The organism is Burkholderia sp. MBR-1, assembly GCF_013822785.1.
Lineage (GTDB): Bacteria > Pseudomonadota > Gammaproteobacteria > Burkholderiales > Burkholderiaceae > Burkholderia > Burkholderia vietnamiensis.
In genome coordinates, this window is the sequence record NZ_CP053609.1 from 3,178,385 (window position 1) to 3,233,781 (window position 55,397).

Here is a 55,397-nt window from a genome sequence, read left to right on the forward strand (position 1 = left end):
CGATCGCGACCCACAGCAGCGAGTAGTCGAAGTCGAGCATCCGCGAGCGGCTCGGCCGCACGCCGTTGACGACGCTCGCGAGGCCGCCCGTCGCGGCGCGCGTGGCCGAGGCGGCGCGTCCGCCCGCGGCATTGCCGCCGGTGTCGCGCCGATCGTTGAAGCGGGAGACGAGGCGATCGGACCAGCTCATGGCGTCGCTCCTTTGTCGATGGCGATTTCATCCACCGCCGCGCGGAACACGTCCGCGCGATGGGCGTAGTTGCGGAACATGTCGAGGCTCGCGCAGGCAGGCGACAGCAGCACCGCATCGCCCGGCTCGGCGAGCTCGGCGGCCGCACGCACCGCGCCTTCGAGCGTCGCGTGGTCGGCGAGCGGCACGCCGGTGTCGGCGAGCGTCGCGCGCAGCGCCGGCGCGTCGCGGCCGATCAGCATCACCGCACGGCACCAGCGCGCGACCGGCGCGACGAGCGGCGCGAAGTCCTGGCCCTTGCCGTCGCCGCCGGCGATCAGCACGATCTTCTGCGCGAGGCCGTCGAGCGCGGCCACCGTCGCACCGACGTTCGTGCCCTTGCTGTCGTCGACGTAGTCGACGTCGTCGATCGTCGCGATCACCTCGACGCGATGCGCTTCGCCGCGGTATTCGCGCAGCGCATGCAGCAGCGGCGCGGCCGGCAGGTCGATCGCACGCGCGAGCGCGAACGCGGCCAGCGCGTTCGCCGCGTTGTGCAGCCCGCGGATGCGCAATGCGTCGACCGGCATCAGCCGCTTGTGCGCGATATCGGGCGTATGCGCGCCGTCGCGCTTGCGCCGGCGGGTCGTCGTCGTTTCGTCCGGCGCGTCGCGGTCGATCGCTTCGACGAGCCACGCGATGCCGTTGTCGCGCGACAGCCCGTAGTCGCCGTCCCGCGTCGGCTCGCCGAGGCCGAACGTCACCGTGCGCGCCGCATCGGCGGCGCCCGCGGCCGGCGCGAACTTCATCACGGCCGCGTCGTCGCGGTTCAGCACGCGCGTGGTCGTCGCGCCGAAGATGCGGCCCTTCGCCGCCGCATAGGCGTCGAAGCTGCCGTGCCAGTCGAGATGGTCCTGCGTGATGTTCAGAATCGCGGCGGCGTCGGGCGCGAACGTACGCGCGGTCTCGAGCTGGAAGCTCGACAGTTCGAGCACCCAGACGTCGGGCAGCGCCGTCTCGTCGATCGCGCTCGCGAGCCGGTCGAGCATCGCCGGGCTGATGTTGCCGGCGACGGCGACCTTCTTGCCCGCGCGCTGGCACAGCAAGCCGGTGAGGCTCGTCGTCGTGGTCTTGCCGTTGGTGCCGGTGATCGCCAGCACCTTCGGCTGGTAGCCGCTCGTGCCGAGCGCGCGCAGCGCCTGCGCGAAGAATTCCAGTTCGCCCCACACCGCGATCGCGCGTTCGCTCGCGGCCGCGAGCAGCGCGGCGAGCGCCGGCTCGAGCGGCGACAGGCCGGGGCTCAGCCCGACGATGTCGATGCCGCCGTCGAGCAGCGCAGGCGTGAACGGGCCGCCGACGAATTCGGCGTCGATGCCTTCGGCCTGCAGCGCGGCAAGGTTCGGCGGCGCCTCGCGGGTATCGGCAATCCGCAGCCGGCACCCGTGCCTCGCGCACCACCGCGCGATCGCGAGGCCCGATTCCCCAAGCCCCAGCACGAGCACCATCGGCCTTTGCCGATCTCCAAACATCTCGCCAGACATCCTTGTTACCTTTCCTTTACCGCAGCTTGAGGGTGGACAGACCGAACAGGCACAGCATCAGCGTGATGATCCAGAAACGCACCACCACCTGCGTTTCCTTCCAGCCGGACAATTCGAAATGGTGATGCAGCGGCGCCATCTTCAGCAGGCGGCGCCCTTCGCCGTAACGTTTTTTCGTGTACTTGAACCACGACACCTGCAGCATCACCGACAACGTTTCCGCGACGAAGATGCCGCCCATGATGAACAGCACGATTTCCTGGCGCACGATCACCGCGACGGTGCCGAGCGCGCCGCCGAGCGCGAGCGCGCCGACGTCGCCCATGAACACCTGCGCGGGGTGCGTGTTGTACCAGAGGAACGCGAGCCCTGCCCCGCCCATCGCCGAGCAGAAGATCAGCAATTCGCCCGCGCCCGGAATATGCGGGAACAGCAGGTACTTCGAATAGACCGAGCTGCCCATCACGTACGCGAACACGCCGAGCGACGCGCCGACCAGCACGACCGGCATGATCACGAGGCCGTCGAGGCCGTCGGTCAGGTTCACCGCGTTGCTCGCGCCGACGATCACGAAATAGGTCAGCACGATGAAGCCCCACACGCCGAGCGGGTAGCTGATCGACTTCAGGAACGGCAGCATCAGGTCGGCCCGCGCGGGCAGCCCCATCGACAGCCCGCTCCTCACCCACGCCATGAACAGGTCGAGCACGCGCACGTTGTTCGCCTCGGACACGCTGAACGCCAGGTAGACGGCCGCGAACAGGCCGATCACCGACTGCCAGAAATACTTCTCGCGCGACGACATCCCGCGCGGGTCCTTGTGGACCACCTTGCGGTAATCGTCGACCCAGCCGATCACGCCGAAGCCGAACGTGACGAGCATCACGATCCAGATGAAACGGTTCGTCAGGTCGCCCCACAGCAGCGTCGCGACCGCGATGCCGATCAGAATCAGCACGCCGCCCATCGTCGGCGTGCCGGACTTGACGAGATGACTCTGCGGGCCGTCCTTGCGCACGGCCTGCCCGACCTTCATTTGCGTCAGCTTGCGGATCACCCACGGTCCGCACACGAGCCCGATGCCGAGCGCGGTGATGGTAGCCATCACCGCACGGAACGTCAGGTACGTGAACAAGCGCAAAAAGCTTGCGTCTCCTTGCAGCCATTGCGCCAGCGCCAGCAGCATGCTTCCTTCCTTCTACTCAGTGAGCGGCGGGCACCGTGCCCGCCGCAGGTTGGTTCGTCAGCGCGTCGACCACGCGCTCCATCTTCATGTACCGCGAGCCCTTGACCAGCACCGTCGCGTGCGCGCCGTAGCCGGCCGCGAGCAAGGCGGTCAGCAGCGCGCCGACGTCGCCGAAATGGCGGGCCGTGTCGCCGTACGCCGCGCATGCGTCGCGCGACGCATCGCCGAGCGCGAACAGCGCGTCGATGCCGCGCTCGCGCGCATAAGCGCCGATCTCGCGGTGAAAGGCCGGGCCTTCGTCGCCGACTTCGCCCATGTCGCCGATCACCAGCACGCGCGGCGCCGCCTGTGCGGCCAGCACGTCGATCGCCGCGCGCATCGAGTCGGGGTTCGCGTTGTAGGTGTCGTCGACGACCGTCGCGCCCGCGAGGCTGCCGACTTCCGCACGCCGCACCTGCAAGCGGCCCTTGACCGGCTCGAACGCTTCGAGCCCGCGCCCGATCGCGGCCAGCTCGACGCCGGCCGCGAGCGCCGCGGCCGTCGCCGCCAGCGCGTTGCGCGCGTTGTGCTCGCCGAGCGCGCGCAGCCGTACGGTCAGCGCGCCGGACGGCGTGTCGATCGCGAGCTCGCCGCCTTGCAAGCGGCCGGTGACTTGGGCGTCGACCTGCCGCTGCGCGTCGTGCAGCGCGAAATCGAGAATCCGGTTGCCGGTCGCCGCGACGCGCCAGATGCCCGCGTACGCATCGTCGGCCGGGAACACGGCGACACCGTCCGGCGCGAGCGCGTGGATCACCGCCGCGTGTTCGAGCGCGACCGCCTCGACCGTCGCCATGAACTCCTGGTGCTCGCGCTGCGCGTTGTTGACGAGCGCGACGGTCGGCGCGGCGAGGCGCGCGAGCACGTCGGTCTCGCCCGGATGGTTCATGCCGAGCTCGATCACCGCGAGGCGGTGCGCGGCCGACAGCCGCAGCAGCGTCAGCGGTACGCCGATGTCGTTGTTCAGGTTGCCGGCCGTCGCGAGCCGTGCGTCGGCGCCGACCGCTGCCGCGAAGATCGACGCGATCATTTCCTTGACGGTCGTCTTGCCGTTGCTGCCCGTCACGGCGACGAGCGGCAGCGCGAAGCGCTTGCGCCAGCCATGCGCGAGCGCGCCGAGCGCGGCGCGCGTCTCGCCGCCTTCGACGACCGGCATCGCGAGGCCCGCCGGCACGTGCGCGACCAGCGCCGCGGCTGCGCCGCGCGCGGCCACGTCGCCGAGGAAGTCGTGCGCGTCGAAGCGCTCGCCCTTCAGCGCGACGAACAGGTCGCCAGGGCCGGCCGTACGGCTGTCGGTCGACACGCGCTCGAACGTCGTGGCCGGATCGCCGTGAACGACGGCGCCGGGAATCAGGCGCGCGGCTTCGCCGAGACTGAGCATCGTCATTTGCCGCCTCCCTTGCCGTGGGTCGCGCGCGCCGCCAGCGCGAGCCGCGCGTGATCCTGATCCGAGAACGTGCGCTTCTTGCCCATGATTTCCTGCGTCGCTTCGTGGCCCTTGCCGGCCAGCAGCACGACGTCTTCGCGCGCGGCGCCGCGCACGGCCTGCAGGATCGCGCTCGCGCGATCCTCGATACGGCGTGCGCGATCGGGCGCCGTCATGCCGGCGACGATCTGGTCGATGATGCGCTGTGGATCTTCGCTGCGCGGGTTGTCGCTCGTGACGACGACTTCGTCGGCGAGCCGCTCGGCGATCGCGCCCATCAGCGGGCGCTTCGTCGCGTCGCGGTCGCCGCCGCAGCCGAACATGCAGACGAGCCGGCCGCCGCGCGCCGCCGCGATCGGGCGCAGGGCTTCGAGCGTCTTGTCGAGCGCGTCCGGCGTGTGCGCATAGTCGATCACCACCAGCGGCTCGTCGTTCTGCGGCCGACCGCCGAGCCGCTGCATGCGGCCGTTGACGGACTCGAGCCGCGCGATCTCGGCAACCGCCGCGTCGAACGGCACGTCGGCCGCGAGCAGCGAGCCGAGCACCGCGAGCAGGTTGCTGACGTTGAACGTGCCGAGCGTGCCGACCTCGACGTCGGCCTCGCCCCACGACGAGCGCAGCCGGAACGCGGTGCCCGCGGCAGTCGCGCGCACGTCGGTCGCGACCAGCTCGCGGTCGGCGCCGGCCGACGGCGCGTCGCCGATGCCGTACGCGATCGTGCGCACGCGTCCGGCCAGCTTCTCGAGCAGCCGGCGGCCCGCCGCGTCGTCGCGATTGACGACCGCCGCGCGCAGCCCGCGCCACGCGAACAGCTTCGCCTTCGCCGCCTCGTACGCGTCGAACGTGCGGTGATAGTCGAGATGATCCTGCGTGAGATTCGTGAACACCGCGATGTCGAACGCGGTGCCGTTCACGCGGCCTTGATGCAGCGCGTGCGACGACACTTCCATCGCGACGGCCTTCGCGCCCGCATCGCGCAGGCGCGCGAGGCTGCGCTGCAACTGCGGCGCGTCGGGCGTCGTGAAGCCGGTCGGCACGAGCTGGCCCGGCATGCCGCTGCCGAGCGTGCCGATCAGCGCGCAGGGCTGGTGCAGCGCCGTCAGCGCGGCGGCGATCCATTGCGTGCACGACGTCTTGCCGTTCGTGCCGGTCACGCCGATCGCGAGCAGAGCGTCGCTCGGATCGCCGTACCAGCCGCTCGCGATTTCGCCGGCGAGCTGGTCGAGGCCAGGCACCGCGAACGCGACCGGAACGGCCGGCGCGGCAGCGAGGCCTTCCGGTTGATACAGCACGGCGGCCGCGCCGCGGGCCACCGCATCGGCAATGAACGCGCGATTGTCGGCCCCGTCGACCGCATAGCCGAGAAACACGTCGCCGGCCTGCAGGCTGCGCGTGTCGGCATGCAGCTGCGCCGCGGGGGCCACATGCTGGCGCAGCCACGCAAGCGCGGCTGCGATCTGCTGATGCGCCGGATGAGAACTGCGAGCGGCGCTCATCGAACAACTCCTGGTGAATTACGTGTAGTGCTGGAAACGATCATATGCTTCGCGTGGCCGCTGCCGGCGAGCTTTTGCGGCCCCGACGCGGCGGGCGCCGCCGGCGCGGCGTCGCCCGATACGACGAGCTGCTTGATCGGCATGTTCGGCGGCACGTTCAGCGCGCGCATCGTATCACCCGCGATCGCCGAAAATACGGGGCCCGAGACCTGCCCGCCGAAGTGGCTGCCCGCGGTCGGCTCGTCCACGGACACCGCGACCACGATGCGCGGATTCGGCATCGGCGCCATCCCGACGAACGACGCGCGGTACTTGCGCGTGTAGCCATGACCTTCGTGCTTGTAGGCGGTACCGCTCTTGCCGCCGACGCGATAGCCGGGCACCGCGGCGTCCGGCGACGTGCCGCCCGGCGCAACGACGGTCTCGAGCATCGCGCGCACTTCGCGCGCGGTGGTCGGCGTGAATACCTGCGTGCCCGTGATCTGCTGATTGGGGTCGGTCTTGAAAATGGTCACCGGCATCAGTTCGCCGTCGTGCGCGATCGCGGTGTACGCGCGCGCCAGCTGGAACAGCGATACCGACAGCCCGTAGCCGTAAGACATCGTCGCCTGCTCGATGCGGCGCCAGCTCTTCCACGGACGCAGCCGGCCGGCCGCGGCGCCGGGGAAGCCGACCTTCGGCGCCTGGCCGAGGCCGATGCTCGTATACATGTTCCACATTTCCTCGGGCCGCATCGTCATCGCGATCTTGGTCGCGCCGATGTTGCTCGACTTCTGGATCACACCGCCGACCGTCAGCGTGCCGAAGCCCGCATCGTCGGTGATCGGCGCGCCGTCGAGCACGAAGTGCCCGTTGCCCGTCTCGACGAGCGTGTTCGGCGTCACGCGATGCAGGTCGAGCGCGAGCGACACGGTGAACGGCTTCATGATCGAGCCCGGCTCGAACACGTCGGTCAGGATCCGGTTGCGCAGCTGCTCGCCGGTCAGGCGCGTGCGGTCGTTCGGGTTGTAGGTCGGATAGTTGACCAGCGCGAGCACTTCGCCGGTGCGCACGTCGACGACCATCGCCGCGCCGGCCTTGGCCTTGAACTTCTCGACGGCGGCCTTCAGGTTCGCGTACGCGATGTACTGGATCTTGCTGTCGATCGACAGGTCGACGTCGGTGCCGTTGTGCGGCGGAATCTGTTCGGCGACGTCCTCGACGATGTGCCCCATCCGGTCCTTGATCACGCGACGCACGCCGGACGTGCCGGACAGCGACTTCTGGTCGCCGAGCTCGACGCCCTCCTGCCCTTCGTCCTCGACGTTCGTGAAGCCGATCAGATGGGCGGTGATCTCGCCTTCCGGATAGAAGCGCTTGTACTCGTTGCGCTGATAGATGCCAGGGATGTCGAGCGCGGCGACCTTGTCGGCGACGTCGAGCGGCACCTGACGCTTCACGTAGACGAAGCCCTTGTCTTCCGACAGCTTGATGCGCAGCTCCTTCGGCGTCATGCCGAGCAGCTTGCCGAGCTGGTTGATCTTGGCGGCGTCGAGGTCGTCCGGCACGGCGTCGGGAATGGCCCAGATCGCGCGCACGGGCAGGCTCGTCGCGAGCACGAGCCCGTTGCGGTCGAGGATCTTGCCGCGCGTGGCCGGCAGCTCGATCGTGCGCTGATAGCGGCTCTCGCCCTGCTTCTGGTAGAACGCGTTGCCGGGGCCCTGGATCCAGAACGCGCGCGCGGTCAGCGCGACGAACGCCATGAACAGCAGGAACACGACGAGCTTCGAGCGCCACATCGGCAGGTGCACGCCGAGCACGGGGCTCGACGAGAATTTCACGTCCTGGCGCTTGTGCGACGGCTTCATCGTGCGCCCCCGCGGCCCTTCGCGCCGGCATCGGCCGACGCGGGAATCGGTGCGTCGATCGCCTTCGCGGCGCCCGACGGCAGCGTCAGGTACTGCGTGCGGCCGGTCGTGATCGGCTGCATCTTCAGCGTATCGTTCGCGAGCTGCTCGATGCGGGAGGTCTTCGACAGCGCGCTCTGCTGATATTGAAGCTGCGCGTAATCCTGCTGGAGCTGACGCTCCTGCGACTGCGCGCGCTGCAGCTGGATGAAGATCTGGCGCTGCTGGTTCGTCGAATTGACGACCGACAACGCGCAACCCATCACGATGATCAGCAGGAAGATGTTGAAGCGGCTCATGGCGTGACGCGCTCCGCGATGCGCATCACGGCCGACCGGGCGCGCGGATTCGCGGCGACTTCCGCTTCGCTCGGAAACTGACGGCTGACGATCTTCAGAGGCGGGCTCGGGAGGTCGACGGCGCGAATCGGCAGGCGACGGTCGACCGCAGGCGCACTCGCGTGCGCCTGCATGAATCGCTTGACGATTCGATCCTCGAGTGAATGAAAGCTGATGACCACCAGCCGCCCCCCTTGCTCCAGCAACGACAATGCCGCGTCTAGTACGACTTGCAGGTCCGCAAGCTCTTGATTGACGTGAATCCGTATAGCCTGAAAGGTGCGGGTTGCCGGATCCTTGCCCTTCTCACGGGTTTTGACGACGTGACCCACGATTTGGGCAAGCTCGCCCGTGGTGTCGAGAGGCCCAAGACGGTCGGACTCTGCCCGGCGAGCAACAAGCGCCTTTGCAATCTGAAAAGCAAACCGTTCTTCCCCATAATCTCGTATCACCTCCGTCAATTCCTGCACCGAAGCCCGCGCGAGCCACTCGGCCGCCGACTCGCCGCGCGTCGGATCCATTCGCATGTCCAGCGGGCCATCGGCGCGGAAGCTGAAGCCGCGCGCCGGATCGTCCACCTGCGGCGAGGACACGCCCAGGTCCAGCAACACCCCCGACACCTTCTCGACACCGCGCGCCGCCAGCGCGTCGCGCATCGATGCAAAGCTGTCGTGCACGATCGAGAAGCGCGCATCCTCGATGCGCTGCGCCGTCTCGATCGCCCTCGGATCCTTGTCGAACGCGATCAGCCGCCCGCCCGGCGCGAGCCGTGCGAGCACCGCGCGGCTGTGGCCGCCGCGCCCGAACGTGCCGTCGACGTAAATGCCGTCCGGTCGCGTCACGAGCGAATCGACCGCTTCGTCCAGCAATACGGTCCGATGCTGCAATTCGTTTCCCATCGCGGGCGTCTCCGTCACCGCAATCAGAACGTGAAATTCTTCAGCGCGTCGGGCATGCCCTGCGCCACCGCTGCCTGCTCCTTCGCGATGTAGGTCTGCGAATCCCACAGCTCGAAGTGACTACCCATTCCCAACAACATGACTTCCTTTTCCAGTCCGGCTGCCATTCGCAGCTCGGGCGATACGAGAATCCGGCCCGCGCTGTCGAGATCGACGTCCATCGCGTTGCCGAGAAAAATACGGCGCCACCAATGGGCGTCCATCGGCAGCGCGGCGATCTTGGCGCGAAACACTTCCCATTCCGGGCGCGGAAACAGCAACAGGCAGCCGTCCGGGTGCTTGGTCACAGTCACCCGTCCTTCTGCCTGTCCTTGCAGCGCTTCGCGATAGCGGGCCGGCACCGACATCCGGCCTTTCGCATCGAGCGTCAGCGCCGACGCCCCTTGGAACACGTTCCGCTCTCCCGTTCAGGGCACCGAAGCACCCGCCCAACGCTCAAGAATTTAGCCCGAATGGCCCGCCAAATCACACAAAAATACACTTTCTCACACTGTCTCCCACTTTAGAGGAAGGGTTTGGCACGGTCAAGGGAGCGGCCCGCTTTTTTGACGAATTTTGTTATTCAGAACAAGGACTTACGCGCGGTTTCTCATGCGGCCCTGCAAACTAAAAATCGTTATAAATGAATGGGCTAGTGCAACTTGTGAAGGTGATACGTGAGAAAGGCGGGCCAGACTGGCGTGCGGGCGGGGCTTTCGGGGGCGGGAAAACGCGGAAAAAGCGGGCGGTATCGTCGGCGGTGAACCGGAGCCGCGTCGTGCGCGGCCCCGGCCCGAAGATCACAGATAGTACGCAGTGCTGGTCATGACTTTCGAGGCGGCGCGCATCAGCATCCGAGCAGGCAGCGGCAATTCCACTCCGCCGGCATCGGTCGCTGCCTTGCCGTGCTTCACCTCGTCGATGCGCATCTGATCGACGATCGCGCGCGACGCGGTGTCCGCGGCCGGAAGCTCGGACAGGTGGCCTTCGAGGTGATTCTCCACCTGGCGCTCGGTCTCGGCCATGAAGCCCAGGCTGACCTTGTCGCCGAGCGTGCCGGCAGCCACGCCGATCGCCAGCGCACCCGCATACCAGAGCGGATTCAACAGGCTCGGGCGCGAGTCGAGCTCCTTCAGGCGGTGCGCGGTCCATGCGAGATGGTCCTCTTCCTCGCGCGCGGCTTCCTCGAACATCGCCTTCGCGGAGGCGGTGCGCGCGGTGAACTTCTGCGCCTGATAGAGCGCCTGCGCACAAACCTCGCCGACGTGGTTCACACGCATCAGCCCGGCGGCGTGCGTGCGCTCCGCGGGCGTCAGTTCGGCAGCCGGCGGCTGCGCGGGCACCGGCACCGGCCGGCTCATCCGGCTAATGCCGGTCAGCGACCTGAGGCCACGGTCGAATTCGCTGATCAGTTCGTCCAACACCATCCTGTTCTCCTGTCTGCGTGTGCTGCCGCGGGCGGCAAAAGGCACGTGCTCCGCTGCGTAACCGACTTGATTATTCAGCGGAAATTGCGGTTAACCCGTGATTTTAACCATTGTTGCATAAAGGAAACATGGCGACCTTGAGCCACGGCATTTCGCTTTGTCGGAAAAAGTGGCTTTGCTACATTACGAGCGACTTCTTGCGAAGTTGAAGGGGCTCGTCGACACAACATAACTATCCGCCCCGCCAAAAAAATTCAGTGATTCTTGGAGATCCGTTAATGAAAAAGTCGCTTCTCGCGCTCGTCGCGCTGGGCGCGTTCGCTGGCGCAGCCCATGCGCAAAGCAGCGTGACCCTTTACGGCATCATCGATGAAGGCTTCATCTTCAACAACAACGCGAAGGGCGGCCATCTGTACGGTCTGGCCAGCGGCGTGATGCAAGGCAGCCGCTTCGGCCTGCGCGGCACCGAAGATCTGGGCGGCGGCCTGAAGGCGATCTTCGTGCTCGAAAATGGTTTCGACGTGAACTCCGGCAAGCTCGGTCAAGGCGGCCTGATGTTCGGTCGCCAGGCTTACGTCGGCCTGTCGAGCCAGTACGGCACGGTCACGCTGGGTCGCCAGTACGACTCCGTCGTCGACTTCGTCGGCCCGCTCGAGGCAGGCGACCAATGGGGCGGCTACATCGCCGCTCACCCGGGCGACCTCGACAACTTCAACAACGCTTACCGTGTGAACAACGCGGTCAAGTACACGAGCGCAAACTACGGCGGCTTCACGTTCGGCGGCTTGTACAGCTTCGGCGGCCAAGCCGGCCAGTTCTCGAAGAATCAGGTCTGGTCGCTCGGCGCGGGCTACAACAACGGCCCGCTGGTCCTGGGCGTCGGCTACCTGAACGCACGTACGCCGGCGAACTACGGCGGCATCTTCAACACCGGCTCGTCCGATCCGGCGGCAAGCGGCAAGCCGGTCGTCTCCTCGCCGGTTTACGGCACGTACGCGAACAGCGCGAACACGTACCAGGTCATCGGCGCGGGCGGTGCATACACGTTCGGCGCGGCAACGATCGGCGCGACGTACTCGAACACGAAGTTCAAGGGCTTCTCGGCCGGTCAATACACGAACCAGACCGCGACGTTCAACAACGGCGAACTCAACTTCAAGTACCAGTTGACCCCGGCGTTGATCCTCGGCGCCGCGTACGACTACACGCAAGGCAGCAAGATCGACGGCAACTCGGCGGCCAAGTATCACCAGGGCTCGCTGGGCGTCGACTACTTCCTGTCGAAGCGCACCGACGTCTACGTGATCGGCGTGTATCAACACGCGTCGGGCAACGTGCTCGATTCGAAGGGCAACGTCGTTCAGGCAACCGCCGCGATCAACGGCCTCGACGCGTCGAGCACCAGCAACCAGGTCGCAGCCCGCGTCGGCATCCGTCACAAGTTCTAATCAGCTTGCCTGACAAGCCGCAGTGTCTTGAAGGCGCCTTCGGGCGCCTTTTTCTTTTTCGGTTGGGCGCGGTCGGCGTGTGGCGCGCGCGGCGGCGCGGCGCGAGCGCTTGCGCCGGCTGTGCGCTGGCGACGCAGCGCCACGTGAACGCCGCCTTTACCGGCACCGAAGTTCACCGCGCGCCTGCCATTCGAAACGAAGCGGGTGCATGGAATGGTCGCGGCCGCGCCGGCGGCCACCGCCCTCGGAGTCGAACGACCATCGTGGCGACGGCCACGTCCCGACGATATCTGCAGCGCGACGCGTCGCCCGCCCAAAATTAAAAAGCCCGGCACAAGGCCGGGCTCGCAGGTTCGAACGTCGACGTTACGCGCGGCCGTCGCGCAGTTCGCGCCGCAGGATCTTTCCGACGTTCGTCTTCGGCAGTTCCGTGCGGAATTCGACCAGCTTCGGCCGCTTGTAGCCGGTGAGCCGCTCCTTGCAGTACGCGAGGATGTCCTTGTCGGTGAGCGCCGGGTCCTTCTTCACGACGAACAGCTTCACCGCTTCGCCCGAGTGTTCGTCCGGTACGCCGACGGCCGCCACCTCGAACACGCCCGGATGCGACGCCACCACGTCCTCGACCTCGTTCGGATACACGTTGAAGCCGGACACGAGGATCATGTCCTTCTTGCGATCGACGATCTTCACGTAACCGCGCGCGTCCATCACGCCGATGTCGCCGGTCTTGAAGAAGCCGTCGGGAAACATGACCTTCGCCGTTTCATCCGGACGGTTCCAGTAGCCGGCCATCACCTGCGGCCCGCGAATGCAGATCTCGCCCGGCTCGCCGAGCGCGACGTCGTTGCCCGCGTCGTCGCGAATCGCAATCTCGGTCGACGGCAGCGGCAAACCGATCGTCCCGCTGTATTCGGTGGCCGTCACCGGGTTGCAGGTCGCCACCGGCGACGTCTCCGACAGGCCATACCCTTCGACGATCGCCGTATGGGTTTTTTCGTACCAGCGCTTCGCGACGCCTTCCTGGATCGCCATCCCACCGCCGTTCGCGATCGCGAGCTTCGACAGGTCGAGCTGGCCGAAATCCGGATGGTTCAGCAGCGCGTTGTACAACGTGTTGACTGCCGGAATCGTCGAGATCTGGTAGCCCTTCAGCTCCTTGATCATGCCGCCGATGTCGCGCGGGTTCGGGATCAGGATGCCCATGCCGCCCGTGCGCATGGTCAGGAACCCGCAGACGGTCAGCGCAAACACGTGATAGAGCGGGAGCGCGACGACGGTGATGAACTGCTTCACGTCGGGGAATTTCTCATGCGCCGGATGGTGCCACGCGCCGGCTTGCAGCACGTTCGACACGATGTTGCGGTGCAGCAGCGTCGCGCCCTTCGCGACCCCGGTGGTGCCGCCCGTGTACTGGAGGAACGCGACGTCGTCCGGCGCGAGCTTCGGCGGTTTGAAGGTCTGCCGTGCGCCCTCCGACAGCGCGGCGTTGAAGCGCGTATACGACGGCAATTGCCACGGCGGCACCATCTTCTTTACGCGCCGCACGACATAGTTGACGAGCCAGCCCTTGATGCCCAGCAGGTCGCCCATCGATGCGACGACGACGTGCTTGATCCCGGTGTTGGCGATCACGGCCTGAAGCGTCGACGCGAAGTTCTCGAGAATGACGATCGCCTCTGCGCCGCTGTCCTTCAGCTGATGCTCGAGCTCGCGCGGCGTATAGAGCGGGTTGACGTTGACGACCGTATAGCCGGCGCGAAGCACCGCGACGATCGCCACCGGGTATTGCAGCACGTTCGGCATCATCAACGCGACGCGCGCGCCGCGCTTCAGCCCGCGCGACTGCAGCCACGCGCCGAAATGTCGCGACAGCGCATCGAGTTCGCCGTACGTGATGCGCTTGCCCATGCAGACGAACGCGCTGCGATCACGATACTGGCGGAAGCTCTCGTCGAGCAGATCCGGGATGGATGGGTAGGGGGACGCGTCAATTTCGGCTGGAACGCCGGGTGGGTACGATTTCAGCCAAATTTTTTCCATGCCGCGCGTCTCCTCACTGATTTTCGAATGGTCGTGCTAAAACGCATCGTAGCGGCTCGCCCGTCCCGAGACAACAGGGTTAGATACCCACTTCCAACTTTCGATTGAATTCGTCAGATCATATCGCGATGTTCGGTCAAATCCGTTCTACTTCTACCAGGCAATCGTAAAACGTCGCCGAATTGCCGAGATCGGTCAGCGCCTGACTCGTCACTTCATTTGCGTTTCGGCCGTCCGCGGACAACTTCTTCCACCAGATCGACAAGCCCACGACCAGCCCCGCGCGCGCACGATCCGTGACCCTCGCGACGGCCTGCATCGAGCCGCGGTCGTTGAAGATTCGCACCATGTCGCCATCGCCGATGCCGCGCGACTCGGCGTCCGCCGGATGGATGTCGAGGTGCGGCTCGCCTTCCGTACTGCGCAGGCTCTCGACGTTGACGAACGTGCTGTTCAGGAAGTGGCGGGCCGGCGGCGAAATCATCGCGAGCGGGTAACGCGCGGCCAGTTCCGGCGACGCCTCGGCCGACTCGTACGGCGGCAGATAATCCGGCACCGGATCCAGGCCCATTTGCTCGAGTCGCGCGCTGTGGAACTCGCATTTTCCGGACGGCGTGCGGAAGCCGCCGTTTGCAAACGGCGCATCCGCGAGCTTGAGCTTCACCCAGCCCGCGTGCTTCAAGGTGTTCCAGTCGCTATCGAGCGTCGGGTCATCCCAGCGGAGCGCCGCCTGAGCGACTTCTTCGTCGCTGTGATAGAGCGCCGGCTCGTCGAGCCCCATGCTGCGCGCGATGCCGCGGAAAATCTCCGTGTTCGGCCGCGCCTCGCCGACCGGCGGGATCGCGGGCAGGTTCGCCATCACGTAGGTGTGACCATACGATTTGTGGATGTCGAGATGCTCGAGTTGCGTCGTCGCAGGCAGCACAATGTCGGCGAAATCGACGGTATCCGTCTGGAAGTGCTCGAGAACGACTGTGAACAGGTCCTCGCGCGCGAACCCCGCCGCTACCTTCGACGAGTCCGGCGCGACGGCCACCGGATTCGAGTTGTAGACGATCACCGCTTCCACCTTCGGCCCGAAGGCATCGTCGCCCGGATGCAGCAACGCGTCGCCGATCGCGTTCATGTTGATGATGCGCGGCAACTTGTGCGGCCAGCCGGGGATGAGATCCGGGCGCAGCAAGGCGGCATGATCGATCGGCGCGAATTCCGACGACGACAGCAACAGCCCGCCGGCCCGATCGCGCCATGCGCCCGTGAGTCCGGGCAGGGATGCGATTGCACGCACTGCATTGCCGCCGCCGCGCACGCGCTGCATGCCGTAATTGAGGCGAATCGATGCCTTGCGCGTCGCGCCGTAGCGGCGCGCGAGTTCGATCAGTTCCGACGCGTCGATCCCGCAAATTCGGGCGACGCGTTCGGGCGGATAGGACAGCGCTCGCGCCTTCAGCGCCTCGAAGCCGACCGTATGGTTCGCGATGTAGTCGTGATCGACCAGGTTCTCGGTAATCAGCACATGCATCATGCCCAAGGCGAACGCGCCGTCGGTGCCCGGCTTCAGCGCGATGTGCTGATGACACTTCTCCGCGGTCAACGAGCGATACGGATCGATCGCGACCAGGCGTGCCCCGCGGCGCTTGGCTTCCTGCGCACGTGTCCAGAAATGCAGACTCGACGCAATTGGATTGGCGCCCCAGATGAGGATCAGCTCGCTTTCCTCGAAATGTTCGAGGTGCATGCCGATGTTTCCGCCATACGTGTAGCGCAGCCCTGCCGCGCCGGCCGCCGCGCAGATTGTGCGCTCGAGCCGCGACGCGCCGATTTTGTGGAAGAACCGTTGAGCAATGCCTTCGCCCTGCACGAGGCCCATCGTTCCCGCATAGCTGTACGGCAGGATCGACTCCGGCGAGCGCGCGGCGATATCGCCCAAGCGGCGGCCGATCTCGTCGAACGCTTCGTTCCAGGTGATCGGCGCAAAACGCCCTTCCCCCTTCGCACCGATGCGCTTGAGCGGAACGGTCAGACGGTCAGGATGATGAACACGATCGGCATATCGGCTGACTTTCGTGCACAGCACGCCTTGGGTCGGCGGATGCTCGGGGTCGCCGGTGACCTTGATTGCCTTGCCGTTTTCGACGGTTACGCGCATCGCGCATGTGTCGGGACAATCGTGCGGGCAAACGGCCCGAGCTATCTGGGTAGCTCCGTTCATCGTTCTGGATCCTGCATCGGGGGAGATTGGCAGATTCTACGTGGACGCCCTTGATCAGGCTTCACTTCATCCGAATTTCCTGATTGTCCGTCGGAAATTGGGAAGGGGGATGGAATTTTGTTGGTATGGGATAGGGCTTCGGTACTGATCTAGATCACGGCGTTACACCACTGAAATGATGGCTTTAGTCGCGGTGAGATCGTATTTTCAGAGCCACAAATGCAAAAACCCCCGCCTTTCGGGCGGGGGTTCCTGGCTTAGGGGAGCCTGACGATTACCTACTTTCACACGGGAATCCGCACTATCATCGGCGTAGAGTCGTTTCACGGTCCTGTTCGGGATGGGAAGGGGTGGGACCGACTCGCTATGGTCATCAGGCAAAGAGGGTTGTTCTGCTGGCGTGGCCAACAGAACCAATCTTGGAAGAAGCAGTAATTTAGGTTGTGTGTATCACACACGAGAATCCAACATGTCGCTCCGGATCGCGGCCAGTGCTTTCGCACGGCGCCGATCTACAAGGCAGACTTGTTATAGGATCAAGCCTTACGGGCAATTAGTATCAGTTAGCTGAACGCATTACTGCGCTTACACACCTGACCTATCAACGTCCTGGTCTCGAACGACCCTTCAAGGGGATCTAGTCCCCAGGGATATCTCATCTTAAGGCGAGTTTCCCGCTTAGATGCTTTCAGCGGTTATCTCTTCCGAACATAGCTACCCGGCGATGCCACTGGCGTGACAACCGGTACACCAGAGGTTCGTCCACTCCGGTCCTCTCGTACTAGGAGCAGCCCCCTTCAAATATCCAACGCCCACGGCAGATAGGGACCAAACTGTCTCACGACGTTTTAAACCCAGCTCACGTACCTCTTTAAATGGCGAACAGCCATACCCTTGGGACCGGCTACAGCCCCAGGATGAGATGAGCCGACATCGAGGTGCCAAACACCGCCGTCGATATGAACTCTTGGGCGGTATCAGCCTGTTATCCCCAGAGTACCTTTTATCCGTTGAGCGATGGCCCTTCCATACAGAACCACCGGATCACTATGACCTGCTTTCGCACCTGCTCGACTTGTCGGTCTCGCAGTTAAGCACGCTTATGCCATTGCACTATCAGCACGATTTCCGACCGTACCTAGCGTACCTTCGTACTCCTCCGTTACGCTTTGGGAGGAGACCGCCCCAGTCAAACTGCCTACCATGCACTGTCCCCGACCCGGATCACGGGCCAAGGTTAGAACCTCAAACAAACCAGGGTGGTATTTCAAGGACGGCTCCACCGAAACTAGCGTTCCGGTTTCATAGCCTCCCACCTATCCTACACAGATCGGTTCAAAGTCCAATGCAAAGCTACAGTAAAGGTTCATGGGGTCTTTCCGTCTAGCCGCGGGTAGATTGCATCATCACAAACACTTCAACTTCGCTGAGTCTCGGGAGGAGACAGTGTGGCCATCGTTACGCCATTCGTGCAGGTCGGAACTTACCCGACAAGGAATTTCGCTACCTTAGGACCGTTATAGTTACGGCCGCCGTTTACCGGGACTTCAATCAAGAGCTTGCACCCCATCATTTAATCTTCCGGCACCGGGCAGGCGTCACACCCTATACGTCCACTTTCGTGTTTGCAGAGTGCTGTGTTTTTATTAAACAGTCGCAGCCACCAGTTTATTGCAACCCCTTCACCCTCCTGGCGCAGGCCAGTCAAGCTACAAGGGCGTACCTTATCCCGAAGTTACGGTACCAATTTGCCGAGTTCCTTCTCCCGAGTTCTCTCAAGCGCCTTAGAATACTCATCTCGCCCACCTGTGTCGGTTTGCGGTACGGTCATCGTTAGACTGAAGCTTAGAGGCTTTTCTTGGAACCACTTCCAATTGCTTCGCTCCCGAAGGAGCTCGCGCCACACCCTTGAATTACGCACCCGGATTTGCCTAAGTGCCTTCTCCAATGCAGCGACCGGGACTTCCAACACCCGGACAACCTTCCGCGATCCGTCCCCCCATCGCATCTAACAATGGTGCAGGAATATTGACCTGCTTCCCATCAGCTACGCATTTCTGCCTCGCCTTAGGGGCCGACTCACCCTACGCCGATGAACGTTGCGTAGGAAACCTTGGGCTTACGGCGAGGGGGCCTTTCACCCCCTTTATCGCTACTCATGTCAGCATTCGCACTTCCGATACCTCCAGCACCCTTTACAAGGCACCTTCGCAGGCTTACGGAACGCTCTCCTACCATGCGAGCAAAGCTCGCATCCGCAGCTTCGGTATATAGCTTAGCCCCGTTACATCTTCCGCGCAGGACGACTCGATCAGTGAGCTATTACGCTTTCTTTAAAGGGTGGCTGCTTCTAAGCCAACCTCCTGACTGTTTTAGCCTTCCCACTTCGTTTCCCACTTAGCTATATTTGGGGACCTTAGCTGGCGGTCTGGGTTGTTTCCCTCTTGACACCGGACGTTAGCACCCGATGTCTGTCTCCCGTGATTGCACTCTTCGGTATTCGGAGTTTGCTATGGCGGGGTAATCTGCAATAGACCCCCCAACCATGACAGTGCTCTACCCCGAAGGTGAGACACGAGGCACTACCTAAATAGTTTTCGGAGAGAACCAGCTATTTCCAGGTTTGTTTAGCCTTTCACCCCTATCCACAGCTCATCCCCTAACTTTTCAACGTTAGTGGGTTCGGACCTCCAGTACGTGTTACCGCACCTTCATCCTGGCCATGGATAGATCACCTGGTTTCGGGTCTACGCCCAGCAACTGAACGCCCTATTCGGACTCGCTTTCGCTACGCCTGCCCTATACGGTTAAGCTTGCTACTGAACGTAAGTCGCTGACCCATTATACAAAAGGTACGCCGTCACCCCTTACGAGGCTCCGACTGTTTGTATGCATGCGGTTTCAGGATCTATTTCACTCCCCTCCCGGGGTTCTTTTCGCCTTTCCCTCACGGTACTGGTTCACTATCGGTCGATCACGAGTATTTAGCCTTGGAGGATGGTCCCCCCATCTTCAGACAGGATTTCACGTGTCCCGCCCTACTTGTCGCACACCTAGTTCTTTCATACTGTTTTCGCCTACAGGGCTATCACCTGCTATGGCCGCACTTTCCAGAGCGTTCGGCTAACAATACAAATAAAGAGTGCAAGGCTCATCCCATTTCGCTCGCCACTACTTTGGGAATCTCGGTTGATTTCTTTTCCTGCGGTTACTTAGATGTTTCAGTTCACCGCGTTCGCTTCTCTGGACCTATTATTCAGTCCAGGATGACCCAAAAGGGCCGGGTTTCCCCATTCGGACATCTACGGATCAAAGCTCGTTTGCCAGCTCCCCGTAGCTTTTCGCAGGCTACCGCGTCCTTCATCGCCTGTGATCGCCAAGGCATCCACCACATGCACTTGTTCGCTTGACCCTATAACGAGTCTGTCTCATCGACAGTCGCTACAGGTTGAGTTCTCGCGTTGTGCCGTATTCCAATTAGAGCCGAACATGAAGTTCGAATCATCTTGAGATACATCGATACAATCACAACCCGGATAGTTTTCACGTCCATCTCAAGACGCTTCCGCTATCCAAATTACTTACTTCTTCCAGATTGTTAAAGAACGACAGCCGATATGGTGTTACTCATATCACCCTGACTGGCTCAATCGCCAATGACAAAAGCTCGACGCGTCGAACGCTTGTCATTGAGGATTGGTGGAGGCAGACGGGATCGAACCGACGACCCCCTGCTTGCAAAGCAGGTGCTCTCCCAGCTGAGCTATGCCCCCATGAGTACAGATGCCTCAGGGTGTTACCGCCAGACAAATTGTGGTTCTGGTTGATTCGAACAAACGACCCCCGCCTTATCAAGACGGTGCTCTAACCGACTGAGCTACAGACCCCTGAGTCTGTCTTTAAATTTACAGCCGATAAGCGTGAGCGCTCAATTTTGCGAGATAGCTCTGGAAAGGAGGTGATCCAGCCGCACCTTCCGATACGGCTACCTTGTTACGACTTCACCCCAGTCATGAATCCTACCGTGGTGACCGTCCTCCTTGCGGTTAGACTAGCCACTTCTGGTAAAACCCACTCCCATGGTGTGACGGGCGGTGTGTACAAGACCCGGGAACGTATTCACCGCGGCATGCTGATCCGCGATTACTAGCGATTCCAGCTTCATGCACTCGAGTTGCAGAGTGCAATCCGGACTACGATCGGTTTTCTGGGATTAGCTCCCCCTCGCGGGTTGGCAACCCTCTGTTCCGACCATTGTATGACGTGTGAAGCCCTACCCATAAGGGCCATGAGGACTTGACGTCATCCCCACCTTCCTCCGGTTTGTCACCGGCAGTCTCCTTAGAGTGCTCTTGCGTAGCAACTAAGGACAAGGGTTGCGCTCGTTGCGGGACTTAACCCAACATCTCACGACACGAGCTGACGACAGCCATGCAGCACCTGTGCGCCGGTTCTCTTTCGAGCACTCCCGAATCTCTTCAGGATTCCGACCATGTCAAGGGTAGGTAAGGTTTTTCGCGTTGCATCGAATTAATCCACATCATCCACCGCTTGTGCGGGTCCCCGTCAATTCCTTTGAGTTTTAATCTTGCGACCGTACTCCCCAGGCGGTCAACTTCACGCGTTAGCTACGTTACTAAGGAAATGAATCCCCAACAACTAGTTGACATCGTTTAGGGCGTGGACTACCAGGGTATCTAATCCTGTTTGCTCCCCACGCTTTCGTGCATGAGCGTCAGTATTGGCCCAGGGGGCTGCCTTCGCCATCGGTATTCCTCCACATCTCTACGCATTTCACTGCTACACGTGGAATTCTACCCCCCTCTGCCATACTCTAGCCTGCCAGTCACCAATGCAGTTCCCAGGTTGAGCCGGGGATTTCACATCGGTCTTAGCAAACCGCCTGCGCACGCTTTACGCCCAGTAATTCCGATTAACGCTTGCACCCTACGTATTACCGCGGCTGCTGGCACGTAGTTAGCCGGTGCTTATTCTTCCGGTACCGTCATCCCCCGACTGTATTAGAGCCAAGGATTTCTTTCCGGACAAAAGTGCTTTACAACCCGAAGGCCTTCTTCACACACGCGGCATTGCTGGATCAGGCTTTCGCCCATTGTCCAAAATTCCCCACTGCTGCCTCCCGTAGGAGTCTGGGCCGTGTCTCAGTCCCAGTGTGGCTGGTCGTCCTCTCAGACCAGCTACTGATCGTCGCCTTGGTAGGCCTTTACCCCACCAACTAGCTAATCAGCCATCGGCCAACCCTATAGCGCGAGGCCCGAAGGTCCCCCGCTTTCATCCATAGATCGTATGCGGTATTAATCCGGCTTTCGCCGGGCTATCCCCCACTACAGGACATGTTCCGATGTATTACTCACCCGTTCGCCACTCGCCACCAGGTGCAAGCACCCGTGCTGCCGTTCGACTTGCATGTGTAAGGCATGCCGCCAGCGTTCAATCTGAGCCAGGATCAAACTCTTCAGTTTAAACCTGTTACTGTTTTCGGTTCCGTTAAGAACCGGTCGCTCACTCAAAGCTGACAGGTATATGAATCACTTCATAAACCTGACTTACTTTAGTGTGAGACTCTTGATACTTTCGCTTTCTGATCCGAAGATCAGCCCGCTTCCATCAAGCGCCCACACTTATCGGCTGTTAATTTTTAAAGAGCATTTCTGCGAGGAACTTCGTGTTTCTCAGCAGCGCTGCGTTTTCAGCAGCAGAGAAGCGAGATTATGAACCGTCTTTCTTCACTCGTCAACAACTTTTTGAACTGCTTCGCTGCGACGGTGAGGGGTTCAGCTTCGTGTGCGTTCGGGTCACTACAACCACCCCAACCGCACCGCTTCCCTTCTTCTCCCGCGCCGCGTTTCCGGTAGCGCGAAAGAGGCGTGATTCTATGCACCCGCCTCTCGCAATGCAACCCCTTTGTGAAAATATTTTGAAAAAGCCCCGCACGCTGCCGCGTGCGGGGCTTCAGGTCGACACGTCGGATACCCCTGATTGCGATCGTTCGGCAGCGCGTCGCGCTGCCGTCGCCCGAATCAGCGGTTCTTGAATACCGGCTTCCGCTTCTCGACGAATGCCGCCATCCCTTCCTTCTGATCTTCCGTCGCAAACAGCGAATGGAACAGGCGGCGCTCGAAGTGGACGCCCTCGGCCAGCGTCGTCTCGTACGCGCGATTCACCGACTCCTTCACCATCATGACTGCCGGCAGCGAAAACTCGGCGATCGTCGTCGCAGCCGCAACCGCTTCGTCGAGGAGTTTGTCGGCCGGCAGCACACGCGACACGAGCCCGGCGCGCTCGGCTTCGGCCGCATCCATGAAACGTGCAGTCAGGCACATGTCCATGGCCTTCGCCTTCGAGACCGCGCGCGGCAGACGCTGCGTGCCGCCGGCGCCAGGCATCACGCCCAGCTTGATCTCCGGCTGGCCGAACTTGGCCGTATCGGCCGCGAAGATGATGTCGCACATCATCGCGAGTTCGCAGCCGCCACCGAGCGCAAACCCCGCCACGGCCGCAATGATCGGCTTGCGGATCTCGCGGACAGTCTCCCAGTTACGCGTGATGTAGTCGCCGCGGTACACATCCATATAGGAATAGGTGGCCATCATGCCGATGTCGGCGCCGGCCGCGAACGCCTTCTCGCTGCCCGTCACGACGATCGCGCCGATTTCGTCGTCTGCGTCGAACGCCTTCAGCGCCGCACCCAACTCATCCATCAACGCATCGTTCAGCGCATTGAGCGCCTTCGGACGGTTGAGCGTGACCAATCCGACTCGCCCTCGGGTCTCCACCAGGATGTTCTCGTAAGACATCTATTTCTCCTCGATCAATGAAATGAGAAACGCCTCGCACACGCGAATAGTTTGATGCTAACATTCTCCGACCAACCGGTCGGTTAATTAATCGATCCAACCCTTCTCACTGTCCATCAGGCTGCCGTCATGACCCATGCACTGTTCACGAAGCACGAAGACACGCTGAAACACGCCCTCGCCGCCATCGAGAGCCGCGGGTACTGGAGCCCGTTTGCGGAAATGCCGAGTCCCAAAGTGTACGGGGAAAGCGCGAACGCCGATGGCGAAGCCGCGTTCAAAGCGCATCTCGGCAGCGTGTTCGAGCTCGACCAGCCGGCGTCCGGCGGGACCGTCGGCGCGGAGCAGTCGCCATACGGGATCCCGCTCGACATCCGCTATCCGAAATCGACGCCCGACGAGTTGATCGCCGCGGCAGCCGCGGCCCAACGTCAATGGCGTGAAGCCGGCGCGAGCGCATGGATCGGCGTCAGCCTCGAAATCCTGGCACGGCTGAATCGCGCGAGCTTCGAGATCGCCTACAGCGTGATGCATACGACGGGCCAAGCCTTCATGATGGCATTCCAGGCCGGCGGCCCGCACGCGCAGGATCGCGCGCTCGAAGCGGTCGCCTATGCCTGGGACGAGCTGCGCCGCATCCCCGCCGATGCGCATTGGGAAAAGCCGCAGGGCAAGAACCCGCCGCTCGCGATGCACAAGCGCTATACGATCGTCCCGCGCGGCACCGGCCTCGTGCTCGGCTGCTGCACGTTCCCGACCTGGAATGGCTACCCCGGCCTGTTCGCCGACCTCGCCACCGGCAACACGGTGATCGTCAAGCCGCACCCGGGCGCGATCCTGCCGCTCGCGATCACGGTCCGCATCGCCCGCGACGTGTTGCGCGAAGCCGGCTTCGATCCGAATGTCGTCACGCTGCTCGCGACCGAGCCGAACGACGGCGCGCTCGTGCAGGACCTCGCGCTGCGCCCCGAAATCAAGCTGATCGACTTCACCGGCAGTACGCAGAACGGCACGTGGCTCGAACGCCATGCTCACCAGGCGCAGGTGTACACGGAGAAAGCCGGCGTCAACCAGATCGTGATCGACTCGACCGACGACCTCAAGGCCGCGGCCAAGAACATCGCGTTCTCGCTGGCGCTGTACTCCGGCCAGATGTGCACGGCGCCGCAAAACATCTACGTACCGCGCGACGGCATCCAGACCGCGGATGGCCATGCGAGCTTCGACGACGTCGCCCAGGCCATCGCCGGCGCCGTGCAGAAGCTGACCGGCGACGCTGCACGCTCCGTCGAGCTGATCGGCGCGATCCAGAACGAAGGCGTGAGCGCGCGCATCGACGACGCCCGCAAGCTCGGCCGCGTGCTCGCCGACAGCCAGACGCTCGTGCATCCCACCTTCGCCAACGCTCGCGTGCGCACGCCGCTCGTGATGCAGCTCGACGTGGCCGACCGCGCGAAGTTCACGCAGGAGTGGTTCGGCCCGATCTCGTTCGTGATCGCGACCGACTCGACCGCGCAGTCGCTCGATCTCGCCGGCGAGATCGCTGCCCAACACGGCGCGCTGACGCTGTCCGTCTACAGCACCGACGCCAACGTGCTCGACGCTGCGCACGAAGCGGCGATTCGCGGCGGCGTCGCGCTGTCGATCAACCTGACGGGCGGCGTATTCGTCAACCAGTCGGCCGCGTTCTCGGACTTCCACGGCACCGGCGCGAACCCGGCCGCCAACGCGGCACTGGCCGACCCGGCGTTCGTCGCCAACCGGTTCCGCGTCGTGCAAAGCCGAGTGCATGTTGCACCGAAGGCGGCGCCCGCGGAAGCTGGCCATACGGCATAAGCCGAACGGCCGAGGTGCAAATTCGGCCACGTTCTCTACCATGAACGAATCCGCCAACCGGCGGGTTCGTTGCACATCGACACGCCCGACACTCCCATGACCGACGCCTACATCTGCGACGCGATTCGCACCCCCATCGGCCGCTACGGCGGCGCCCTGAAAGACGTTCGAGCCGACGATCTCGGCGCGGTGCCGATCAGCGCGCTGATCGAACGTAACCGCGACGTCGACTGGACCGCGCTCGACGACGTGATCTACGGTTGCGCGAACCAGGCCGGCGAAGACAACCGCAACGTCGCGCGCATGTCGGCGCTGCTCGCCGGCCTGCCGAGCGCCGTGCCCGGCACGACGCTGAACCGGCTGTGCGGCTCCGGCATGGACGCCGTCGGCACGGCCGCGCGCGCGATCAAGGCCGGCGAGGCGCGCCTGATGATCGCGGGCGGCGTCGAAAGCATGACGCGCGCGCCGTTCGTGATGGGCAAGGCCGCCAGCGCGTTCGCCCGCCAGGCCGACATATTCGACACGACGATCGGCTGGCGTTTCGTCAATCCGCTGATGAAGCAGCGATACGGCGTCGATTCGATGCCGGAGACGGCCGAGAACGTCGCGGTCGATTACGACATCAGCCGCGCCGACCAGGATCTGTTCGCGTTGCGCAGCCAGCAGAAGGCCGCGCGTGCGCAGCAGGACGGCACGCTCGCGGCGGAAATAGTCGCGGTGACGATTCCGCAGAAGAAGGGCGACGCCGTCGTCGTGTCACGGGACGAGCATCCGCGCGAAACGTCGCTCGACGCGCTTGCCAAGCTGAAGGGCGTCGTCCGTCCCGACGGCTCGGTGACGGCCGGCAACGCGTCCGGCGTCAACGACGGCGCCTGCGCGCTGCTGCTCGCCAACGCGCAGGCCGCCGATCAATACGGGCTGCGCCGCCGCGCACGCGTCGTCGGCATGGCGACGGCCGGCGTCGAGCCGCGCGTGATGGGGATCGGCCCGGCGCCCGCGACGCAGAAGCTGTTGCGCCAGCTCGGCATGTCGATCGACCAGTTCGACGTGATCGAGCTGAACGAAGCGTTCGCGTCGCAAGGTCTTGCGGTGCTGCGCATGCTCGGCGTCGCCGACGACGATCCGCGCGTGAACCCGAACGGCGGTGCGATCGCGCTCGGCCACCCGCTCGGCGCATCGGGCGCCCGGTTGGTGACCACCGCGCTTCATCAACTGGAGCGCATCGGCGGCCGCTTCGCGCTCTGCACGATGTGCATCGGCGTCGGCCAGGGCATCGCGATCGCGATCGAACGCGTGTAACCGGCTCGCCGCGCGCCTATAACGAAGTCATGAAGGAGACACTGCATGTCATATGACGCGATCCAGCTGGAGCTCGATCGGGCCGCGAACGTGGCCACGGTCACCCTCAACCGTCCGGACAAGCTGAACAGCTTCACGCGCGCGATGCATCGCGAATTGCAGTCCGCGCTCGATGAGGTCGAGAAAGCCGGCGCCCGCGCGCTGATCCTGACCGGCGCGGGCCGCGGCTTCTGCGCGGGCCAGGACCTTGCCGATCTCGACTTCACGCCCGGCGCTTCGACCGATCTGGGCGCGCTGATCGACGAGCATTTCAATCCGCTGATCCGTCGCCTGCAGCGCATGCCGATTCCGGTCATCGCTGCCGTGAACGGTACGGCCGCCGGCGCGGGCGCGAACCTGGCGCTCGCGTGCGACCTGGTGTTCGCCGCCCGCTCGAGCAGCTTCATCCAGGCGTTCGTGAAGATCGGCCTCGTGCCCGACTCGGGCGGCACGTGGTTCCTGCCGCAGCGCATCGGCATGGCGCGCGCGCTCGGATTGGCACTGACAGGCGACAAACTCGGCGCCGAGCAGGCCGAGCAATGGGGCTTGATCTGGCGCGCGGTCGACGACGATACGCTTGCCGCGTCGGTCCGTCAGGTCGCTAACCAGCTCGCCCAGCAGCCGACGCTCGCGATCGCATCGATCAAGCAATCGATGCGCGACAGCATCAACAACACGCTCGACCAGCAACTCGACGTCGAGCGCGACCTGCAGCGCAAGCTCGGCCAGTCGTACGACTATTCGGAAGGCGTCAAGGCGTTCATCGAGAAGCGCGCGCCGCGCTTCGAGGGGCGTTGACATGACAGCCGCCCTTCACCCGCTCGACCCCGACGCACTCGCGCGCGCGACTGCGCAGGCCATGTACGAGGCGGACGCCTGCAGCCGCGCGTTCGGCATGGAAATCGCCGAGGTGCGCGCCGGCTACGCACGTCTGCACATGCGCGTGCGGCCGGAATTCCTGAACGGGCATCAGACCTGCCACGGCGGCATCATCTTCACGCTCGCCGACTCGACGTTCGCGTTCGCATGCAATTCGTACAACCTGAATACCGTTGCGGCCGGCTGCTCGATCGAGTACCTGCGGCCGGTCCACGGCAACGACGTGCTGACGGCCGAGGCAACCGAGCAGACGCGCAGCGGCCGGCACGGCATCTACGACGTGCGCGTCATGAATCAGGCCGGCGAGACCGTCGCGATGTTTCGCGGCAAGTCGGCGCAAATCAAGGGCACGGTGCTGCCTGAAGATCGCTGACGCCCGCGGCTCGCACATAACAAACACTGGAGACACGCATGACTACCGCGCTACCGCTCGAGCCGATCGAGACCGCCTCACGCGACGAACTGACTGCGCTGCAGCTCGACCGCCTGAAATGGTCGCTTCGGCACGCCTACGAAAATTCCCCGGTCTATCGCAGCAAGTTCGACGAAGCGGGCGTTCATCCGGACGATCTGAAAACGCTCGCCGATCTGGTGCGCTTCCCGTTCACGACCAAGAGCGACCTGCGCGACAGCTATCCGTTCGGGATGTTCGCGGTGCCGCAGGACCAGATCTCGCGCATTCACGCGTCGTCGGGCACGACCGGCAAACCGACCGTCGTCGGCTATACCGCGCGCGACATCGATACGTGGGCCGATCTCGTCGCGCGCTCGATCCGCGCGGCCGGCGCCCGCCGCGGCGACAAGGTCCACGTCAGCTACGGCTACGGCCTGTTCACCGGCGGCCTCGGCGCGCATTACGGCGCCGAACGCGCGGGCCTCACGGTGATTCCGTTCGGCGGCGGGCAGACCGAAAAGCAGGTGCAGCTGATCCAGGACTTTCGGCCCGACATCATCATGGTGACGCCGAGCTACATGCTGTCGATCGCCGACGAGATCGAGCGCCAGGGCCTCGATCCCGCGCAGAGCTCGCTGCGCATCGGCATCTTCGGCGCGGAACCGTGGACCAACGACATGCGCACGGCCATCGAGCAGCGCATGGGCATCGACGCGGTCGATATCTACGGGCTGTCCGAGGTGATGGGCCCGGGCGTCGCGTCGGAATGCGTGGAGACCAAGGACGGCCCGACCATCTGGGAAGACCATTTCTATCCGGAAATCATCGATCCGGACACCGGCGCGGTGCTGCCGGACGGCGAACTGGGCGAGCTGGTGTTCACGTCGCTGACGAAGGAAGCGCTGCCGATCATCCGCTACCGGACGCGCGACCTCACGCGCCTGCTGCCCGGCTCCGCACGCACGATGCGCCGGATGGAAAAAATCACCGGCCGCTCGGACGACATGATGATCGTGCGCGGCGTGAACGTGTTCCCGACGCAGATCGAAGAGCAGCTGCTGAAACAGCGCGCGCTCGCGCCGCACTACCAGATCGTGCTGACGAAGGAAGGCCCGCTCGACGTGCTGACGCTGAACGTCGAGCCGTGCCCGGAGACGGCTCCCGACACCGCGGCGATCCGCGCGGCGAGCCACGCGCTCGCGCACGACATCAAGTCGCTGATCGGCGTGACCGCGGTCATCAACGTGCTGCCGGTCAACGGGATCGAGCGCTCGGTCGGCAAGGCCCGACGCGTGATCGACAAGCGCAAGGGCTGAACCCGCAGCGCGGCTTCGTGACGGGCCGCGCGCGCACGGATGCCGGCGCCGCTCGCCGCAGCCCAGCCCGCTCGCCACGTTCCGCGATGAAAAACACCCCAAAGGCCGGATCGACGATCCAGCCTTTGGGGTGCAGCAATTCGAGGCCGTGTCGGCACGCCGGCTACAGCTTTACGTCGGCGCGGTCGCGCATCACGAATTCGGGAACAGCAGCCACATCCGGCCAACCTGCTTCATCCGGCCGGCCTGGTCGCCCGCATCGTCGCCGAGCCCCCAGAAGTAGTCGGCGCGCACGCCGCCGCGGATCGCGGAACCCGTGTCCTGCGCGAACACGAGCCGGTTCATCGGTGTATTCGTCAACGGGCGTGTGGTCTGCAGGAACACCGGCGTGCCGAGCGGGATCGACGACGGATCGACCGCGATCGAGCGCTCCGGCGTGAGCGGCACCCCGAGCGCGCCGATCGGGCCTTCCGCGCCACCGTGCGGTGCATCTTCCTTGGTCGGCATGTCGCGGAAGAACACGAAGCGCGGGTTCGTGTCGAGCAGCGCGTCGACGCGTGCCGGATTCGCCTTCGCCCATGCCTTGATGCCCTGCATCGTCGCCTGCGCGGGCGTCAGCTCGCCGTGATCGATCAGCCATTTGCCGATCGAGCGGTACGGCTGGTTGTTGGTGCCGCCGAAGCCGACGCGCATCACCGAACCGTCGTCCAGCAACACGCGCCCCGAACCTTGGACCTGCAGGAAGAACGCCTCGATCGGATCGTCGACCCACACGAGTTCGTTGCCGTTCAGAATGCCCGCGCGCTCGAGCTGCGCGCGCGCCGGCAGCGCGGTGCCCGCGCGATAGCCGGCCGGCCAGCGGTACAGCGCGTACTGGTAAGGACCGCGACGCACCCGCGAGCCGTGCAGCAGCGGTTCGTAATAGCCGGTCACGAGACCGTCCAGCGTACCGTCGGTATTGGCGAACTGAAACGGCGTGAAATACGTTTCGAAGAATGCGCGCGCGCTGCTCACGTCCAACTCGTCGAGCCGGTTGGCGGCTGCGCACGCGCGCTGCCAAGCCGGCTGGCGCGCGAGCCGCACGCAGTTCTGCCGCAACGCGGCCGTCGCGCCGATCAGCGCATCGTCCTGCCAGCCCGGCACCTGCTGCCAGGCCACCGGCGTCAGTCGCTGCGCGGCGACCTGCCCCGGCACGATCGCCGCGCCCGTCGGCGGCTTGAGCGCCGACGTCCGCGTCGGCGCGCTGCCGCATGCCGCGAGCAGCGCGGCCGCCGCGGCGGCGGCCAGCCAGCCGGCCGCCCGGGCGCCAAACCACATACAATGTCCGTTCTTGATGGAAACCGCCATGTCAGATTTTCTCGACCAATATCCGATGCTCATCTTCGGGCTCGAAGCTTTCGTCGCGCTTGCGCTGCTGATCTTCATCGTCGTGTGGACGTCGTCGGGCAGAAAGAAACACGCACGCGACAACGACCGCCAGCCGCGCTGAGCGCCCGCCGCACGCTCAATGCAGCGTGCGCGGCATGTGCAGCGCAAATTCTTCGACGGGCGCCTCGAACCGCTCACCGTCTTCCGCCACGCAGAAATACGCGCCGCGCATCGTGCCGACCGGCGTCGCGATCACGGCCCAGCTCGTGTACTCGAAATGTTCGCCCGGCTGCAGCAGCGGCTGGTGCCCGACGACGCCGAGCCCCTTCACTTCCTGCACGTGATTTTCGCTGTCCGTGATGATCCAGTGACGGGCGATCAGTTGCGCTGCAACCTGCCCCGTATTGCGGATGGTCAGCGTGTACGCGAATGCGTATTGACGCCGATCCGGGTCGGATTGTTCCGGCAAGTAACTGGTTTTCACCGAAACGGTGAACTGATACTGACTCATGGTGTTTCCGCTGTAGGTAACCGCCCGCGCCATCTGTAGCGCCGGGCCGCGGCGCGCCGCACTGGTTCGGCATTCTATGCGCAATCGGGCCGCCACCGCACGGCTCGCCGCCGCGCGCGCGGTCGCCGGACGGTAGAATGGCGGTTTTGCGCCGCAGCGTCCCCCGCTCCCCTGTCATGACCCAATTCCGCATCGCCCCCAGCATCCTGTCGGCCGACTTTGCACGGCTCGGCGAAGAAGTCCGCAACGTGGTCGCCGCCGGCGCCGACTGGATTCACTTCGACGTGATGGACAACCATTACGTGCCGAACCTGACGATCGGCCCGCTCGTCTGCGAAGCGATCCGCCCGCACGTGCAGGTGCCGATCGACGTGCATCTGATGGTGCGCCCGGTCGACCGTATCGTGCCCGATTTCGCGAAAGCCGGCGCGAATCTGATCAGCTTCCACCCGGAAGGCTCGGACCACATCGACCGGACGCTGTCGCTGATCCGCGACCACGGCTGCAAGGCCGGCCTCGTGTTCAATCCGGCCACGCCGTTGAACTATCTCGACCACGTGATGGACCGCCTCGATTTCGTGTTGCTGATGTCGGTGAACCCCGGCTTCGGCGGCCAGTCGTTCATCCCGGAAACGCTGAACAAGCTGCGCGAAGCGCGCGCGCGCATCGACGCGTACACCGAACGCACGGGCCGCGAGATCCTGCTCGAGGTGGACGGCGGCGTGAAGACCGACAACATCGCGGAGATCGCGGCAGCCGGCGCCGACACGTTCGTCGCGGGCTCGGCGATCTTCGGCAAGCCCGACTATCGCAAGGTGATCGACGAGATGCGCGCGGCACTCGCGACGGTCGAGCGGAGCTGACGCCGTGGCCGATTCCTCGCTCGACGCTTGCGCGCCGCCCGACACCGGCGCCCCGATCCGTTTCGCGGCGCCGCGCATCGATGCGGCGCTGATCGACCTCGACGGCACGATGGTCGACACGGCCGACGATTTCACGGCCGGGCTGAACGGGATGCTCGCGCAGCTCGGCGCGCCGGCCACGTCGCGCGACGAGGTGATCGGCTACGTCGGCAAGGGCTCCGAGCATCTGATCCAGAGCGTGCTGGCGCCGCGCTTCTCGCAGGCCGACGCGCAAGCGCGCTTCGACGACGCGCTCGCGATCTACCAGGCCGAGTACGCGAAGATCAACGGCCGGCACACGCGGCTCTATCCGGAAGTGACCGCCGGCCTCGATGCGCTGCACGCGGCCGGCATCCGGCTCGCGTGCGTGACGAACAAGCCGCACCGCTTCGCGCTCGAGCTGCTCGAGCAATACGGGCTGATCGATCGCTTCGGCATCGTGCTCGGCGGTGACAGCGTCGCGCGCAAGAAGCCCGATCCGCTGCCGATGCTCGCGGCATGCGACGCGCTCGGCGTGGCGCCGCACGCGGCGGTCGCGATCGGCGACTCGGAGAACGATGCGCTGGCGGGCCGCGCAGCCGGGATGGCGACGCTGACGGTGCCGTACGGCTACAACCACGGCAAAGCTATACAAACGATAAATTCGGATGGTATAGTCGATTCGTTGCTGGTCGCAGCACGCGCGATCGCCGCGCACAACGCCGGCCGGCCAACCATCTGATTATTTCTTCCATCCGCATGTTTCTGAATAAAAAACGGAGTCTGAGCAGCATCGACCGGGGAGCCTGGCCCTGGCGTCGCTGGTCGCGCTGACCTCTTCGATGAGGTACGCTGAAGCCCGTCTTCAGCGCCGTTTTTTATCTCGCTGCGCATCCGCGCGCCGATCGTCGCACCACCTCCGAGTTCTACCGCATCCGAACGCCTGCGTTCAGGATCGGCCGCAGGCTCGCGACGCTCACGCCCGGAGTGCCGGCCGGCAACAGGCACTTCTCGATCGACCGCCCTTTCGCCGACGGCAGCCGCGCAGCGTCAAGTGATCCCTGGCGCACGCCGCCGCTCGTCCCGAACAGGACCGGAACATGACCGAACTCGAATTCCAATCGCTTGCGAACGAAGGCTACAACCGCATTCCGCTGATCGCGGAAGCACTCGCCGACCTCGAAACGCCGCTGTCCCTCTACCTGAAGCTGGCGCAGCCCGAACGCGCGGGCGCCAACTCGTTCCTGCTCGAATCGGTGGTGGGCGGCGAACGCTTCGGCCGCTACTCGTTCATCGGCCTGCCGGCACGCACGCTGGTGCGCGCCCGCAACGGCGTGTCCGAAGTCGTGCGCGACGGCGAGGTGATCGAAACGCACGACGGCGACCCGTTCGCCTTCATCGAGTCGTTCCAGGCGCGCTTCAAGGTCGCGCAGCGCCCGGGCCTGCCGCGCTTCTGCGGCGGCCTGGCCGGCTATTTCGGCTACGACGCCGTGCGCTACATCGAGAAGAAGCTGGCGAACACCGCGCCGCGCGACGATCTCGGCCTGCCCGACATCCAGCTGCTGCTCACCGAGGAAGTCGCGGTGATCGACAACCTCGCCGGCAAGCTGTACCTGATCATCTATGCCGACCCGGCGCAGCCCGAGGCGTACACGAAGGGCAAGCAGCGTCTGCGCGAACTGAAGCAGCGCCTGCGCACGACGGTGCAGCCGCCCGTCACGTCGGCGAGCGTGCGTACCGAGACGTTCCGCGAATTCAAGAAGGAAGACTATCTGGCCGCCGTGCGTCAGGCGAAGGAATACATCGCGGCCGGCGAGCTGATGCAGATCCAGGTCGGCCAGCGGCTGACCAAGCCGTACCGCGACAATCCGCTGTCGCTGTATCGCGCGCTGCGTTCGCTGAACCCGTCGCCGTACATGTATTACTACAACTTCGGCGATTTCCACGTGGTCGGCGCATCGCCGGAAATCCTCGTGCGCCAGGAAAAGCGCGGCGACGACCAGATCGTCACGATCCGGCCGCTGGCCGGCACGCGCCCGCGCGGCAACACGCCCGAGCGCGACGCCGAACTCGCGACCGAATTGCTGAACGACCCGAAGGAAATCGCCGAGCACGTGATGCTGATCGACCTCGCGCGCAACGACGTCGGCCGCATCGCGCAGATCGGCTCGGTGCAGGTGACCGACAAGATGGTGATCGAGAAGTACTCGCACGTGCAGCACATCGTCAGCTCGGTCGAGGGCAAGCTCAAGCCCGGCATGACGAACTACGACGTGCTGCGCGCGACGTTCCCGGCCGGCACGCTGTCGGGCGCGCCGAAGGTGCGCGCGATGGAGCTGATCGACGAGCTCGAGCCGGTCAAGCGCGGGCTGTACGGCGGCGCGGTCGGCTACATGTCGTTCTCGGGCGAGATGGACCTCGCGATCGCGATCCGCACGGGCCTGATCCACAACGGCAACCTGTACGTGCAGGCGGCGGCGGGCGTCGTCGCCGACTCGGTGCCCGAATCCGAATGGCAAGAGACCGAAAACAAGGCGCGCGCGGTGCTGCGTGCGGCCGAACAGGTCCAGGACGGCCTCGATAGCGACTTCTGACCGGAGACTGACCATGCTGCTCATGATCGACAACTACGACTCGTTCACCTACAACCTGGTCCAGTACTTCGGCGAACTGGGCGAGGACGTGCGCACCTACCGCAACGACGAAATCACGCTCGACGACATCGCGCGCCTGAACCCCGACACGATCTGCCTGTCGCCCGGCCCGAGCAACCCGCAGCACGCGGGCATCACGCTCGACGTGCTGCACGAGTTCGCGGGCAAGAAGCCGATTCTCGGCGTGTGCCTCGGCCACCAGGCGATCGGCGAAGCGTTCGGCGGCCGCGTCGTGCGCGCGAAGACCATCATGCACGGCAAGGTGAGCCGGATCGAAACCGACGGCCTCGGCGTGTTCGCCGATCTGCCGAAGCATTTCGACGTCACGCGCTACCACTCGCTCGCGATCGAGCGCGAATCGCTGCCCGACTGCCTCGAAGTGTCCGCGTGGACGGACGACGGCGAGATCATGGGCGTGCGCCACAAGACGCTGCCGATCGAAGGCGTGCAGTTCCATCCGGAATCGATCCTGTCCGAGCATGGCCACGCGCTGCTCGAGAACTTCCTGAAACAGCATCGCGCAGCCGCCCGCGCGAGCGCGCCGGCAGCCTGACCGGAGACGCACGATGACGATTACCCCGCAGGAAGCGCTGCAGCGCACGATCGAACACCGCGAAATCTTCCACGACGAGATGCTGCACCTGATGCGGCTCATCATGCGCGGCGACATGTCGCCCGTGATGGCGGCAGCGATCATCACCGGCCTGCGCGTGAAGAAGGAGACGATCGGCGAAATCGCCGCCGCCGCGACCGTGATGCGCGAGTTCGCGCACCACGTCGAGGTGCCGGACAACTCCAACTTCGTCGACATCGTCGGCACGGGCGGCGACGGCGCGCACACCTTCAACATCTCGACCGCGTCGATGTTCGTGACGGCCGCGGCAGGCGCGAAGGTCGCGAAGCACGGCAACCGCGGCGTGTCGAGCAAGTCCGGCAGCGCCGACGTGCTCGAGGCGCTCGGCGTGAACATCGACCTGCAGCCGGATCAGGTTGCCGCGTCGATCGCCGAAACCGGCATGGGCTTCATGTTCGCGCCGAACCATCATCCGGCGATGAAGAACATCGCGGCCGTGCGCCGCGAGCTCGGCGTGCGGACGATCTTCAACATCCTCGGCCCGCTGACCAATCCGGCCGGCGCACCGAACCAGCTGATGGGCGTATTCCACGCCGACCTCGTCGGCATCCAGGTGCGCGTGATGCAGCGCCTCGGCGCGCAGCACGTGCTGGTCGTGTACGGCAAGGACGGGATGGACGAAGTGTCGCTCGGCGCGGCCACGCTGGTCGGCGAATTGCGCGACGGGCAGGTGCACGAATACGAGATCCATCCGGAGGACTTCGGGCTCCAGATGGTGTCGAACCGCACGCTGAAGGTCGAAAATGCCGACGAATCGCGCGTGATGCTGCTCGGCGCGCTCGACAACCAGCCGGGCGTCGCCCGCGAGATCGTCACGCTGAACGCCGGCACCGCGCTCTACGCGGCCAATGTCGCCGCGTCGATCGCGGACGGCATCCAGCTCGCCCGCGAAGCGATCGCGAGCGGCAAGGCGCGCGCGAAAGTCGACGAACTCGTGCGCTTCACGCAGCAGTTCAAGCGCTGACTCCCCTCACGAATCCAGCAGGAACCCACATGAGCGACATTCTCGACCGAATCATCGCAGTCAAGCGCGACGAAGTCGCGGCAGCCATGCGCAGCACGCCGCTCGAGGCGCTGAAACTCGAAGCATCGGCGCGCGACCTGCGCGACTTCGTCGGCGCGCTGCGCGCGAAGCAGGCCGCCGGCCAGCCCGCGGTGATCGCCGAAGTGAAGAAGGCGAGCCCGTCGAAGGGCGTGCTGCGCGAGCATTTCGTGCCGGCCGACATCGCGCGCTCGTACGCGACGCACGGCGCTGCATGCCTGTCGGTGCTGACCGACGAACAGTTCTTCCAGGGCAGCGTGCGCTACCTCGAGGAAGCGCGCGCGGCCTGCACGCTGCCGGTGCTGCGCAAGGACTTCATCGTCGACGCGTACCAGATCCTCGAGGCGCGCGCGATGGGCGCCGACGCGATCCTGCTGATCGCGGCCGCACTCGACACGCCGCTGATGCAGGAACTCGAAGCGTATGCGCACTCGCTCGGCCTCGCGGTGCTGGTCGAGGTTCACGACCGCAACGAGATGGAACAGGCGCTCACGCTGAAGACGCCGCTCGTCGGCATCAACAACCGCAACCTGCGCACCTTCGAGACGACGATCCAGACCACGCTCGACATGCTCGACATGGTTCCGGCCGACCGCATGGTCGTGACCGAGTCGGGCATCCTGTCGCGCGCGGACGTCGACACGATGCGCGCGGCGAACGTGAACGCGTTCCTCGTCGGCGAAGCGTTCATGCGCGCGGACGAGCCGGGCGCGGCACTCGCGCGGATGTTCTTCTGATGGCGATCGAACGGGAGATCAAGCTCGCGCTGCCGGCCGGTCAGGCCGACGCCGCGCGGCACTTTTTCGAAACGCTGACCGGCGAAGCCGGCCAGACCATCACGCTCGCGAACGTCTATTACGACACGCCCGAGCTCGCGCTCGCCCAGTCGAAGAGCGCGGTGCGCGTGCGCCGCACGCCGCACGGCTGGCTGCAGACGTTCAAGACGGTCGGCAGCGCCGAGGCCGGCCTGCATCGCCGCCATGAATGGGAGCTGCCGGTCGCCGGCGACGCGCTCGAAATCGACGCGCTCGTCGCCGCCTGCGACGTGCCGGAAGCCGCGACCGCATTGCGCGACGCGGCGCCCGCCCTGCACGCGCTGTTCCGCACGGATTTTTCGCGTACGCTGTGGCGCGTCGCAATCGGCGGCGCGACCGTCGAGGCGGCGGTGGACGTCGGCGAGATCGTCGTTCAGACGCCAAGCGATACGCGCCGCGAACCGATCAGCGAAATCGAACTCGAACTGATCGACGGCCCGGAAGCGGCGCTCGCGACGCTCGCCGCCGAATTGCAGCAGGCGCTGCCGGGCCTCGCCCCCGAAAACATCAGCAAGGCGCAGCGCGGCTACCGGCTGCGCGCGCAATAACCCGCATCACGCATGGCAACCCGCAAGACTCTCCGTACGCCGCAACAGGCGTCGCTGTTCGACGATCCCGCGCCGGAACCGGCGCAGCACGATGTTCCCGCCGCCGCACCCGCGCGTCCGCGCACCGGCAAGAAGGCCGCGGAAGCGGCTCCGGCGCGCGCCGCGCAGCCGCAGGCCGGCGCCGCCGACGTCCCGCACCTCGCCGCCCAATTCGACGCGCTGCCGGCCGTCTGGCGCGACGTGCTGAAGCCGTTCACCGACAGCGACGCGTATGCGCCGCTGTGTCGCTTCGTCGACGACGAGCGCGCCGCCGGCAAGACGGTCTATCCGACCGACGTGTTCCGCGCGCTGCGCCTGACGAGCCCGGACGACGTGAAGGTCGTGATCCTCGGCCAGGACCCGTACCACGGCGACGATCGCGGCACGCCGCAGGCCCATGGCCTCGCGTTCTCGGTGCCGCCGGCCGTGCGCACGCCGCCGTCGCTGCGCAACATCTTCAAGGAAATCGCGGCGAACTTCGGTCACGACACGCCGCGCCACGGCTGCCTCGACACGTGGGCACGCCAGGGCGTGCTGCTGCTCAACACCGTGCTGACGGTCGAGCGCGGCGCCGCCGCGAGCCACGCGAAGCGCGGCTGGGAGCAATGCACGGACACGCTGATCCGCGAGCTGGCCGGCCGTCATCGCGGCCTCGTGTTCATGCTGTGGGGCGCGCATGCGCAGGCGAAGCGCGCGCTGTTCGATGCGAACGCCCATTGCGTGCTCGAGGCGCCGCATCCGTCGCCGCTGTCCGCGCACCGCGGCTTCCTCGGCTGCCGTCACTTCGCGCTCGCGAACGAGTATCTGGTCGAAGCGGGCCGCGAACCGATCGACTGGCGGCTTCCGGAGATCGCCGAAACGCTCGCCTGACGCACGTCGCCGGCTTGGCGTGGGCGCCGGCCGCAACGCAAAAACGCCGCGCCCTGTCGGGACGCGGCGTTTTCGTTTGACGACGCAGCGCGGCACGGCCGCGCCTCTGCGCACCTCTGCGCATTACACGGCGGCGATCGCCTCGCGTGCACCGGCGAGCGCGGCGCTCTGCGCATCGGGCCCGAGGTTCAGGCCTTCGGCGTGGATGAAGCTCACGTCGGTCAGGCCGATGAAGCCGAGGAAGGTGCGCAGGAACGGCGTCTGGCTGTCGTTCGGCGTACCGAGGTACTTGCCGCCGCGCGCGGTGACCACGTGCACCTTCTTGCCCTTGATCAGGCCTTCCGGACCGTTCTCGGTATAGCGGAACGTGACGCCGGCACGGGCGATCCAGTCGAAATACGTCTTCAGTTGCGACGACACGCCGAAGTTGTACATCGGAGCGGCGATCACGACGATGTCGGCCGCCTGCAGTTCGGCGATCAGTGCATCGCTCTTCGCGACGATCGCATTCTGTTCCGCGCTGCGCTGGTCGGCCGGCGTGAAGAACGCGCCGAGCACCGTTTCGTCGAGGTGCGGCAGCGCGTCGGCCAGCAGATCGCGCACGACGACCTGGGCGCCGGGGTTCGATTGTTGCAGCTTTGCCGTCAGTTCGCTGGCCAGCAGCGTGGACTGCGCACCTTGCGAGCGCGCCGCGGAATTGATTTGCAGAATGGTCGTCATGTCAGGCTCCAGTTGGATTGCGCTTGGTCAGCGCGAGTGACGCCATTGTGCGTGGCCACATCGTCGCGAAAAAGCGGGGCTCCGGCGACGGATTGTTGCATCAGCAGAACAATCGGCCGCCGGTCGGGCGCAGCCCGCCCGCGCTCAGCCTTTCAGCCAGGCTTCCCGGGCGTTGCGCGCGGCGGCCGGCTTCGCGGCCGCGGTCAGCCGGTAGCGCGTGACGTCCGGGCCGTCGAGCTTCAGCTTCACGGTCCGCAGCTCGTCGCGCCGGAACGCGTGGATCTCGACCTTGTCGCCCGGCCGGTAGCGCGCGAGCAGCGCGTCGAGGTTCGTGCCGGTGATGCGCAGGCCGTCGAGCGCGATCAGCGTGTCGCCGGCCGACAGCCCCGCGCGGTGCGCGCCGCCGCCTTCGTAGACGGCCGCCAGCGTGCAGTCCGCGCCGCCGCGCAGGCGCGCGCCGATGCTCGGCTTCGCGGCCGCGCCGTTCGCGACTTCCGGCACGAGCGTCACGCCGAACGGCGCGAACAGTTCGGCGAGCGGCAGGTCGCGCGTGCCGTGCACGGCGTCGGCGAACAGGCGGCCGAGCGCGACGCCGGTGGCTTCCTCGATCAGCGCGTCGACTTCGTCCTCGCCGACGCCCGCCTGCTTGCCGCGATAGAAGTCGCGCCCGTAGCGCTGCCACAGCAGGCGCATCACGTCGTCGAGCGACTTGCGGTTGCGCGTTTGCGCGCGAATCGCCAGATCGAACGCGAGCGCGACGAGCGAACCCTTCGTGTAGTAGCTGACGATCGCGTTGGTCGCGTTCTCGTCCTGCCGGTAATACTTGATCCACGCGTCGAACGAGCTGTCGGCGACGCTCTGCTTCAGGCGGCCCGTGCCGCGCAGCACGCCGCCGATGGTGCGGCCGAGCGCGGCGAAGTATTCGTCCTGCGACATCAGCCCGCTGCGCACCAGCATCAGGTCGTCGTAATACGACGTGAAGCCCTCGAACAGCCACAGCAGCGACGTGTAGTTTTCGCGCCCGAGGTCGTACGGCACGAACGCGGCCGGCTTGATGCGCTTCACGTTCCACGTGTGGAAGTATTCGTGGCTGCACAGGCCGAGGTAGGTACGATAGCCTTCGGTCGTTTCCGGCCGTCCCTTCACCGGCAGGTCGGTGCGGTTGCAGATCAGCGCGGTCGACGCACGGTGCTCGAGGCCGCCGTAGCCGTCGCTGACCGCGAGGGTCATGAACACGTAGCGGTCCATCGGCGCCTTCTTCGACTTCGGCTCGAACAGCGCGATCTGCGCTTCGCACACGCGCTTGAGGTCGGTACGCAGGCGCTCCATGTCGAGCTGCGTCACGCGCCCGGCGATCACGATGTCGTGCGGCACGCCGTGCGCTTCGAACGTCGCCAGCGCGAATTCGCCGATCGTGACCGGATGGTCGGCCAGTTCGTCATAGTTCGCCGCGCGATAGGCGCCGAACCCGTACCGCCGCGTGCCGCGCGCCTCGGGCAGCGACGTGCCGACGCGCCACGTGCGGAACGCCGGGCCGGCCGGCTTCGCGATGTCGACCTCGCACGGTGCGTCCTCGCGGCCGGCAACGCTCAGAAACACCGCGGTGGCGTTGAAGAAGCCGCCCGCTTCGTCGAGATACGCGGAGCGCACCGACAGGTCCCACGCATAGACGTCGTAGCGCAGCGTCAGCGCGCCGCTCACCGGCGCGGCCTGCCACGTGTTCTTGTCGGTCTTGGCGATCCGCACCTTGCGGCCGGCGTCGTTGAACGCGGCGAGCGTGACGATGTTGCGCGCGAACTCGCGCACGAGATAGCTGCCCGGAATCCAGACCGGCAGCGCGAAGCGCTGGCCTGCGGGATCGGGGTCGGCGACCGTCACCGAGACTTCGAACAGGTGCGCGGCAAGATCTTTCGGGGCAATCGAATAGCGGATCGGCTGGGTCATCGTGGCAATCGGTCGGAGATCGAACGGGATAAGGCGGCGAAAACGACGAGAGGCGCCGGCGGGTGTCGCGGGCGCCCCTCGCTGGCCGGGCGTTGCGGCCCGGCGTGTCGGTCGGTTACTTGCTCGACGCGAGCGCCTGGTTCAGCTGCTCGGCCGAAACGGCGCCCGGCAGGCGGCGACCGTCCGGCAGGAAGATCGTCGGCGTGCCGGTGACGTTCATCCCGTGGCCGAGCGCGAGGTTCTTGTCGAGCGCGGTGGTGTCGCAGGTGCCGGCGCCGGACGGCGCGCGATGGTCGATCATCCAGCTTTCCCACGTCTTCGCGCGATCGCTCGCGCACCAGATCGCCTTCGACTTCGCGGTCGAATCCGGCGACAGCACCGGGTACAGGAACGTGTAGACGGTCACGTTGTCGATCGACTGCAGCGTCGTCTCGAGCCGCTTGCAGTACGGGCAGTTGGGGTCGGAGAACACCGCGATCTTGCGTGCGCCGTTGCCCTTCACGACCTTGATCGCGTTCGCGAACGGCAGGCTCGCGAAATCGATCCGGTTCAGATCGGACAGGCGTGCGTCGGTCAGGTTCTTGTGCGTCTTGGTGTCGACGAGATCGCCGAGCAGCACGTAGTCGCCCGCTGCGTCGCTATAGATGATCTGCGAGCCGAGGTTCACCTCATAGAGGCCCGCGACCGGCGATTTCGACACGCTCTTGATCGGCGCGTCGCTGCCGAGACGCGCCTGCAGCGTGGCTTTCAGCTTGTCGGTGGTTTGGTCGGCCTGCGCGGTACAGCCAAGCGTCGCCATCGTGACGGCGAGCGCCAGCGATGCCATGCGGATCGTTCTTTTCATCGGGTTGGTCCTTCAGCTCAATCGAAGTGCACGTCACAGTGTACGCCGTAACGGGCACCTGTCCGACAGGACCGCCATGCGAAGGTTCGATCAGCCGAGCGCGGCCGACACCAGCCAGCGCTTCACGAGCGGCTGCGCGCCGACGAACGCCATGCCCGCGTTGCGCACCGCCTTCGCGAGCGGGCCGGGCACCGAGAACAGCCGCTGCAGCCCGTCGGTCGCGACCATCAGCGCGCGGATGTCCTCGCGGCGCGCGCGCTCGTAGCGGCGCAGCAGCACCGTATCGCCGAGATTGCGGAAGCTCTCCTTGCTCGCGATCGCATCGGCGAGCGACGCGACGTCGCGCAGCCCGAGGTTCATCCCCTGCCCCGCGAGCGGATGGATCAGATGCGCGGCGTCGCCGACGAGCGCGACGCGCGGCGCGATCAGCTTGTCGACCGTCTGCAGCGCGAGCGGGAAACCGGCCGCCGGCGTCACGCATTCGAGCGTGCCGACCTGACCGTGCGACACGCGTTCGACTTCGGCGGCGAGCTGCGCGGGATCGAGCGCGAGCAGCTGATCGGCGTGCGCGGTCTGCGCGGACCACACGAGCGACACGTGGCCGTCGGGCAGCGGCAACAACGCGATGATCTCGCCTTCGTGGAACCACTGGTACGCGGTCTCGCGGTGCGGCAGCGACGCCTTGAAGTTCGCGACGACGCCCGTCTGCCGGTAATCGCGGCGCTCGACCTTGGCGCCCATCTGGGAGCGCACCCACGAATGGGCGCCGTCCGCGCCGACCACGAGGTCCGCCTCGACCACGTGCCCGGACGACAGCGTCAGGACGGCCGCATCGTCGCGCACGTCGAAGCCCTGCGCGCGCGCGTCGAACCACGTGAGATTCGGCTGGAACCGCAGCGCGGCGTCGAGCGACGTCTCGATCAGCGACGATTCGACGATCCATGCGAGCTGCGGCACCGACGCCTGGTACGCGGAGAAATGCAACTCCGCGTGGGCATCGCCGTACACGCGCATGTCGTACACCGGCGCGAGCCGCCCGTGGTCGAGCGCCTGCCAGACCCGCAGCCGTTCGAGCAACGCCTGCGAACTGGAGGACAGCGCGTAGATGCGCGTATCGAACGCGAGATCGGCGGGGCGCGGGGTCGCCGGCTGGGCGAGCAACGCGGTCTTGTAGCCGGACTGGGTCAGCGCGAGCGCGGCCGTCTTGCCGACGAGCCCGCCGCCGACCACGGCGACATCGAAGGTGTGGTGGGCAGTCATGGCGCGCATTATAGCCGCGGGGCCGAGCCCTTACTCGGCCGGACTTTGCGGGAAATCAGCAGAATCGCCCGTGGCTGCGCCAATGCGGCGGCCGGTCGCGTCGGGGCGTTCCGGCCAAGGCCGGAAACCGGGGCGTCGGCACGGTACAATAGCGCCTTTGAACGTCGGCCCGCCGCGCCTCGCGCGCCGGCCGTCCCTATTTTCCCGCGCCGCCGCGCTCCGTCCGGCCGCGCCGCCCCACCCGTCCGAAGGATTCCATGAGCCTCAAATGCGGCATCGTCGGCTTGCCCAACGTCGGCAAGTCCACACTGTTCAATGCGTTGACGAAGGCCGGCATCGCCGCCGAGAACTACCCGTTCTGCACGATCGAGCCGAACGTCGGCATCGTCGAAGTCCCCGACACGCGCCTGAAGGCGCTGGCCGAAATCGTGAAGCCCGAGCGCGTCCTGCCGGCCGTCGTCGAATTCGTCGACATCGCGGGCCTCGTCGCCGGCGCGAGCAAGGGCGAAGGCCTCGGCAACCAGTTCCTCGCGAACATCCGCGAAACCGACGCGATCACGCACGTCGTGCGCTGCTTCGAAGACGACAACGTGATCCACGTCGCCGGCAAGGTCAGCCCGATCGACGACATCGAAGTGATCAACACCGAGCTCGCGCTCGCCGATCTCGGCACCGTCGAGAAGGCGCTCACGCGCTACTCGAAGGCCGCGAAGTCGGGCAACGACAAGGAAGCGGTGAAGCTCGCGGCGGTGCTCGAGAAAGTGCGCGCGCAGCTCGACCAGGGCAAGGCCGTGCGCAGCCTCGACCTGTCGGACGACGAGCAAGCGCTGCTCAAGCCGTTCTGCCTGATCACGGCGAAGCCCGCGATGTACGTCGCGAACGTGAAGGACGACGGCTTCGACAACAACCCGCACCTCGAAGCGGTGCGCAAGTACGCGGAAAGCGAGAACTCGCCGGTGGTCGCCGTGTGCGCCGCGATCGAGGCGGAAATCGCCGATCTCGACGACGCCGACAAGGAAGCGTTCCTCGCGGACATGGGCATGGAAGAGCCGGGCCTCGACCGCGTGATCCGCGCGGGCTTCAAGCTGCTGGGCCTGCAGACCTACTTCACCGCGGGCGTGAAGGAAGTGCGCGCGTGGACGATCCATATCGGCGACACGGCGCCGCAGGCGGCCGGCGTGATCCACACCGACTTCGAGCGCGGCTTCATCCGCGCGCAGACCATCTCGTTCGACGACTTCGTCGCGTACAAGGGCGAACAGGGTGCGAAGGAAGCCGGCAAGATGCGCGCGGAAGGCAAGGAATACGTCGTGCACGACGGCGATGTGATGAACTTCCTGTTCAACGTCTGATACCTGACCGCCGATGCCGGGCGAGCGCCCCGGCATCGCGCCACGCGAACCGTCGCGAAAAGCAAATGGGCCGATCGGCAAGTGCCGATCGGCCCATTTTTCATCACGCGGCCTGCCCGCGTGCCGGCGGCGGGCAGCGCGCCCGCCATCCGGTCGTCACGTCGTCAAGTCGCCGAGACTCGCCCGCCGGCCACCGCGCGCGCATCGCGCGCACGCTTGTTCAGCCACGAAGCGAACAGCACCAGCAGCGCCAGCACGGCCGTCGCGCCCACTTCCATCCGGTGCGCCTCGCTCACGAACATCACGGTCAGCGTGCCGCAGATGAACAGGATCACCGCCCACGTGAGCCACGGGAACAGCCACATCCGCAGCGTCAGGTCCGCGCCCGTCGATTCGAGCGTCTTGCGCATCCGCAGCTGCGAGATCGCGATCACGAGATACACGAGCAGTGCGATCGCGCCCGAGGTCGCGAGCAGGAAGCCGAACACCTGCTCCGGCATCAGATAGTTCGCGATCACCGTCAGGAAGCCGAACGCGGTCGACGCCAGCACGGCCGCGCGCGGCGTGCCGGTCGAATCGGTGCGGTGCAGGAACGCGGGCGCGTCCTTGCGCTTGGACAGCGAGAACAGCATCCGCGACGCCGTGTACAGCGCCGAGTTCAGGCAGCTCGCGACCGACACCAGCACGATCACGTCGATGATCGCCTTCGCGTTCGGCACGCCGATCAGCTCCATCGCACGCTGATACGAGCCGTGCTTCGGCAGCAGCGGATCGTTCCACGGCACGATGGCGGCGACGACGAGAATCGAGCCGAGGTAGAACAGCGTGATACGCCAGATCACCGAGTTCGTCGCGCGGACGATCTGGCGCTGCGGGTTGTCCGATTCCGCGGCCGCGATCGTCACGATCTCGGTGCCGAGAAACGAGAACATGGTCGTCAGCATCGCAGCCAGCACCGCGCCCGCGCCGTTCGGCATGAAGCCCTGGTGCGCGAACAGGTTCGACACGCCCGACACCGCCGGCGCCGGAACGATGCCGAGGATCGCGGCACCGCCGATGCACAGGAACACGACGATCGCGACCACCTTGATCAGCGCGAACCAGAATTCGAATTCGCCGTAGTTCTTGACCGAAAAGAGATTGGTGATCGTCAGCAGCAGCGTGATGCCGAGCGCGAAGATCCAGGTCGCGACGCCGGGGAACCACGCATTGAGAATGGTTGCGGCGGCCGTTGCCTCGATCGGAATCACCAGCACCCAGAACCACCAGTACAGCCAGCCGATCGAGAAGCCGGCCCAATGGCCGATCGCGCGATCGGCATAGGTCGAGAACGAACCGCTGTCCGGATGCGCGACGGCCATCTCGCCGAGCATGCGCATCACCAGCACGACCAGCACGCCCGCGATCGCATACGCGAGGATGGAAGCCGGGCCGGCCTCCGCGATGGCGTGGCCGGAGCCCACGAACAAGCCCGCGCCGATGACGCCGGCAATCGACATCATCGTCACGTGCCGCTGTTTCAGACCCGTGCCGAGGCCTGTGTTGCTTCCACTCATATGTCTCTCTCCAAAAAACGGTGCCGGTACGACCGGTTGTGGCATGAAGGCGGCGAGGGAGTTGTCGTTGTTGTATCCGCTGCCCGCCGCGCATGCGTCGCATGCGGACCAGGAGCCGGATCGGGCCGGTCTGGTCGGTGCGCGACGCAGTCTGCGAAGCTGCGGGTGCGATGCGGCGCTCAGCGCGCCGGCGCATCGCGTGCGCCCGTTCCGTCGGCCGTCGGTCGGCCGCCTTCGAAGCGAAGGAGTGTAAGCATCAAACGGTTCTGAACTAAGAACCAATTGAAGAATTTCGATGGAACCACTGGTTGCATCGATGGTCGTCGATGCAACGCTTGGTGTCGGTTCGGCGGCCGGGCGAGCGGCGCGAGCGCGCTATCGGGCACTCGCCATGGGGCCGTCACCCTATCGTGCGGCAGACGGGCGACGCGAGCGTTGCCGCGTGCCGGTTCGCGGCAGCGGCGACGGCCTTCGCGTAGCATCGCGGCGTCGGCGCGCGGTCCGCGGCAATGCTTCGCGCCCCGCCCGCTCGACCCGCGAACCGCCATCGAGCACCTCATCCGGAGACCCACCATGCCCGCCACGCTGCGCCGCGTCACCCGCATCGCGACCGTCGCGGCCGCGCTGTTCGTCGCGTGCACCGCGCTGCCGCCCGCCGCACACGCGTATCGCGCGTCGCCCGGTTACGGCAGCGAAGCGGATCTCGACCGGCACGACACGTACCGCAATCGCGACGGCGACACCGTGCACGCGCCCGCGCATTCGAGATCGGGCCGCGTGCCCGACGGCGCGAGCGCACGTTGCCGCGACGGCACGTACAGCTTCAGCCGCCATCGGCGCGGCACGTGTTCGGGGCACGGCGGCGTCGCCGCATGGTTGTGAAGGCGGGTCGGCCGAATGGCCGGCGCCGCGCCAGCGGCAGGCGGCGGCGAAGTACAATACGCGCTCGCGCCGCCGCCACGCGGCGCCACGGCCGCGCCGCGCGCCGCGCGCTCCGTACCGACTCATCCGACGCCACGCTCGCCCATGCGCCGCGCGGCAGTCTCAACCCTCTGACTTTCACACCCAAATGGCCCAATACGTTTTCACGATGAACCGGGTCGGCAAGATCGTGCCGCCCAAGCGCCAGATCCTGAAGGACATCTCGCTGTCGTTCTTTCCGGGCGCGAAGATCGGCGTGCTCGGCCTGAACGGCTCGGGCAAGTCGACGCTGATCCGCATCATGGCGGGCGTCGACAAGGACATCGAAGGCGAAGCGACGCCGATGCCGAACCTGAACATCGGCTATCTGCCGCAGGAACCGCAGCTCGACCCGACGAAGACGGTGCGCGAGGCGGTCGAGGACGGCCTCGGCGACCTGTTCCAGGCGAACAAGAAGCTCGAGGAAATCTACGCCGCGTATGCGGAACCCGACGCCGACTTCGACGCGCTCGCGGCCGAGCAGGCCAAATACGAAGCGATCCTCGCGTCGAGCGACGGCGGCAGCCCCGAGCAGCAGCTCGAAGTGGCCGCCGACGCGCTGCGTCTGCCGCCGTGGGACGCGAAGATCGAACACCTGTCGGGCGGCGAAAAGCGCCGCGTCGCGCTGTGCAAGCTGCTGCTCGAAAAGCCCGACATGCTGCTGCTCGACGAGCCGACCAACCACCTCGACGCCGAGTCGGTCGACTGGCTCGAGCAGTTCCTGGTGCGCTTCCCCGGCACCGTCGTCGCCGTCACGCACGATCGCTACTTCCTCGACAACGCGGCCGAGTGGATTCTCGAACTCGACCGCGGCCACGGCATTCCGTGGAAGGGCAACTACAGCAGCTGGCTCGACCAGAAGGAAGAGCGCCTGAAGCAGGAGGAAGCGTCGGAATCGGCGCGCCAAAAGGCGATCAAGAAGGAACTGGAGTGGGTGCGCCAGAACCCGAAGGGCCGTCAGGCGAAGTCGAAGGCGCGGATCGCGCGCTTCGAGGAACTGAACAGCCAGGAATACCAGAAGCGCAACGAAACGCAGGAAATCTTCATTCCGGTCGGCGATCGCCTCGGCAATGAAGTGATCGAGTTCAAGAACGTCAGCAAGTCGTTCGGCGATCGCCTGCTGATCGACAACCTGAGCCTGAAGATCCCGGCCGGCGCGATCGTCGGCATCATCGGCCCGAACGGCGCCGGCAAGTCGACGCTGTTCAAGATGCTGACCGGCAAGGAGCAGCCGGATTCCGGCGAAGTCGTGCTCGGGCCGACGGTGAAGCTCGCGTACGTCGACCAGAGCCGCGACGCGCTCGACGGCTCGAAGACGGTGTTCGAGGAAATCTCCGGCGGCGCCGACGTGCTGACGGTCGGCAAGTACGAAACGCCGTCGCGCGCGTACATCGGCCGCTTCAACTTCAAGGGCGGCGACCAGCAGAAAATCGTCGGCAACCTGTCGGGCGGCGAGCGCGGCCGCCTGCACCTCGCGAAGACGCTGATCTCCGGCGGCAACGTGCTGCTGCTCGACGAACCGTCGAACGACCTCGACGTCGAAACGCTGCGCGCGCTGGAAGACGCGCTGCTGGAGTTCGCGGGCTCGGTGCTGGTGATCTCGCACGATCGCTGGTTCCTCGACCGGATCGCGACGCACATCCTCGCCTTCGAAGGCGATTCGCAGGTCACGTTCTTCGACGGCAACTACCAGGAGTACGAAGCCGACAAGCGTGCGCGCCTCGGCGAGGAAGCGGCGAAGCCGAAGCGTCTGCGCTACAAGCCGATCAGCCGCTGATCGGCACGGGGCGGCGTCCGGCGCGGTGCGCGGCAACGCGGGGCCGCACGCCCGCGCCGCCGCTTCGGGATCGCCAAAACGAAAGCGGGCCACTGGCCCGCTTTTCTATTGGCTCACCGCCCGACGCTCGCCTACGTGAGCGCGCCCAGCTCGCGCAGGCGCGCCTCGGTCGCCGCCGCGCTCGTGTGATGGATGCCGTGCCAGCCGAGCGCGGTCGCGGCCGCCGCGTTGTTCGCGTTGTCGTCGATGAACACGAGTTCATGCGGCGCGACACCCGGCAGATGCGGTTCGATCCGCGCGTGCATTGCGCGGTAGATCGCCGGATCGGGCTTCACGAGCTTCACGTGGCCCGACACGACGATGTCCTTGAAGCGTCGCAGCACCGGGAAGTTGTCCCACGCATACGGAAACGTCTGCGCCGACCAATTGGTCAGCCCGAACAGCGGCATGCGCTGCGCATCGAGCCGCTCGACCAGCGCCGCGCCTTCTTCGAGCACGCCGCCGATCATCTCGTGCCAGCGTGCGTAGAACGCGCGAATCAGCGCCTCGTGTTCCGGAAACTTCGCGACGAGTTCGTCCGTTCCTTCGTCGATCGTCTGCCCGCCGTCCTGGCGGACCACCCAGTCCATCGCGCACACGTGCGTGAGGAACCAGCGGCGCGGCGCTTCGTCGGGAATCAGTTGCCGGTACAGATACTCGGGGCTCCAGTCGATCAGCACGCCGCCGAAATCGAATACCACCGCCTTGATCGTCATGCGAACTCCGTTGCGAGCACGTCCGCGAGCGGACGCGGCGTCACCGCGTTGCCCGACAGCGTGCTGTTTTCCCACACGAACTGATGGTGCGCGACGATCTGCGCGGCCGACAGATGCGTGCGCTCGTTGGTCGTATGCAGGTCCGACACGACGCTCGTCCGGTAGCCGAGCAGCGCCGCGCGGCGCGCGGCCGCATCGACGCAGAACTCGGTCGCATAGCCGCAGATCAGCACCGACCGGATGCCGTGCCCGTCGAGCTGCGCGGCGAGCGGCGTGTCGTGGAACGCATCGCTCATCTGCTTGCGGATGCGCCAGTCGCCGGAGCCGACGCTCAGCGCGTCGTGCAGTTCCCAGCCGGGTGTGCCGGGCACGATGTCGTCGTCCGCGTCGCCGTCGTGCTGCACGAAGCACACGGGCGCATTCGCCGCGCGCGCGGCCGCGGTCAGGCGGTTGATGCCCGCCACGACGTCGTCGAGCCGGTACGCGGGCCGCGCCCGCTGCAGCAGCCCGCGCTGCATGTCGATCACGATTACTGCGGTGTCTGCCATCGCGTGCCCTCGGTGATGGTCCGGCCGCCGTGCGGCCGGTATGCGGCGTCTGCTTTGCCGTGCGTCGGGCCGGGTCAGATCGGTTGCGTGCGCACGTCGAGCCAGGCCTTCGCGTCGCCGCTCACGTGCCGGCCGACCCGCTCGCGCACGCTCGCGTGATACGCGTTCAGCCAGGCGCGCTCTTCTTCGTGCAGCATCTCGATCAGCACGCAGCGCGTGTCGATCGGGCACAGCGTGAGCGTCTCGAACGCGAGGAAGTCGCCGAATTCGGTCTGCCCGGCCGCGCGATTCACGACCAGGTTCTCGATCCGGATACCCCATTTGCCGGGCCGGTACACGCCGGGCTCGATCGACGTGATCATCCCCTCTTCCATCGCCGTGTGCGGCTCGGCCGGCGCGTAGTGCGAAATGACCTGCGGCCCTTCGTGCACGTTCAGGAAATAGCCGACGCCGTGACCGGTGCCGTGGCCGTAGTCGAGCCCGGCCGCCCACATCGGCGCGCGCGCGATCGCATCGAGCATCGGCGAGCGAATGCCGCGCGGGAAGCGCGCGCGCGACAGCGCCATCATCGACTTCAGCACGATCGTGAAATCGCGCCGCTGCAGATCGCCGACCGTGCCGACCGGCACGACGCGCGTGATGTCGGTCGTGCCGCCCGTGTACTGGCCGCCGGAGTCGATCAGCAGCAGGCCGTCGCCGGCGATCGTCGCATGCGACGCGGGCGTCGCGTGGTAATGCGGCATCGCGCCGTTCGCGTTGAAGCCGGCGATCGTCGCGAAGCTCGGCGACACGTAGCCGGGACGCCGGGCGCGCGCGGCCGTCAGCTGCTCCTCGATCGTCAGCTCGGTGATCGGCTCGCGGTTCACGGCCTGCTCGAACCACGCGAAGAATTCGGCGAGTGCGGCGCCGTCGTGCTCCATCGTCACGCGCACGTGCTCGATCTCGACGGACGTCTTGCGCGACTTCGCGAACGTCGACGGGTTCACGGCCTCGATCAGCTTCACGCCGGCCGGCACGGCCTCGAGCGTGCCGAACGTGACGCGGCGCGGGTCGATCAGCAGGCTCGCGCCGTCGGGCAGCGCACCGAGCGCCGCGCGCGCGGCGTCGTACGCGCGGACCTCGACGCCGTCCTGCGCGAGCGATGCGGCCAGCGCCGGCGGCACCTTGCCGTCGGCGACGAACAACGTCGCGCGCTCGGCGCCGATCAGCGCGTGCGCGACGAACACCGGGTTGAAGTTGACGTCGGCGCCGCGCAGGTTGAACAGCCACGCGAGATCGTCGAGCGTCGACACGAAGTGCCACTGCGCGCCCTGCGCGTGCATCGCGCGGCGCACTTCGGCGAGCTTGCTGGCGCGCGTCGTGTCGGCCTGCGGCGCCGTGTGCTCGAACACAGCGGCGCCCGGCAAGCCAGGGCGCTCGGGCCAGATCGCGTCGAGCAGGTCGAGATCGGTGCGCAGCGCGATGCCGCGTGCGTCGAGCGCGGCCGTCAGCGCGCGGGCGGCCGCGATGCCGAGCACCGCGCCGTCGACGCCGACCGTCGCGCCAGCCGGCACGTTCTGCGCGAGCCAGTCGACGTGCGGCGCGCTCTGCTGGCCGCTCGTCATCTTCATCAGCTGAACGCCCGTGCCGGCAAGCTCGGCCTCTGCCTGCACCCAGTAACGGCTGTCGACCCAGAGCCCGGCGAAATCGGCGGTCACGACCAGCGTGCCGACCGAGCCAGTGAACCCGGACAGCCAGCGGCGCGCCTGCCAGCGCTCGGGCAGGTACTCGGACAGGTGCGGATCGGCGGACGGCACCAGATAGGCGGCCAGGTCCTCGCGGACCATCGCACCGCGCAGCAGCGCGAGGCGGGCCGGCACCGACGAGACTTCGGGGAGACGGGCATTCATGATTTCACCTGAGAGCTTTCAGCGACGGGCCGACACGGCGACCGTCACGGCTACGGCGAGGAACGCGACACCGGTGCAGACCGGCCATTCGAGCGTTTCGCCATCGTAAAACAGTCCGGAGAGGTTACCGGCCATGCGCGCGGCGGCGGCGGCCACGATGCCGACCAGCACCGCGATCCACCATGCCGGCCGGCCTGCGCGCCGCAGCGGGTGCAGCCACCGGCCGAACAGCCCGACGGCCGCTCCGAGAACAATGATTCCAAACCAGTTCATTCGACGCCTTCTATAAATTCAGATTCGTCCCATAGGCGTGAACGTTGCCAGCGGCTAGCATCGACTCATCCATCCATCGAAACCCCCGACCAGCCGGGCGCCGCGAACATTCGAGTGTAGGGGCCGACCTGACGTTATGGCAAGCGCGCACCGGCAGCCGTATTGAAGAAATCCTCATGCGAATTGCCCTGATCGATCCGGAGGCGCGCCATGCTGCGCTCCTGAACCGCCTGCTGTTCGCCGGCGGTCACCTCTGCCACGCGTTCGAGTCGAGCGCGGACTTCTTCGAGTGGCTCGCCACCGACACCTGCGACATGCTGATCACCGGCAACTGGGCCGGCGATCACCCGGCCGAGGAAGTCATCCCGCGGGCGCAGTCGATCCTGCCCGGGCTGCCGGCCATCGCCGTCATGCAGCGCGCGCGGGAAAGCGAAGTGGTGTCGTGCCTGCACGCGGGCGCGGACGACTGCGTCGTGCGCCCCGTGAGCGGCCCCGAGTTGCTGGCGCGCGTCAACGCGTTGAGCCGGCGCGCGGGCGTGCGGCGGCCGCCGAATCGCGCCCGCGAAACGTTCGGCGAATACGCGTTCGACGTGATCCACAGCGTCGTGCGCTTCGGCGATTCGGTCGTCGCGCTCACGCCGAAGGAATTTCGCTTCGCCGAGTTGCTGTTCGCGAACCTGTCCCGGCCGGTGTCGCGCGCCCACATCCTCGAAACGGTGTGGGCGCGTCACCGCGACATGAAGTCGCGCACGCTCGACACCCACGCGTCACGGCTGCGCTGCAAGCTGCAGTTGCTTCCCGAACGCGGCTACCGGCTCCTGCCTCTGTACGGCTACGGCTATCAGCTCAACCGCGTGCCGGTCGAGGCCCCCGCCTGCGCGCCGCCCGGCTGACGTACCCGCCACGCGCTGAGTGAGGAAATCGCCGAGACGCTATAATATGGGGCTAAACGATAGCCCCTGATATGCAACTCCTCACGATCGGAATCAATCACCACACTGCGCCTGTCGCCTTGCGCGAACGCGTGGCGTTTCCGCTCGAGCAGATCAAACCGGCTCTCGTCACGTTCAAGAACGTGTTCCTCGGCCCCCAGGCGCCGAACACGCCCGAAGCGGCGATCCTCTCCACCTGCAACCGCACCGAGCTCTATTGCGCGACGCATGATCGCGCCGCGCGCGACGGGGCGATTCGCTGGCTGTCGGAGTACCACCGGATTCCGGTCGACGAACTCGCGCCGCACGTCTACGCGCTGCCGCAATCGGAAGCGGTCCGGCACGCATTCCGCGTCGCGTCCGGCCTCGATTCGATGGTGCTCGGCGAAACCCAGATTCTGGGCCAGATGAAGGACGCCGTGCGCACCGCGACCGAAGCCGGCGCGCTCGGCACCTATCTGAACCAGCTGTTTCAGCGCACGTTCGCGGTCGCCAAGGAAGTACGCGGCACGACCGAGATCGGCACGCAGTCGGTGTCGATGGCCGCCGCCGCGGTGCGCCTCGCGCAACGCATCTTCGAAAAGGTGGCGGATCAGCGCGTGCTGTTCATCGGCGCGGGCGAGATGATCGAGCTATGCGCGACGCATTTCGCCGCACAAGGCCCGCGCGAGCTCGTCGTCGCGAACCGCACCGCGGAACGCGGCCAACGGCTCGCCGAACGCTTCGGCGGCCGCGCGATGCCGCTGTCGGACCTGCCGACGCGCATGCACGAGTTCGACATCATCGTGTCGTGCACCGCGTCGACGCTGCCGATCATCGGCCTCGGTGCCGTCGAGCGCGCGGTGAAGGCACGCCGCCACCGGCCCATCTTCATGGTCGACCTCGCGGTGCCGCGCGACATCGAGCCCGAAGTCGGCAAGCTGAAGGACGTGTTCCTCTACACGGTCGACGATCTCGGCGCGATCGTGCGCGAAGGCAACGCGTCGCGCCAGGCCGCGGTCGCCCAGGCCGAGGCGATCATCGAGACGCGCGTGCAGAATTTCATGCAATGGCTCGACACGCGCAGTGTCGTGCCGGTGATTCGTCACATGCATACGCAGGCCGACGCACTGCGCCGCGCCGAAGTCGAGAAGGCACAAAAGCTGCTCGCACGCGGCGACGATCCGGCCGCCGTTCTCGAAGCGCTGTCGCAGGCGCTCACCAACAAGCTGATCCACGGCCCGACGAGCGCGCTGAACCGCGTGAGCGGCGCCGATCGCGATTCGCTGATCGACCTGATGCGCGGCTTCTACCAGCACGCGCCGCGCTCGAACGACCAGTCCGGCCACTAGCGACGGTCGGCGCGACGCCGCCGGCCGCGCGCCGGCCTATCCTTTTCGAATACCCTTGCCCGGGAGCGCCGCTCCACACCATGAAGACGAGCATGCAACGCAAGCTCGACCAGCTGTCTGTCCGGCTGGCCGAACTCAATGATCTGCTGAGCCGCGAAAACGTCACGGCCGATCTCGACCAGTACCGCAAGCTGACGCGCGAACACGCGGAGCTCGGGCCGGTCGTCGAGCAGTACGCGCTGTGGCGCCAGTCGCGCAACGACGAAGCGGCCGCGCAGGAATTGCTCGCGGACGCGTCGATGCGCGACTTCGCCGAAGAGGAGATTCGCAGCGCACGCGAGCGCATGACCCGCCTCGAAGGCGAATTGCAGAAGATGCTGCTGCCGAAGGACCCGAATGACGATCGCAACATCTTCCTCGAAATCCGCGCCGGCACCGGCGGCGACGAATCGGCGCTGTTCGCGGGCGACCTGCTGCGCATGTATCTGCGCTACGCGGAACGCCAGCGCTGGCAGGTCGAGATGATGTCGGAGAGCCCGTCGGACCTCGGCGGCTACAAGGAAGTGATCGTGCGGATCGCCGGCCAGGGTGCGTATTCGCGGCTGAAGTTCGAGTCGGGCGGCCATCGCGTGCAGCGCGTGCCGGCCACCGAGACGCAGGGGCGCATCCACACGTCCGCGTGCACGGTGGCGGTGATGCCGGAAGCCGACGAAATCGGCGAGGTCGAAATCAATCCGGCCGACCTGCGGATCGACACGTTCCGCGCGTCGGGCGCGGGCGGCCAGCACATCAACAAGACCGACTCGGCGGTGCGCGTCACGCACATTCCGACCGGGATCGTCGTCGAGTGCCAGGACGACCGTTCGCAGCACAAGAACAAGGATCGCGCGCTGAAGGTGCTCGCCGCGCGCATCAAGGACAAGCAGTATCACGAGCAGCACGCGAAGGAAGCCGCGACGCGCAAGAGCCTGATCGGCTCCGGCGACCGCTCTGAGCGCATCCGCACCTACAACTTCCCGCAGGGCCGGATGACCGACCACCGGATCAACCTGACGCTGTACCGGCTCGAGGCGCTGATGGACGGCGACCTCGACGAACTGATCGGCGCGCTCGTCAGCGAGCATCAGGCCGAACTGCTCGCGTCGCTCGGCGACGCCGACTGAGGCCGCG

The 55,397-nt window shown here is 65.8% G+C and carries 44 protein-coding genes, 1 tRNA gene and 3 rRNA genes (1 of these 48 cut by a window edge); 20 read left to right on the forward strand and 28 right to left on the reverse strand.

Going from position 1 to position 55,397, the window contains the following annotated elements; all coding sequences use genetic code 11:
- The 10 genes from ftsW to coq7 form a co-directional block, all read right to left on the reverse strand.
- A protein-coding gene (ftsW, locus tag MBR110_RS14690) for a putative lipid II flippase FtsW (RefSeq protein ID WP_011883176.1) crosses the window boundary here: on the reverse strand, positions 1–190 show its beginning. Its footprint begins 1,094 nt before the window's first position; only the first 190 of its 1,284 coding nucleotides appear in the window; the start codon lies at positions 188–190; its stop codon lies off the left edge, out of view.
- Positions 187–1,698 (reverse strand): UDP-N-acetylmuramoyl-L-alanine--D-glutamate ligase, encoded by a 1,512-nt coding sequence (gene murD, locus MBR110_RS14695; protein ID WP_011883175.1) that lies wholly within the window; start codon positions 1,696–1,698, stop codon positions 187–189. Before murD ends, ftsW begins: the two co-directional genes overlap by 4 nt.
- A gap of 28 nt (positions 1,699–1,726) precedes the next feature.
- Positions 1,727–2,896, reverse strand: coding sequence for a phospho-N-acetylmuramoyl-pentapeptide-transferase (mraY, locus tag MBR110_RS14700; RefSeq protein ID WP_011883174.1), 1,170 nt, complete (start codon positions 2,894–2,896; stop codon positions 1,727–1,729).
- 16 nt (positions 2,897–2,912) lie between these two features.
- Positions 2,913–4,319, reverse strand: a complete 1,407-nt coding sequence (locus tag MBR110_RS14705; protein ID WP_059476089.1) for a UDP-N-acetylmuramoyl-tripeptide--D-alanyl-D-alanine ligase — start codon at positions 4,317–4,319, stop codon at positions 2,913–2,915.
- The gene (locus MBR110_RS14710) at positions 4,316–5,854 is read right to left on the reverse strand and encodes a UDP-N-acetylmuramoyl-L-alanyl-D-glutamate--2,6-diaminopimelate ligase (protein ID WP_181709110.1); all 1,539 of its coding nucleotides are present in this window, start codon (positions 5,852–5,854) and stop codon (positions 4,316–4,318) included. Before MBR110_RS14710 ends, MBR110_RS14705 begins: the two co-directional genes overlap by 4 nt.
- Complete coding sequence (locus tag MBR110_RS14715; protein WP_011883171.1) at positions 5,851–7,701, reverse strand: peptidoglycan D,D-transpeptidase FtsI family protein; 1,851 nt, start codon at positions 7,699–7,701, stop codon at positions 5,851–5,853. The genes MBR110_RS14710 and MBR110_RS14715 overlap by 4 nt, the downstream gene beginning before the upstream one ends.
- Entirely contained in the window at positions 7,698–8,039 is a 342-nt protein-coding gene (ftsL, locus tag MBR110_RS14720; RefSeq protein ID WP_014722388.1) for a cell division protein FtsL, read from the reverse strand. Before ftsL ends, MBR110_RS14715 begins: the two co-directional genes overlap by 4 nt.
- The gene (gene rsmH, locus MBR110_RS14725; RefSeq protein ID WP_014722387.1) at positions 8,036–8,977 is read right to left on the reverse strand and encodes a 16S rRNA (cytosine(1402)-N(4))-methyltransferase RsmH; all 942 of its coding nucleotides are present in this window, start codon (positions 8,975–8,977) and stop codon (positions 8,036–8,038) included. Before rsmH ends, ftsL begins: the two co-directional genes overlap by 4 nt.
- Positions 8,978–9,000: 23 nt before the next feature.
- A complete protein-coding gene (gene mraZ / locus MBR110_RS14730; RefSeq protein WP_014722386.1) occupies positions 9,001–9,429 on the reverse strand; it encodes a division/cell wall cluster transcriptional repressor MraZ in 429 nt (142 codons plus the stop codon).
- 387 nt (positions 9,430–9,816) lie between these two features.
- Positions 9,817–10,443, reverse strand: coding sequence for a 2-polyprenyl-3-methyl-6-methoxy-1,4-benzoquinone monooxygenase (coq7, locus tag MBR110_RS14735; protein ID WP_014722385.1), 627 nt, complete (start codon positions 10,441–10,443; stop codon positions 9,817–9,819).
- A gap of 278 nt (positions 10,444–10,721) precedes the next feature.
- Between coq7 and MBR110_RS14740 the strand changes: the two genes are divergently transcribed.
- Positions 10,722–11,891: a porin gene (locus MBR110_RS14740; protein ID WP_011883167.1), complete on the forward strand. Its 1,170-nt coding sequence runs from the start codon at positions 10,722–10,724 to the stop codon at positions 11,889–11,891.
- Between the two features lie 366 nt (positions 11,892–12,257).
- Here the strand turns inward: MBR110_RS14740 and MBR110_RS14745 are convergent, their stop codons facing one another.
- The 7 genes from MBR110_RS14745 to MBR110_RS14775 all read right to left on the reverse strand — a co-directional run bounded on the left by MBR110_RS14745 (position 12,258) and on the right by MBR110_RS14775 (position 22,961).
- Complete coding sequence (locus MBR110_RS14745; protein ID WP_014722384.1) at positions 12,258–13,931, reverse strand: long-chain fatty acid--CoA ligase; 1,674 nt, start codon at positions 13,929–13,931, stop codon at positions 12,258–12,260.
- Between the two features lie 136 nt (positions 13,932–14,067).
- Positions 14,068–16,143: a molybdopterin-containing oxidoreductase family protein gene (locus MBR110_RS14750; RefSeq protein WP_059735978.1), complete on the reverse strand. Its 2,076-nt coding sequence runs from the start codon at positions 16,141–16,143 to the stop codon at positions 14,068–14,070.
- Positions 16,144–16,408: 265 nt separating this feature from the next.
- Positions 16,409–16,521 (reverse strand): 5S ribosomal RNA (gene rrf / locus MBR110_RS14755).
- A gap of 154 nt (positions 16,522–16,675) precedes the next feature.
- Positions 16,676–19,555, reverse strand: a 23S ribosomal RNA gene (locus tag MBR110_RS14760).
- A 285-nt stretch (positions 19,556–19,840) separates the two neighbouring features.
- A tRNA-Ala gene (locus MBR110_RS14765) sits at positions 19,841–19,916 on the reverse strand.
- 178 nt (positions 19,917–20,094) lie between these two features.
- A 16S ribosomal RNA gene (locus MBR110_RS14770) occupies positions 20,095–21,626 on the reverse strand.
- Together the 16S, 23S and 5S rRNA genes with 1 tRNA gene alongside form the textbook arrangement of a ribosomal RNA operon.
- Positions 21,627–22,184: 558 nt before the next feature.
- Positions 22,185–22,961, reverse strand: a complete 777-nt coding sequence (locus tag MBR110_RS14775) for an enoyl-CoA hydratase (RefSeq protein ID WP_059607748.1) — start codon at positions 22,959–22,961, stop codon at positions 22,185–22,187.
- Between the two features lie 129 nt (positions 22,962–23,090).
- On the opposite strand from MBR110_RS14775, the gene paaN reads away from it, so the two are divergent.
- The 5 genes from paaN (at position 23,091) to paaK (ending at position 28,724) form a co-directional block, all read left to right on the forward strand.
- Positions 23,091–24,797: a phenylacetic acid degradation protein PaaN gene (gene paaN / locus MBR110_RS14780; RefSeq protein ID WP_014722382.1), complete on the forward strand. Its 1,707-nt coding sequence runs from the start codon at positions 23,091–23,093 to the stop codon at positions 24,795–24,797.
- A gap of 96 nt (positions 24,798–24,893) precedes the next feature.
- Complete coding sequence (gene pcaF, locus MBR110_RS14785; RefSeq protein ID WP_046423530.1) at positions 24,894–26,096, forward strand: 3-oxoadipyl-CoA thiolase; 1,203 nt, start codon at positions 24,894–24,896, stop codon at positions 26,094–26,096.
- 45 nt (positions 26,097–26,141) lie between these two features.
- Entirely contained in the window at positions 26,142–26,933 is a 792-nt protein-coding gene (gene paaG, locus MBR110_RS14790; protein ID WP_046423531.1) for a 2-(1,2-epoxy-1,2-dihydrophenyl)acetyl-CoA isomerase PaaG, read from the forward strand.
- A 1-nt stretch (position 26,934) separates the two neighbouring features.
- Positions 26,935–27,387, forward strand: a complete 453-nt coding sequence (gene paaI, locus MBR110_RS14795) for a hydroxyphenylacetyl-CoA thioesterase PaaI (RefSeq protein ID WP_011883160.1) — start codon at positions 26,935–26,937, stop codon at positions 27,385–27,387.
- A gap of 38 nt (positions 27,388–27,425) precedes the next feature.
- On the forward strand, positions 27,426–28,724 hold the full coding sequence (gene paaK, locus MBR110_RS14800; protein ID WP_045578553.1) for a phenylacetate--CoA ligase PaaK: 1,299 nt from the start codon (positions 27,426–27,428) through the stop codon (positions 28,722–28,724).
- Positions 28,725–28,916: 192 nt separating this feature from the next.
- On the opposite strand, the gene mltA is transcribed toward paaK, so the two are convergent.
- Positions 28,917–30,149 carry a murein transglycosylase A gene (gene mltA, locus MBR110_RS14805; protein ID WP_011883158.1) on the reverse strand — a complete coding sequence of 411 codons (1,233 nt, stop codon included), beginning with the start codon at positions 30,147–30,149 and terminating at the stop codon, positions 28,917–28,919.
- A gap of 79 nt (positions 30,150–30,228) precedes the next feature.
- Positions 30,229–30,603 carry a Co2+/Mg2+ efflux protein ApaG gene (gene apaG / locus MBR110_RS14810; RefSeq protein WP_011655875.1) on the reverse strand — a complete coding sequence of 125 codons (375 nt, stop codon included), beginning with the start codon at positions 30,601–30,603 and terminating at the stop codon, positions 30,229–30,231.
- 176 nt (positions 30,604–30,779) lie between these two features.
- Here apaG and rpe point away from each other — a divergent pair, with 176 nt between their 5' ends.
- The 8 genes from rpe to MBR110_RS14850 all read left to right on the forward strand — a co-directional run bounded on the left by rpe (position 30,780) and on the right by MBR110_RS14850 (position 38,086).
- Complete coding sequence (rpe, locus tag MBR110_RS14815) at positions 30,780–31,466, forward strand: ribulose-phosphate 3-epimerase (RefSeq protein ID WP_011883156.1); 687 nt, start codon at positions 30,780–30,782, stop codon at positions 31,464–31,466.
- A gap of 4 nt (positions 31,467–31,470) precedes the next feature.
- Complete coding sequence (locus tag MBR110_RS14820; protein WP_059735581.1) at positions 31,471–32,226, forward strand: phosphoglycolate phosphatase; 756 nt, start codon at positions 31,471–31,473, stop codon at positions 32,224–32,226.
- 358 nt (positions 32,227–32,584) lie between these two features.
- Positions 32,585–34,078, forward strand: coding sequence for an anthranilate synthase component I (trpE, locus tag MBR110_RS14825; protein WP_011883154.1), 1,494 nt, complete (start codon positions 32,585–32,587; stop codon positions 34,076–34,078).
- Between the two features lie 13 nt (positions 34,079–34,091).
- On the forward strand, positions 34,092–34,691 hold the full coding sequence (locus MBR110_RS14830; RefSeq protein WP_181709111.1) for an aminodeoxychorismate/anthranilate synthase component II: 600 nt from the start codon (positions 34,092–34,094) through the stop codon (positions 34,689–34,691).
- 13 nt (positions 34,692–34,704) lie between these two features.
- Positions 34,705–35,736: an anthranilate phosphoribosyltransferase gene (gene trpD / locus MBR110_RS14835; RefSeq protein WP_011883152.1), complete on the forward strand. Its 1,032-nt coding sequence runs from the start codon at positions 34,705–34,707 to the stop codon at positions 35,734–35,736.
- A gap of 29 nt (positions 35,737–35,765) precedes the next feature.
- On the forward strand, positions 35,766–36,551 hold the full coding sequence (gene trpC / locus MBR110_RS14840) for an indole-3-glycerol phosphate synthase TrpC (RefSeq protein WP_011883151.1): 786 nt from the start codon (positions 35,766–35,768) through the stop codon (positions 36,549–36,551).
- Positions 36,551–37,177: a CYTH domain-containing protein gene (locus MBR110_RS14845; protein ID WP_181709112.1), complete on the forward strand. Its 627-nt coding sequence runs from the start codon at positions 36,551–36,553 to the stop codon at positions 37,175–37,177. The genes trpC and MBR110_RS14845 overlap by 1 nt, the downstream gene beginning before the upstream one ends.
- Positions 37,178–37,189: 12 nt before the next feature.
- Positions 37,190–38,086 carry a uracil-DNA glycosylase gene (locus MBR110_RS14850; protein WP_059475566.1) on the forward strand — a complete coding sequence of 299 codons (897 nt, stop codon included), beginning with the start codon at positions 37,190–37,192 and terminating at the stop codon, positions 38,084–38,086.
- Between the two features lie 123 nt (positions 38,087–38,209).
- On the opposite strand, the gene MBR110_RS14855 is transcribed toward MBR110_RS14850, so the two are convergent.
- The 4 genes from MBR110_RS14855 to MBR110_RS14870 form a co-directional block, all read right to left on the reverse strand.
- Positions 38,210–38,806, reverse strand: coding sequence for an FMN-dependent NADH-azoreductase (locus tag MBR110_RS14855; RefSeq protein WP_014722373.1), 597 nt, complete (start codon positions 38,804–38,806; stop codon positions 38,210–38,212).
- A 144-nt stretch (positions 38,807–38,950) separates the two neighbouring features.
- Positions 38,951–40,750, reverse strand: a complete 1,800-nt coding sequence (locus MBR110_RS14860; RefSeq protein ID WP_014722372.1) for a M61 family metallopeptidase — start codon at positions 40,748–40,750, stop codon at positions 38,951–38,953.
- 115 nt (positions 40,751–40,865) lie between these two features.
- A complete protein-coding gene (locus MBR110_RS14865; RefSeq protein ID WP_041493746.1) occupies positions 40,866–41,594 on the reverse strand; it encodes a DsbC family protein in 729 nt (242 codons plus the stop codon).
- 90 nt (positions 41,595–41,684) lie between these two features.
- A complete protein-coding gene (locus MBR110_RS14870) occupies positions 41,685–42,863 on the reverse strand; it encodes a UbiH/UbiF family hydroxylase (RefSeq protein ID WP_011883145.1) in 1,179 nt (392 codons plus the stop codon).
- 248 nt (positions 42,864–43,111) lie between these two features.
- Here MBR110_RS14870 and ychF point away from each other — a divergent pair, with 248 nt between their 5' ends.
- A complete protein-coding gene (gene ychF, locus MBR110_RS14875; RefSeq protein WP_011883144.1) occupies positions 43,112–44,206 on the forward strand; it encodes a redox-regulated ATPase YchF in 1,095 nt (364 codons plus the stop codon).
- 164 nt (positions 44,207–44,370) lie between these two features.
- Here ychF and gabP read toward each other — a convergent pair whose 3' ends face one another.
- Positions 44,371–45,762 carry a GABA permease gene (gabP, locus tag MBR110_RS14880; protein WP_034193975.1) on the reverse strand — a complete coding sequence of 464 codons (1,392 nt, stop codon included), beginning with the start codon at positions 45,760–45,762 and terminating at the stop codon, positions 44,371–44,373.
- Positions 45,763–46,335: 573 nt separating this feature from the next.
- Here gabP and MBR110_RS14885 point away from each other — a divergent pair.
- Both MBR110_RS14885 and ettA read left to right on the forward strand, forming a co-directional pair.
- Positions 46,336–46,644 (forward strand): DUF3761 domain-containing protein, encoded by a 309-nt coding sequence (locus tag MBR110_RS14885; RefSeq protein ID WP_059460374.1) that lies wholly within the window; start codon positions 46,336–46,338, stop codon positions 46,642–46,644.
- Between the two features lie 187 nt (positions 46,645–46,831).
- On the forward strand, positions 46,832–48,499 hold the full coding sequence (ettA, locus tag MBR110_RS14890) for an energy-dependent translational throttle protein EttA (protein WP_014722364.1): 1,668 nt from the start codon (positions 46,832–46,834) through the stop codon (positions 48,497–48,499).
- Between the two features lie 131 nt (positions 48,500–48,630).
- Here the strand turns inward: ettA and MBR110_RS14895 are convergent, their stop codons facing one another.
- The 4 genes from MBR110_RS14895 to MBR110_RS14910 all read right to left on the reverse strand — a co-directional run bounded on the left by MBR110_RS14895 (position 48,631) and on the right by MBR110_RS14910 (position 51,964).
- Complete coding sequence (locus tag MBR110_RS14895; RefSeq protein WP_014722363.1) at positions 48,631–49,254, reverse strand: HAD family hydrolase; 624 nt, start codon at positions 49,252–49,254, stop codon at positions 48,631–48,633.
- The gene (locus tag MBR110_RS14900) at positions 49,251–49,802 is read right to left on the reverse strand and encodes an isochorismatase family protein (RefSeq protein ID WP_059475563.1); all 552 of its coding nucleotides are present in this window, start codon (positions 49,800–49,802) and stop codon (positions 49,251–49,253) included. Before MBR110_RS14900 ends, MBR110_RS14895 begins: the two co-directional genes overlap by 4 nt.
- A gap of 74 nt (positions 49,803–49,876) precedes the next feature.
- Positions 49,877–51,691, reverse strand: a complete 1,815-nt coding sequence (locus MBR110_RS14905) for an aminopeptidase P family protein (RefSeq protein ID WP_175995086.1) — start codon at positions 51,689–51,691, stop codon at positions 49,877–49,879.
- An 18-nt stretch (positions 51,692–51,709) separates the two neighbouring features.
- Positions 51,710–51,964 (reverse strand): hypothetical protein, encoded by a 255-nt coding sequence (locus MBR110_RS14910; RefSeq protein WP_011883137.1) that lies wholly within the window; start codon positions 51,962–51,964, stop codon positions 51,710–51,712.
- Positions 51,965–52,140: 176 nt separating this feature from the next.
- Here MBR110_RS14910 and MBR110_RS14915 point away from each other — a divergent pair, with 176 nt between their 5' ends.
- The 3 genes from MBR110_RS14915 to prfA all read left to right on the forward strand — a co-directional run bounded on the left by MBR110_RS14915 (position 52,141) and on the right by prfA (position 55,390).
- Positions 52,141–52,857 carry a response regulator transcription factor gene (locus MBR110_RS14915; RefSeq protein WP_011883136.1) on the forward strand — a complete coding sequence of 239 codons (717 nt, stop codon included), beginning with the start codon at positions 52,141–52,143 and terminating at the stop codon, positions 52,855–52,857.
- A gap of 71 nt (positions 52,858–52,928) precedes the next feature.
- Positions 52,929–54,227: a glutamyl-tRNA reductase gene (gene hemA, locus MBR110_RS14920; protein WP_011883135.1), complete on the forward strand. Its 1,299-nt coding sequence runs from the start codon at positions 52,929–52,931 to the stop codon at positions 54,225–54,227.
- An 80-nt stretch (positions 54,228–54,307) separates the two neighbouring features.
- Positions 54,308–55,390, forward strand: coding sequence for a peptide chain release factor 1 (gene prfA / locus MBR110_RS14925; protein ID WP_014722360.1), 1,083 nt, complete (start codon positions 54,308–54,310; stop codon positions 55,388–55,390).
- Positions 55,391–55,397 lie beyond the last annotated feature (7 nt).

Excerpts from the sequence above, each read along its gene's own strand:
- murD (WP_011883175.1), bottom strand. The coding sequence starts at position 1,698 with ATGTTTGGAGATCGGCAAAGGCCGATGGTGCTCGTGCTGGGGCTTGGG.
- mraY (WP_011883174.1), bottom strand. The coding sequence starts at position 2,896 with ATGCTGCTGGCGCTGGCGCAATGGCTGCAAGGAGACGCAAGCTTTTTG.
- MBR110_RS14705 (WP_059476089.1), bottom strand. The coding sequence starts at position 4,319 with ATGACGATGCTCAGTCTCGGCGAAGCCGCGCGCCTGATTCCCGGCGCC.
- MBR110_RS14710 (WP_181709110.1), bottom strand. The coding sequence starts at position 5,854 with ATGAGCGCCGCTCGCAGTTCTCATCCGGCGCATCAGCAGATCGCAGCC.
- MBR110_RS14715 (WP_011883171.1), bottom strand. The coding sequence starts at position 7,701 with ATGAAGCCGTCGCACAAGCGCCAGGACGTGAAATTCTCGTCGAGCCCC.
- ftsL (WP_014722388.1), bottom strand. The coding sequence starts at position 8,039 with ATGAGCCGCTTCAACATCTTCCTGCTGATCATCGTGATGGGTTGCGCG.
- rsmH (WP_014722387.1), bottom strand. The coding sequence starts at position 8,977 with ATGGGAAACGAATTGCAGCATCGGACCGTATTGCTGGACGAAGCGGTC.
- coq7 (WP_014722385.1), bottom strand. The coding sequence starts at position 10,443 with ATGGTGTTGGACGAACTGATCAGCGAATTCGACCGTGGCCTCAGGTCG.
- MBR110_RS14740 (WP_011883167.1), top strand. The coding sequence starts at position 10,722 with ATGAAAAAGTCGCTTCTCGCGCTCGTCGCGCTGGGCGCGTTCGCTGGC.
- MBR110_RS14745 (WP_014722384.1), bottom strand. The coding sequence starts at position 13,931 with ATGGAAAAAATTTGGCTGAAATCGTACCCACCCGGCGTTCCAGCCGAA.
- MBR110_RS14750 (WP_059735978.1), bottom strand. The coding sequence starts at position 16,143 with ATGAACGGAGCTACCCAGATAGCTCGGGCCGTTTGCCCGCACGATTGT.
- MBR110_RS14775 (WP_059607748.1), bottom strand. The coding sequence starts at position 22,961 with ATGTCTTACGAGAACATCCTGGTGGAGACCCGAGGGCGAGTCGGATTG.
- paaN (WP_014722382.1), top strand. The coding sequence starts at position 23,091 with ATGACCCATGCACTGTTCACGAAGCACGAAGACACGCTGAAACACGCC.
- pcaF (WP_046423530.1), top strand. The coding sequence starts at position 24,894 with ATGACCGACGCCTACATCTGCGACGCGATTCGCACCCCCATCGGCCGC.
- paaG (WP_046423531.1), top strand. The coding sequence starts at position 26,142 with ATGTCATATGACGCGATCCAGCTGGAGCTCGATCGGGCCGCGAACGTG.
- paaI (WP_011883160.1), top strand. The coding sequence starts at position 26,935 with ATGACAGCCGCCCTTCACCCGCTCGACCCCGACGCACTCGCGCGCGCG.
- paaK (WP_045578553.1), top strand. The coding sequence starts at position 27,426 with ATGACTACCGCGCTACCGCTCGAGCCGATCGAGACCGCCTCACGCGAC.
- mltA (WP_011883158.1), bottom strand. The coding sequence starts at position 30,149 with ATGAAGATCAGCAGCGCAAGCGCGACGAAAGCTTCGAGCCCGAAGATG.
- apaG (WP_011655875.1), bottom strand. The coding sequence starts at position 30,603 with ATGAGTCAGTATCAGTTCACCGTTTCGGTGAAAACCAGTTACTTGCCG.
- rpe (WP_011883156.1), top strand. The coding sequence starts at position 30,780 with ATGACCCAATTCCGCATCGCCCCCAGCATCCTGTCGGCCGACTTTGCA.
- trpE (WP_011883154.1), top strand. The coding sequence starts at position 32,585 with ATGACCGAACTCGAATTCCAATCGCTTGCGAACGAAGGCTACAACCGC.
- MBR110_RS14830 (WP_181709111.1), top strand. The coding sequence starts at position 34,092 with ATGCTGCTCATGATCGACAACTACGACTCGTTCACCTACAACCTGGTC.
- trpD (WP_011883152.1), top strand. The coding sequence starts at position 34,705 with ATGACGATTACCCCGCAGGAAGCGCTGCAGCGCACGATCGAACACCGC.
- trpC (WP_011883151.1), top strand. The coding sequence starts at position 35,766 with ATGAGCGACATTCTCGACCGAATCATCGCAGTCAAGCGCGACGAAGTC.
- MBR110_RS14845 (WP_181709112.1), top strand. The coding sequence starts at position 36,551 with ATGGCGATCGAACGGGAGATCAAGCTCGCGCTGCCGGCCGGTCAGGCC.
- MBR110_RS14850 (WP_059475566.1), top strand. The coding sequence starts at position 37,190 with ATGGCAACCCGCAAGACTCTCCGTACGCCGCAACAGGCGTCGCTGTTC.
- MBR110_RS14855 (WP_014722373.1), bottom strand. The coding sequence starts at position 38,806 with ATGACGACCATTCTGCAAATCAATTCCGCGGCGCGCTCGCAAGGTGCG.
- MBR110_RS14860 (WP_014722372.1), bottom strand. The coding sequence starts at position 40,750 with ATGACCCAGCCGATCCGCTATTCGATTGCCCCGAAAGATCTTGCCGCG.
- MBR110_RS14865 (WP_041493746.1), bottom strand. The coding sequence starts at position 41,594 with ATGAAAAGAACGATCCGCATGGCATCGCTGGCGCTCGCCGTCACGATG.
- MBR110_RS14870 (WP_011883145.1), bottom strand. The coding sequence starts at position 42,863 with ATGCGCGCCATGACTGCCCACCACACCTTCGATGTCGCCGTGGTCGGC.
- ychF (WP_011883144.1), top strand. The coding sequence starts at position 43,112 with ATGAGCCTCAAATGCGGCATCGTCGGCTTGCCCAACGTCGGCAAGTCC.
- gabP (WP_034193975.1), bottom strand. The coding sequence starts at position 45,762 with ATGAGTGGAAGCAACACAGGCCTCGGCACGGGTCTGAAACAGCGGCAC.
- MBR110_RS14885 (WP_059460374.1), top strand. The coding sequence starts at position 46,336 with ATGCCCGCCACGCTGCGCCGCGTCACCCGCATCGCGACCGTCGCGGCC.
- ettA (WP_014722364.1), top strand. The coding sequence starts at position 46,832 with ATGGCCCAATACGTTTTCACGATGAACCGGGTCGGCAAGATCGTGCCG.
- MBR110_RS14895 (WP_014722363.1), bottom strand. The coding sequence starts at position 49,254 with ATGACGATCAAGGCGGTGGTATTCGATTTCGGCGGCGTGCTGATCGAC.
- MBR110_RS14900 (WP_059475563.1), bottom strand. The coding sequence starts at position 49,802 with ATGGCAGACACCGCAGTAATCGTGATCGACATGCAGCGCGGGCTGCTG.
- MBR110_RS14905 (WP_175995086.1), bottom strand. The coding sequence starts at position 51,691 with ATGAATGCCCGTCTCCCCGAAGTCTCGTCGGTGCCGGCCCGCCTCGCG.
- MBR110_RS14910 (WP_011883137.1), bottom strand. The coding sequence starts at position 51,964 with ATGAACTGGTTTGGAATCATTGTTCTCGGAGCGGCCGTCGGGCTGTTC.
- MBR110_RS14915 (WP_011883136.1), top strand. The coding sequence starts at position 52,141 with ATGCGAATTGCCCTGATCGATCCGGAGGCGCGCCATGCTGCGCTCCTG.
- hemA (WP_011883135.1), top strand. The coding sequence starts at position 52,929 with ATGCAACTCCTCACGATCGGAATCAATCACCACACTGCGCCTGTCGCC.
- prfA (WP_014722360.1), top strand. The coding sequence starts at position 54,308 with ATGAAGACGAGCATGCAACGCAAGCTCGACCAGCTGTCTGTCCGGCTG.